Source organism: Citrobacter sp. RHBSTW-00017 (assembly GCF_013797615.1).
GTDB lineage: Bacteria > Pseudomonadota > Gammaproteobacteria > Enterobacterales > Enterobacteriaceae > Citrobacter > Citrobacter braakii.
Genome location: NZ_CP056899.1, coordinates 4,777,255 through 4,834,925 on the forward strand (window position 1 = coordinate 4,777,255; position 57,671 = coordinate 4,834,925).

At 52.7% G+C, this 57,671-nt stretch carries 52 protein-coding genes (2 of these 52 only partly in view); 27 read left to right on the plus strand and 25 right to left on the minus strand.

All coding sequences use genetic code 11. From position 1 onward, the window contains the following. On the plus strand, positions 1–819 hold the final stretch of the coding sequence (locus HV037_RS23030; RefSeq protein WP_047415545.1) for a glycosyl hydrolase family 18 protein. Its footprint begins 1,626 nt before the window's first position; 819 of the gene's 2,445 nt are visible here — the last part of the coding sequence; its start codon lies off the left edge, out of view; its stop codon occupies positions 817–819. A gap of 56 nt (positions 820–875) precedes the next feature. On the opposite strand, the gene argH is transcribed toward HV037_RS23030, so the two are convergent. The 3 genes from argH to argC form a co-directional block, all read right to left on the minus strand. Then, entirely contained in the window at positions 876–2,249 is a 1,374-nt protein-coding gene (argH, locus tag HV037_RS23035) for an argininosuccinate lyase (protein ID WP_049040576.1), read from the minus strand. 116 nt (positions 2,250–2,365) lie between these two features. After that, positions 2,366–3,139 (minus strand): acetylglutamate kinase, encoded by a 774-nt coding sequence (gene argB / locus HV037_RS23040; RefSeq protein ID WP_047415553.1) that lies wholly within the window; start codon positions 3,137–3,139, stop codon positions 2,366–2,368. A 10-nt stretch (positions 3,140–3,149) separates the two neighbouring features. After that, on the minus strand, positions 3,150–4,154 hold the full coding sequence (argC, locus tag HV037_RS23045) for an N-acetyl-gamma-glutamyl-phosphate reductase (RefSeq protein ID WP_103284372.1): 1,005 nt from the start codon (positions 4,152–4,154) through the stop codon (positions 3,150–3,152). Positions 4,155–4,309: 155 nt separating this feature from the next. On the opposite strand from argC, the gene argE reads away from it, so the two are divergent. The 4 genes from argE (at position 4,310) to HV037_RS23065 (ending at position 11,346) form a co-directional block, all read left to right on the plus strand. After that, positions 4,310–5,461, plus strand: coding sequence for an acetylornithine deacetylase (gene argE, locus HV037_RS23050; protein WP_016155286.1), 1,152 nt, complete (start codon positions 4,310–4,312; stop codon positions 5,459–5,461). Between the two features lie 343 nt (positions 5,462–5,804). Then, positions 5,805–8,456, plus strand: coding sequence for a phosphoenolpyruvate carboxylase (gene ppc, locus HV037_RS23055; protein ID WP_016157932.1), 2,652 nt, complete (start codon positions 5,805–5,807; stop codon positions 8,454–8,456). 209 nt (positions 8,457–8,665) lie between these two features. After that, positions 8,666–10,399: a phosphoethanolamine transferase CptA gene (locus HV037_RS23060; protein ID WP_103284373.1), complete on the plus strand. Its 1,734-nt coding sequence runs from the start codon at positions 8,666–8,668 to the stop codon at positions 10,397–10,399. An 86-nt stretch (positions 10,400–10,485) separates the two neighbouring features. After that, positions 10,486–11,346: an AraC family transcriptional regulator gene (locus tag HV037_RS23065; protein ID WP_049269724.1), complete on the plus strand. Its 861-nt coding sequence runs from the start codon at positions 10,486–10,488 to the stop codon at positions 11,344–11,346. Here HV037_RS23065 and HV037_RS23070 read toward each other — a convergent pair. The 5 genes from HV037_RS23070 to HV037_RS23090 form a co-directional block, all read right to left on the minus strand. Continuing rightward, entirely contained in the window at positions 11,333–11,689 is a 357-nt protein-coding gene (locus tag HV037_RS23070; protein WP_016155282.1) for a PTS fructose-like transporter subunit IIB, read from the minus strand. The two genes, HV037_RS23065 and HV037_RS23070, sit on opposite strands and share 14 nt — an antisense overlap. Before the next feature lies 1 nt (position 11,690). Next, positions 11,691–12,569: a [formate-C-acetyltransferase]-activating enzyme gene (locus HV037_RS23075; protein WP_075848799.1), complete on the minus strand. Its 879-nt coding sequence runs from the start codon at positions 12,567–12,569 to the stop codon at positions 11,691–11,693. After that, complete coding sequence (locus HV037_RS23080; RefSeq protein ID WP_016157928.1) at positions 12,535–14,832, minus strand: formate C-acetyltransferase; 2,298 nt, start codon at positions 14,830–14,832, stop codon at positions 12,535–12,537. The genes HV037_RS23075 and HV037_RS23080 overlap by 35 nt, the downstream gene beginning before the upstream one ends. 102 nt (positions 14,833–14,934) lie before the next feature. Continuing rightward, on the minus strand, positions 14,935–15,255 hold the full coding sequence (locus HV037_RS23085; RefSeq protein ID WP_016155279.1) for a PTS fructose-like transporter subunit IIB: 321 nt from the start codon (positions 15,253–15,255) through the stop codon (positions 14,935–14,937). Positions 15,256–15,269: 14 nt separating this feature from the next. After that, the gene (locus tag HV037_RS23090; protein WP_003825153.1) at positions 15,270–16,349 is read right to left on the minus strand and encodes a PTS fructose transporter subunit EIIC; all 1,080 of its coding nucleotides are present in this window, start codon (positions 16,347–16,349) and stop codon (positions 15,270–15,272) included. Positions 16,350–16,657: 308 nt separating this feature from the next. On the opposite strand from HV037_RS23090, the gene ptsP reads away from it, so the two are divergent. Genes ptsP through HV037_RS23105 form a run of 3 tightly spaced genes read left to right on the plus strand, consistent with a single transcriptional unit; the run spans position 16,658 to position 20,953 of the window. Then, positions 16,658–19,159: a phosphoenolpyruvate--protein phosphotransferase gene (gene ptsP, locus HV037_RS23095; RefSeq protein ID WP_029139689.1), complete on the plus strand. Its 2,502-nt coding sequence runs from the start codon at positions 16,658–16,660 to the stop codon at positions 19,157–19,159. Between the two features lie 15 nt (positions 19,160–19,174). Beyond that, positions 19,175–19,837: a fructose-6-phosphate aldolase gene (gene fsa, locus HV037_RS23100; RefSeq protein ID WP_019077903.1), complete on the plus strand. Its 663-nt coding sequence runs from the start codon at positions 19,175–19,177 to the stop codon at positions 19,835–19,837. A gap of 12 nt (positions 19,838–19,849) precedes the next feature. After that, positions 19,850–20,953: a glycerol dehydrogenase gene (locus tag HV037_RS23105; RefSeq protein WP_016155275.1), complete on the plus strand. Its 1,104-nt coding sequence runs from the start codon at positions 19,850–19,852 to the stop codon at positions 20,951–20,953. Positions 20,954–21,037: 84 nt separating this feature from the next. Here HV037_RS23105 and katG read toward each other — a convergent pair whose 3' ends face one another. From katG to HV037_RS23120, 3 genes are all read right to left on the minus strand, one after another. Further along, positions 21,038–23,218, minus strand: a complete 2,181-nt coding sequence (gene katG, locus HV037_RS23110) for a catalase/peroxidase HPI (RefSeq protein WP_016155274.1) — start codon at positions 23,216–23,218, stop codon at positions 21,038–21,040. A gap of 168 nt (positions 23,219–23,386) precedes the next feature. After that, on the minus strand, positions 23,387–24,274 hold the full coding sequence (gene metF, locus HV037_RS23115; protein ID WP_103284374.1) for a methylenetetrahydrofolate reductase: 888 nt from the start codon (positions 24,272–24,274) through the stop codon (positions 23,387–23,389). Positions 24,275–24,431: 157 nt separating this feature from the next. Further along, a complete protein-coding gene (locus HV037_RS23120; protein ID WP_103284375.1) occupies positions 24,432–25,340 on the minus strand; it encodes a LysR family transcriptional regulator in 909 nt (302 codons plus the stop codon). Positions 25,341–25,428: 88 nt separating this feature from the next. Here HV037_RS23120 and HV037_RS23125 point away from each other — a divergent pair, with 88 nt between their 5' ends. Continuing rightward, positions 25,429–25,806, plus strand: a complete 378-nt coding sequence (locus HV037_RS23125; RefSeq protein ID WP_016157923.1) for a carboxymuconolactone decarboxylase family protein — start codon at positions 25,429–25,431, stop codon at positions 25,804–25,806. Between the two features lie 37 nt (positions 25,807–25,843). On the opposite strand, the gene HV037_RS23130 is transcribed toward HV037_RS23125, so the two are convergent. Next, positions 25,844–27,400, minus strand: a complete 1,557-nt coding sequence (locus tag HV037_RS23130) for a bifunctional UDP-sugar hydrolase/5'-nucleotidase (protein WP_181500160.1) — start codon at positions 27,398–27,400, stop codon at positions 25,844–25,846. Positions 27,401–27,533: 133 nt separating this feature from the next. Between HV037_RS23130 and HV037_RS23135 the strand changes: the two genes are divergently transcribed. Further along, positions 27,534–28,709, plus strand: a complete 1,176-nt coding sequence (locus HV037_RS23135; RefSeq protein WP_103284377.1) for a cytoplasmic protein — start codon at positions 27,534–27,536, stop codon at positions 28,707–28,709. Here the strand turns inward: HV037_RS23135 and metL are convergent. Together metL and metB are read right to left on the minus strand one after the other, a co-directional pair. Continuing rightward, positions 28,684–31,116: a bifunctional aspartate kinase/homoserine dehydrogenase II gene (gene metL, locus HV037_RS23140; RefSeq protein WP_016155268.1), complete on the minus strand. Its 2,433-nt coding sequence runs from the start codon at positions 31,114–31,116 to the stop codon at positions 28,684–28,686. The genes HV037_RS23135 and metL overlap by 26 nt on opposite strands. A gap of 2 nt (positions 31,117–31,118) precedes the next feature. Continuing rightward, positions 31,119–32,279: a cystathionine gamma-synthase gene (gene metB, locus HV037_RS23145; protein WP_016155267.1), complete on the minus strand. Its 1,161-nt coding sequence runs from the start codon at positions 32,277–32,279 to the stop codon at positions 31,119–31,121. A 265-nt stretch (positions 32,280–32,544) separates the two neighbouring features. On the opposite strand from metB, the gene metJ reads away from it, so the two are divergent. After that, complete coding sequence (gene metJ, locus HV037_RS23150) at positions 32,545–32,862, plus strand: met regulon transcriptional regulator MetJ (protein ID WP_003825168.1); 318 nt, start codon at positions 32,545–32,547, stop codon at positions 32,860–32,862. Positions 32,863–32,915: 53 nt separating this feature from the next. On the opposite strand, the gene HV037_RS23155 is transcribed toward metJ, so the two are convergent. The 3 genes from HV037_RS23155 to rpmE form a co-directional block, all read right to left on the minus strand. Continuing rightward, positions 32,916–34,340, minus strand: a complete 1,425-nt coding sequence (locus HV037_RS23155) for a glycoside-pentoside-hexuronide (GPH):cation symporter (protein WP_016157919.1) — start codon at positions 34,338–34,340, stop codon at positions 32,916–32,918. A gap of 87 nt (positions 34,341–34,427) precedes the next feature. Beyond that, the gene (locus tag HV037_RS23160) at positions 34,428–35,108 is read right to left on the minus strand and encodes an oligogalacturonate-specific porin KdgM family protein (protein ID WP_103284378.1); all 681 of its coding nucleotides are present in this window, start codon (positions 35,106–35,108) and stop codon (positions 34,428–34,430) included. Between the two features lie 339 nt (positions 35,109–35,447). Then, complete coding sequence (gene rpmE / locus HV037_RS23165) at positions 35,448–35,660, minus strand: 50S ribosomal protein L31 (protein ID WP_103284379.1); 213 nt, start codon at positions 35,658–35,660, stop codon at positions 35,448–35,450. 257 nt (positions 35,661–35,917) lie between these two features. Between rpmE and priA the strand changes: the two genes are divergently transcribed. The 9 genes from priA to tssD all read left to right on the plus strand — a co-directional run bounded on the left by priA (position 35,918) and on the right by tssD (position 45,305). Continuing rightward, positions 35,918–38,116, plus strand: coding sequence for a primosomal protein N' (gene priA / locus HV037_RS23170; RefSeq protein ID WP_016155264.1), 2,199 nt, complete (start codon positions 35,918–35,920; stop codon positions 38,114–38,116). A 156-nt stretch (positions 38,117–38,272) separates the two neighbouring features. Beyond that, a complete protein-coding gene (cytR, locus tag HV037_RS23175) occupies positions 38,273–39,298 on the plus strand; it encodes a DNA-binding transcriptional regulator CytR (RefSeq protein WP_016157916.1) in 1,026 nt (341 codons plus the stop codon). A 93-nt stretch (positions 39,299–39,391) separates the two neighbouring features. Then, on the plus strand, positions 39,392–40,366 hold the full coding sequence (gene ftsN / locus HV037_RS23180) for a cell division protein FtsN (RefSeq protein WP_071600361.1): 975 nt from the start codon (positions 39,392–39,394) through the stop codon (positions 40,364–40,366). Positions 40,367–40,457: 91 nt separating this feature from the next. Beyond that, complete coding sequence (gene hslV, locus HV037_RS23185; protein ID WP_003028805.1) at positions 40,458–40,988, plus strand: ATP-dependent protease subunit HslV; 531 nt, start codon at positions 40,458–40,460, stop codon at positions 40,986–40,988. 9 nt (positions 40,989–40,997) lie between these two features. Further along, positions 40,998–42,329, plus strand: coding sequence for an HslU--HslV peptidase ATPase subunit (hslU, locus tag HV037_RS23190; RefSeq protein WP_003028803.1), 1,332 nt, complete (start codon positions 40,998–41,000; stop codon positions 42,327–42,329). A gap of 67 nt (positions 42,330–42,396) precedes the next feature. Continuing rightward, a complete protein-coding gene (gene menA / locus HV037_RS23195; protein WP_019077909.1) occupies positions 42,397–43,326 on the plus strand; it encodes a 1,4-dihydroxy-2-naphthoate polyprenyltransferase in 930 nt (309 codons plus the stop codon). A 576-nt stretch (positions 43,327–43,902) separates the two neighbouring features. Further along, a complete protein-coding gene (locus HV037_RS23200; protein ID WP_016157913.1) occupies positions 43,903–44,454 on the plus strand; it encodes a hypothetical protein in 552 nt (183 codons plus the stop codon). After that, complete coding sequence (locus HV037_RS24855; protein WP_336298143.1) at positions 44,451–44,792, plus strand: putative T6SS immunity periplasmic lipoprotein; 342 nt, start codon at positions 44,451–44,453, stop codon at positions 44,790–44,792. Before HV037_RS23200 ends, HV037_RS24855 begins: the two co-directional genes overlap by 4 nt. Before the next feature lie 12 nt (positions 44,793–44,804). Then, positions 44,805–45,305: a type VI secretion system tube protein TssD gene (tssD, locus tag HV037_RS23205; protein ID WP_075848790.1), complete on the plus strand. Its 501-nt coding sequence runs from the start codon at positions 44,805–44,807 to the stop codon at positions 45,303–45,305. A 265-nt stretch (positions 45,306–45,570) separates the two neighbouring features. On the opposite strand, the gene HV037_RS23210 is transcribed toward tssD, so the two are convergent. Then, positions 45,571–46,218 carry an Arm DNA-binding domain-containing protein gene (locus tag HV037_RS23210; protein WP_016157910.1) on the minus strand — a complete coding sequence of 216 codons (648 nt, stop codon included), beginning with the start codon at positions 46,216–46,218 and terminating at the stop codon, positions 45,571–45,573. A gap of 237 nt (positions 46,219–46,455) precedes the next feature. Here HV037_RS23210 and rraA point away from each other — a divergent pair, with 237 nt between their 5' ends. After that, a complete protein-coding gene (rraA, locus tag HV037_RS23215; RefSeq protein WP_008787034.1) occupies positions 46,456–46,941 on the plus strand; it encodes a ribonuclease E activity regulator RraA in 486 nt (161 codons plus the stop codon). A gap of 42 nt (positions 46,942–46,983) precedes the next feature. On the opposite strand, the gene HV037_RS23220 is transcribed toward rraA, so the two are convergent. From HV037_RS23220 to zapB, 3 genes are all read right to left on the minus strand, one after another. Further along, positions 46,984–47,373, minus strand: coding sequence for a hypothetical protein (locus HV037_RS23220; protein ID WP_047415575.1), 390 nt, complete (start codon positions 47,371–47,373; stop codon positions 46,984–46,986). A gap of 43 nt (positions 47,374–47,416) precedes the next feature. Beyond that, entirely contained in the window at positions 47,417–47,794 is a 378-nt protein-coding gene (locus tag HV037_RS23225) for a hypothetical protein (protein WP_233896665.1), read from the minus strand. A 92-nt stretch (positions 47,795–47,886) separates the two neighbouring features. Further along, on the minus strand, positions 47,887–48,132 hold the full coding sequence (gene zapB / locus HV037_RS23230) for a septal ring assembly protein ZapB (protein ID WP_019077914.1): 246 nt from the start codon (positions 48,130–48,132) through the stop codon (positions 47,887–47,889). Positions 48,133–48,560: 428 nt separating this feature from the next. Between zapB and HV037_RS23235 the strand changes: the two genes are divergently transcribed. The 4 genes from HV037_RS23235 (at position 48,561) to fpr (ending at position 52,925) form a co-directional block, all read left to right on the plus strand. Continuing rightward, entirely contained in the window at positions 48,561–49,406 is an 846-nt protein-coding gene (locus HV037_RS23235; RefSeq protein WP_016155255.1) for an MIP/aquaporin family protein, read from the plus strand. 22 nt (positions 49,407–49,428) lie between these two features. Beyond that, on the plus strand, positions 49,429–50,937 hold the full coding sequence (glpK, locus tag HV037_RS23240; RefSeq protein ID WP_016155254.1) for a glycerol kinase GlpK: 1,509 nt from the start codon (positions 49,429–49,431) through the stop codon (positions 50,935–50,937). 135 nt (positions 50,938–51,072) lie between these two features. Then, positions 51,073–52,083 carry a class II fructose-bisphosphatase gene (gene glpX / locus HV037_RS23245; RefSeq protein ID WP_016155253.1) on the plus strand — a complete coding sequence of 337 codons (1,011 nt, stop codon included), beginning with the start codon at positions 51,073–51,075 and terminating at the stop codon, positions 52,081–52,083. Between the two features lie 95 nt (positions 52,084–52,178). After that, positions 52,179–52,925 carry a ferredoxin--NADP(+) reductase gene (gene fpr / locus HV037_RS23250; RefSeq protein WP_103284380.1) on the plus strand — a complete coding sequence of 249 codons (747 nt, stop codon included), beginning with the start codon at positions 52,179–52,181 and terminating at the stop codon, positions 52,923–52,925. Positions 52,926–52,963: 38 nt separating this feature from the next. Here the strand turns inward: fpr and HV037_RS23255 are convergent, their stop codons facing one another. Then, positions 52,964–53,395 carry a DUF805 domain-containing protein gene (locus HV037_RS23255; protein ID WP_016155251.1) on the minus strand — a complete coding sequence of 144 codons (432 nt, stop codon included), beginning with the start codon at positions 53,393–53,395 and terminating at the stop codon, positions 52,964–52,966. A gap of 100 nt (positions 53,396–53,495) precedes the next feature. Here HV037_RS23255 and HV037_RS23260 point away from each other — a divergent pair, with 100 nt between their 5' ends. Further along, positions 53,496–54,092, plus strand: coding sequence for a YiiQ family protein (locus HV037_RS23260; RefSeq protein ID WP_016155250.1), 597 nt, complete (start codon positions 53,496–53,498; stop codon positions 54,090–54,092). A gap of 111 nt (positions 54,093–54,203) precedes the next feature. Further along, entirely contained in the window at positions 54,204–54,971 is a 768-nt protein-coding gene (gene tpiA / locus HV037_RS23265) for a triose-phosphate isomerase (protein ID WP_003028783.1), read from the plus strand. A gap of 81 nt (positions 54,972–55,052) precedes the next feature. Here the strand turns inward: tpiA and HV037_RS23270 are convergent, their stop codons facing one another. The 3 genes from HV037_RS23270 to sbp all read right to left on the minus strand — a co-directional run. Then, positions 55,053–56,357: an SLC13 family permease gene (locus HV037_RS23270; protein ID WP_103284381.1), complete on the minus strand. Its 1,305-nt coding sequence runs from the start codon at positions 56,355–56,357 to the stop codon at positions 55,053–55,055. Between the two features lie 73 nt (positions 56,358–56,430). Then, positions 56,431–57,180 carry a CDP-diacylglycerol diphosphatase gene (locus HV037_RS23275; protein ID WP_019077918.1) on the minus strand — a complete coding sequence of 250 codons (750 nt, stop codon included), beginning with the start codon at positions 57,178–57,180 and terminating at the stop codon, positions 56,431–56,433. 104 nt (positions 57,181–57,284) lie between these two features. After that, positions 57,285–57,671 carry the end of a sulfate/thiosulfate ABC transporter substrate-binding protein Sbp gene (gene sbp / locus HV037_RS23280; protein ID WP_016155247.1) on the minus strand. It continues 603 nt past the right edge of the window, so the window shows 387 of its 990 coding nt (coding positions 604–990); the start codon falls outside the window, past its right edge; it ends in the stop codon at positions 57,285–57,287.

Consider the following 57,671-nt stretch of genomic DNA (forward strand, 5'->3'; position numbering starts at 1 on the left):
ATTGGCGCGTGGTCGATGACGCGCGATCAGCCGGGCGTGGCGAAGCAGGTCAGCCCGGAGCACAGCGGCATGACCGCACAGCAGGCACCGATGTACGCATACAGCCAGGTATTTGCGCCGTTTACGCATGACAATTCCGCAGATGAAGCGTCTACCGATCTTGCCGGTGATGTGAAAGCGGTTTATATCGATGTTTTTGATGGTCAGCAGCGCATCAATGTAAATTTCGATACCAGCAAGCTGAGCGGCAGTAACAGTTACTCGGTAGATGTGGATGGTAAATATGCCTTCTCTACCTCCGGCAACAGTGTCTACTACAGCTACCGTTCTAACTACGGTACGCAAAGCACGGTACGGACCGGTGGCATGTCCTACATGTTAGCGCCAGGAAAAGTGATCACCGTTAAACGTACCAATCCGAATCCTGAAATCCTGGCACAGCTCACTGTGACGAGGGATATGCAGGAAGGTAACAATCCGGTTAAGGATGCCGGTGAAGTGAAATCGTTGACGGTTAAAAAAATCAACGGCGTACCGAATGTGGTTGTTGATTTTGACGCCAAAGCGCTGGGCTGGAAAGCAGCGAACGGTTCTGCGTGGGTCGTGAAAGTGATGGGTGACGCGAAAAACGGTAACTACATCTTCAGTTGTGACAACGGTAACTGCTATTACAGCTCTGTCAAAACAGCGGGAGATATCACCACGGTAACGTCTGGTGAAAGAGACATCTCCGAAGGTGAAACCATTGTCGTTGAACGTGTTACACCGAATCCGGCAACCGTCGCCAAACTGGTTGTTACGAAAGATATGCTGAAATAATCCTTTTCGCATAAAGTCAGAACCCCGTCTGCTCACAGCGACGGGGTTCTTTTTTTTTACACCAGCCGCGCCTTCGCGTAGTCGATCGCCTGCGCCACCTGCTGTGGCGACACGCCGCCTTTCGCCGCACGTTTATCCAGGCACGATTGCAACGAGAGGATCGGATAAACGTCATCGCCAATCACCTGACTGAACTTTTGTAAGTCAGCAAGCGACAGCGCTTCCAGCGGTTTGCCCTGACGAATCGCCTCGACCACCGTCTCACCCACAATATGGTGTGCTTCGCGGAACGGGACGCCTTTTGCTACCAGATAATCCGCCAACTCGGTGGCGTTAGCATAACCCTGCTGCGCCGCTTCCTGACAACGCGGACGTTTCACCTGAATGCCATCCAGTACCAGCGCAGCCATATGCAGACAGTCCAGCCAGGTGTCGAGCGCATCGAACAGCCCTTCTTTGTCTTCCTGCATATCTTTGTTGTACGCCAACGGGAGACCTTTTAAGGTCATCATCATGCCGGTCAGCGCACCCTGCACGCGACCGCATTTGCCACGGATCAGCTCCAGCGCATCCGGGTTTTTCTTCTGCGGCATCAGAGATGAACCCGAAGTTACACGATCGGACAGCTCGACAAAGCCCGCTTCGCCGGTATTAAAGAAAATCAGGTCTTCAGCAAAACGCGACAGGTGCACCATGCCGATAGAGGCGTTGGAGAGTAACTCCAACACGTGGTCACGGTCAGAAACACTGTCCAGACTGTTACGCGTCGCCGAGGCAAAGCCCAGCCAACCGGCCAACTGCTCGCGATCGATTTCATACGCCGTACCCGCCAGCGCGCCGCAACCCAGTGGACTGACGTCCAGACGCTTGAGCGAATCCTGCAGACGGCTCTCGTCACGCGCCAACATTTCGACATAGGCCAGACACCAATGAGCAAACGTCACCGGCTGCGCACGTTGCAGGTGGGTGTAACCCGGCATAACGGCGTCCTGGTTATTCTCTGCCGTCACCACCAGCGCACTTTGCAGCTGACGGTTGGCCGACAGTAATTCAATAACCGTGTCTTTACACCACAGTTTAAGATCGGTCGCGACCTGGTCATTACGGCTACGTCCGGTATGCAGTTTTTTACCAAGCTGGCCGACTTTATCAATCAGCTTACCTTCCACCCAGCTATGAATATCTTCGGCATCGCTTTGCAGGATCTGCTGCGGATTAACGCGAACCTCTTCCAACAGAGTGTTCAGCGCCTCTTCCAATTGCAGCTGTTCATCGGCGGTCAGTACGCCGACCGTTACCAGCGCTTTAGACCAGGCCACAGAGCCGACAATATCCTGTTCTGCCAGGCGGTAGTCAAAACGCAACGAGTCGTTGAACTGTTTGAACCGCTGATCTGCTGCCTGTGTAAAACGCCCACCCCAAAGTGCCATAACTTGCTTCCTTAATATCTTGAATTTCAACGCCGGATGGCGCTTAGCTTATCCGGCGTACAGGTTCGGTTCACGTAGGCCCGATAAGGCGTAACCGCCATCGGGTACAAAATAGTTTACGCTAAAATCCGCGTGCCAATTGGCATGCCGTTAAACAGCGCCGGAAGTTGCTCGGCATGACGCCAGGAGGCAATATCCACAGGGCGACCCAGCGTGCGCGCGGCATCCAGCGCCGCATTGACCTTCACGATCATGCCGTCAGTAATAATACCTTGTTCAATCAGTTGTTCCGCTTTCGCGGCGGTCATTTCGGCAATACGCTGGCCTTTACCATCCAGAATACCGCTTACGTCAGAGAGCAGGATCAGATCCGCACCCAGCGTTGCCGCCAGCGCCGTTGCCGCCTGATCGGCATTAACGTTCATCAGCAGTCCGTCTTCAGTAACGCCAATGGAGCTAACTACCGGCAGAAAACCGCCTTCCAGCAGTGTGTTAATCAGCTTAGGCGAACCCGGCTGCGCCAGTCCAACATGACCCAGCGCTTTATCGAGCGGCGTCACTTTTACGCTATCGCCATCACCAAGATACAGACCCACGGATGCGATGTGGTGCTTTTTCGCCCAGGACAGTAAGGTTTTATTCGCTGTTCCCGCCAGGGCACCGGTAATAATGTCAATTTGATCGGCTGGCGTGACGCGCAGACCATTTTTCTTTTTCACCGGCAGGTTCAGCTGCTTCATAAGATCGTCAACCACGCAGCCGCCACCGTGCACAATGACCAGCGGTCGCTGGTGCGACTCACGATAATTCACCAGTGCGGTAAACAGACGCTCCAGCGCCTCTTCGCTATCCAGTAAAACGCCGCCCAGCTTGATAATTAATGGATTCATCGTTGCACCCTTAAATAAGAGACTGCGTTTCAGCAAAGCCAAAACGAATATTTGCGCACTGCATCGCCTGTGCCGCCGCGCCTTTCAATAAGTTGTCTTCAGTTGCCACCACGATCAGGTGCTCACCCTGTACGGCAAACCCGATATCACAGAACGGTAAGCCAACCACGTTCTTCAGCGCCGGAACGCCTTTGTCATACAGACGCACCAGTGGCTTATCGCCATACGCCTGTTGCAACGTTTGAGCCACTTGCGCATGGGTTACGCCCGCTTGCAAACGGCAGGTGATGGTTTCCAGAATTCCGCGCGGGAAGTTGCCCAGATGCGGGGTGAAGATCACCTCCGCACCAAGGTGAGTAGCGATTTCCGGCTGATGGCGATGGGTAAACACGCCATACGGCTGCAGGCTCACCTCACAAAAGCTGTTGGAAATAGCCGCCTTACGTCCCGCGCCGCTCACGCCGCTGGTGGCGTTAATTACCGGCCACTGGCTGAGATCCAGCAGCCCGGCATCAATCAGTGGTTTCAGCGACAGCTGCGCCGCCGTCGGGTAGCAACCCGGCACGGCAATCAGATTCGCGTCTTTCAGTTGGTCTGCGCTCCACTCCGCCAGTCCATAAACCGCCTGCTCCAGCAGGTCGGGATGCTGATGGGTAAAGCCGTAATATTTTTCATAGAACGCGCCGTCGTTTACGCGAAACGCGCCCGAGAGGTCAAACACCACGCATCCGGCCTGCAAAAACTGCGGAGCCAGGTCATGGCTCACCTCATGCGCCGTTGCGAGGAACACAACGTCCACCCCTGCGCTAAACTCGCTGATATCTGACATTGGCTGTAACGGTAAATCGACAATGCCTTTCAACTGCGGATGCAAATGGGAGATTAATTTTCCTGCATCATTGCTTTGCGCTGAGACGGTCAAAGCGGTTATGGTCATATCAGGATGGCGATTTACATAGGTCACAAGCTCTGCGCCGGCATAGCCACTGGCGCCCACAATCAGCGTATTCAACATCGGGGCTGCTCACCTTCTTAGATTCTGTTGCCAGATATAAGCCTTTATCACCTCACCTTACACTTGGTGGGTTTTATTACGCTCAACGTTAATGTATTTTTATTCACAAATACTGCATGAATATTGATACTATCATGACCCGAGGTGTGTCAACAATGAAAAACAATTTACCGCCATTTATCGAGATATACCGCGCTCTGATTGCCATGCCGTCGATTAGCGCCACCGAAGAAGCGCTCGACCAAAGTAATGCAGGTTTAATCACTCTGCTGGCGGGCTGGTTCAAAGATTTAGGCTTTAATGTGGAGGTCCAGCCGGTTCCCGACACGCGCAATAAATTCAATATGCTGGCAAGCATTGGACAGGGAGCCGGTGGTTTGTTGTTGGCGGGCCATACCGATACCGTCCCCTTTGACGACGGACGCTGGACGCGCGATCCGTTCACCCTGACCGAGCATGACAATAAGCTCTACGGTTTGGGTACGGCAGATATGAAAGGCTTCTTCGCCTTTATCCTCGACGCGCTGCGTGACGTCGACGTCACTCAACTGAAAAAGCCCCTGTACATTCTGGCCACTGCCGATGAAGAGACCAGCATGGCGGGAGCGCGTTATTTCTCTGAAACCACCGCTTTACGCCCGGACTGCGCGATCATTGGCGAACCCACTTCTTTGCAACCTGTCCGCGCGCACAAAGGTCATATCTCTAATGCGATTCGCATTTTGGGACAATCGGGTCACTCGAGCGATCCGGCTCGTGGCGTGAATGCCATTGAATTGATGCATGATGCCATCGGCCATATCATGAATCTGCGCGATGATCTGAAAGAGCGCTATCACCATGATGCTTTTACCGTCCCGTATCCGACATTAAATTTGGGTCACATCCACGGCGGCGACGCCGCCAACCGAATCTGCGCCTGCTGCGAGCTGCATATGGATATTCGCCCACTGCCCGGCATGACGCTTAACGATCTCAATGGTTTACTTAACGACGCGCTGGCCCCGGTCAGCGAGCGCTGGCCGGGTCGCCTGACGGTGTCGGAGCTGCACCCGCCAATTCCAGGCTATGAGTGCCCACCGGATCACCAACTGGTACAAGTGGTTGAGAAACTGCTGGGCGCACAGACAGAAGTGGTGAACTACTGCACCGAAGCGCCGTTTATCCAGACGCTTTGCCCGACGCTGGTGTTAGGGCCTGGCTCCATTAATCAGGCGCATCAGCCGGATGAGTATCTGGAAACTCGTTTTATTAAGCCAACCCGCGAATTGATCACCCAGGTTGTGCATCATTTCTGCTGGCATTAACCGCTTATCGCCTCGCTAACCCTTTAGTGGTAAGCGAGGTAATTTATTAACATTTCCATAAGCAAAGCTTATTTGATTCGATGTGAATTAAATAACGTAAATTCCCGTCATTTTTTCGTTTGCTGAACCGATTTCGCAGCAATTGACGTCACGACTTTTACGTGGCTTTATAAAAGACGGCTAACATACAAAGTCCGAGAGATTTCGTGTCACAGCAAGGCGGCAAGCGAGCTCATACAAGGAGCTTACATAAGTAAGTGACCAGATGGGCAAGCGCAGCCAACGCCGATGTCGCGCGAAAGATACAGGACGCATAAATTAAAGATGGGGTGTCTGGGTTAATATGAACGAACAATATTCCGCGTTGCGTAGTAATGTCAGTATGCTCGGCAAAGTGCTGGGGGAGACCATCAAGGATGCGCTGGGAGAGAACATTCTTGACCGCGTAGAAACAATCCGTAAGTTGTCCAAATCATCCCGCGCCGGCAATGAAGTCAATCGCCAGGAGCTGCTCACTACGCTGCAAAACCTGTCTAACGACGAGCTGCTGCCGGTTGCCCGCGCGTTTAGCCAGTTTCTGAACCTGGCCAACACCGCCGAGCAGTACCACAGCATTTCGCCAAAAGGCGAAGCAGCCAGCAACCCGGAAGTGATTGCTCGCACTCTGCGTAAACTGAAAGAGCAGCCCAACCTCGATGAAGCCACCATCAAAAAAGCCGTCGAATCTCTCTCCCTGGAGCTGGTTCTCACTGCCCACCCGACCGAGATCACCCGCCGTACGCTGATCCATAAAATGGGTGAAGTGAACGCCTGTCTCAAGCAACTTGATAACAAAGACCTCGTCGATTACGAGCGCCATCAGCTGATGCGCCGTCTGCGCCAGTTGATTGCCCAGTCCTGGCATACGGATGAAATCCGCAAGCTGCGCCCAAGCCCGGTTGATGAAGCCAAATGGGGCTTCGCGGTGGTTGAAAATAGCCTGTGGGAAGGCGTACCAAATTATCTGCGCGAGCTGAACGAACAACTGGAAGAGCATCTGGGCTATAAGCTGCCCGTTGATTTTGTCCCGGTTCGCTTTACCTCCTGGATGGGCGGCGACCGCGATGGCAACCCGAACGTAACGGCGGATATCACCCGTCACGTGCTGCTACTCAGCCGCTGGAAAGCGACCGATCTGTTCCTGAAAGACATTCAGTTTCTGATTTCTGAGCTGTCGATGGTGGATGCCACACCGGAACTGTTGGCGCTGGTGGGCGAAGAAGGCGCAGCAGAACCTTACCGTTATCTGATGAAAACCCTGCGTTCACGTCTGATGGCAACCCAGGCCTGGCTGGAAGCCCGTCTGAAAGGCGAGAAATTGCCGAAACCTGCGGGACTTCTCACCCAAAATGAACAGCTCTGGGACCCGCTATATGCGTGCTATCAGTCTCTGCAGGCCTGTGGCATGGGCATTATCGCCAATGGCGAATTGCTCGACACCCTACGCCGCGTGAAATGTTTCGGCGTACCGCTGGTACGTATTGATATTCGTCAGGAAAGCACCCGTCACACTGAAGCCCTTGGCGAACTGACCCGTTATCTGGGCATTGGCGACTACGAAAACTGGTCGGAAGCGGATAAACAGGCTTTCCTGATCCGCGAGCTGAACTCCAAGCGTCCGCTGCTCCCACGTAACTGGGAGCCGAGCAACGACACCCGCGAAGTGCTCGACACCTGCCGGGTCATTGCCGAAGCCCCGTATGGCTCCATTGCCGCCTATGTTATCTCAATGGCGAAAACACCATCGGATGTACTGGCCGTACATCTGCTACTGAAAGAAGCCGGTATCGGTTTTGCTATGCCGGTTGCCCCGCTGTTTGAAACGCTGGACGACCTCAACAACGCCGATGACGTCATGTCTCAGCTCCTGAACATTGACTGGTACCGTGGCTTTATTCAGGGCAAACAGATGGTCATGATTGGCTACTCTGACTCCGCAAAAGATGCAGGCGTGATGGCGGCCTCCTGGGCGCAATATCAGGCGCAGGACGCGTTGATCAAAACCTGCGAAAAAGCCGGTATCGAACTGACGCTGTTCCACGGTCGCGGTGGCTCCATTGGTCGCGGTGGCGCGCCTGCGCATGCGGCGCTGCTTTCTCAACCACCCGGCAGCCTGAAAGGCGGTCTGCGCGTGACAGAACAAGGGGAGATGATCCGCTTTAAGTACGGCCTGCCGGAAGTGACCATCAGCAGCCTGTCGCTGTATACCGCAGCAATTCTGGAAGCCAACCTGTTACCGCCGCCAGAGCCGAAAGATAACTGGCGTCATATCATGGATGAGCTTTCTGATATTTCTTGTGAGCTCTATCGTGGATATGTGCGTGAAAACAAAGACTTCGTCCCTTACTTCCGCTCCGCAACGCCAGAGCAGGAACTGGGTAAATTACCGCTCGGTTCACGTCCGGCAAAACGTCGCCCAACCGGCGGGGTAGAGTCTCTGCGCGCCATTCCGTGGATCTTTGCCTGGACGCAGAACCGCCTGATGCTCCCGGCGTGGCTGGGTGCAGGCACCGCACTGCAAAAAGTGGTTGAAGACGGTAAGCAAAGCGAACTCGAAGCAATGTGCCGCGACTGGCCATTCTTCTCCACACGTCTTGGCATGCTGGAAATGGTTTTCGCCAAAGCAGACCTGTGGCTGGCAGAATACTACGATCAGCGCCTGGTCAAAAAAGAACTGTGGCCGCTGGGTGAAGAGCTGCGTCAGCGCCTGGAAGCCGATATCGATGTCGTGCTGGCGATTGCCAACGACTCACATTTGATGGCCGACCTGCCGTGGATTGCCGAGTCCATTCAGTTAAGAAATATTTATACTGACCCGCTGAATGTCTTACAGGCTGAGCTGTTACACCGCTCACGCCTGGCGGAAGAGCAAGGCAATGCACCGGATCCGCGCGTTGAACAAGCGCTGATGGTGACAATCGCTGGTGTCGCAGCCGGCATGCGTAATACAGGCTAACGTCCCCCCTCGTCGCCTTCGTGCTATTGTACGAAGGCGACAACAAAAACTGCTGTCATAAACGCTTCTTTTTCAATATATTCCCGCCTGAATATATTCACACTGTGAATATATCAACAGCAAAACACGATCCTAAGATCGTGATGCTTAAGTTCCTCTTAATATTAAGTCGCTACTCTTGGCGCTACGATTAAAGACAGGCTCACATTATGCAATCCTTACAACTCCAGTCTAAACCTAAATTTAGCTGGAAAGCCCTGGGTTGGGCGCTCCTCTATTTTTGGTTTTTTTCCACTTTACTCCAGGTCGTTATTTGTTTAACCGGATATAGCGGAACTAATGGATTACGCGACTCCTTGCTATTCAGTTCGCTGTGGTTGATCCCGGTATTTTTATTTCCAAACCGTATCCGTATTATTGCTGCCGTCATTGGCATGGTGCTATGGGCGGCCTCGCTGGCTGCTCTGAGCTATTACGTCATCTACGGACAAGAGTTCTCGCAAAGCGTTCTGTACGTGATGTTTGAAACCAATGCGAACGAAGCCAGCGAATATCTCAGCCAGTATTTCAGCCTAAAAATTGTTCTTATCGCCCTGGCCTATACAGCTATCGCTATTCTGCTGTGGACGCGTCTGCGCCCTGTTCATATTCCATCGCCCTGGCGCTATCTGGTGTCATTTGCGTTGTTATACGGTTTGATTCTGCATCCGATAGCCGTTAACACTTTCATCAAACACAAGCCGTTTGAAAAAACGTTGAATGGTCTCGCCTCACGTATGGAGCCCGCCGCACCGTGGCAATTCATCTCCGGGTATTATCAGTACCGTCAGCAGTTGACCTCACTCAATAGCCTGCTGAATGAGAACAATGCCCTGCCGCCGCTGGCTAACTTCAGAGATAACTCCGGCGATGCCCCACGTACGCTGGTGCTGGTCATTGGCGAGTCAACGCAGCGTGGTCGCATGAGCCTGTATGGTTACCCGCGCGAAACGACGCCAGAACTGGATGCATTGCATAAATCCGATCCTAACTTCACCGTATTCAATAATGTCGTGACCTCACGTCCGTACACCATTGAAATCCTGCAACAGGCGCTGACCTTCGCCAACGAGAAGAATCCGGACCTGTACCTGACTCAACCGTCTCTGATGAATATGATGAAACAGGCAGGTTATAAAACCTTCTGGATCACCAATCAGCAGACGATGACGGCTCGTAACACCATGCTGACCGTGTTCTCTAAGCAGACGGATAAGCAGTTCTATATGAATCAGCAGCGTACGCAAAGTGCGCGCGAATATGACAGCAATGTGCTGGCGCCATTTAAAGAAGTACTGGCCGACCCGGCACCGAAAAAGTTCATCATCGTGCACCTGCTGGGTACGCATATTAAGTACAAATTCCGCTATCCGGATGGTCAGGGTAAATTCGATAACAATGTCGACAACGTTCCCCCCGGCCTGGATGATGATCAGCTGGAAGCATACAACGATTACGACAGCGCGAATGTCTACAATGACCATATCATTGCGAGTCTGATCAAAGACTATAAAGCGACCGATCCGAACGGCTTCCTGCTCTACTTCTCCGATCACGGGGAGGAGGTATACGATACGCCACCGCATAAAACGCAGGGTCGTAATGAAGACAACCCGACGCGCCATATGTATACGGTACCGTTCCTGCTGTGGACCTCTGAAAAATGGCAGGCTGCACACCCGCGTGACTTCTCACAGGATGTGAATCGTAAATACAGCAGCTCAGAGCTTATCCACACCTGGTCTGATTTAGCGGGATTCACCTACGACGGTTTCGATCCGACCCGATCCATTACCAGCCCGCAGTTCAAAGAGACGACCCGCTGGATTGGCAATCCGTACAAAAAGAATGCCCTGATTGATTACGATAGCCTGCCGTACGGCGATCAAATCGGTAATCAGTAATACTCGTATCGGCCACTCTTAAAGAGTGGCCTTTTTTTATGATGGCGGTTACTGTTTCCCCTGTCTGCTGCCTGCAAGGGATTAACATGTATCACGACGTCAGCCATCTTCTCTCCCGCCTGATTAACGGCCCCACGCCGCTGCGCCAGGTTTATTTTGCCAGCACCAGTAGCTCAACGCCGGAGCTGGCGTATCAGGTCGATTTTCCCCGGCTGGAAATTGTGCTGGAAGGTGAGTTCACCGATAACGGAGTTGCTGGCGCATCCGCGACGTTACTGCCTTGCGATGTGATATTCGTTCCGGCTGGCGGCTGGAACTTTCCGCAGTGGCTCACACCGGTCACCACGCTCAGCATTCTGTTCGGCAAACAGCAACTGGGTTTCAGCATCGTCCAGTGGGACGGCAAGCAATATCATAATCTTACCCGCCAGCACGTCGCGCGGCGTGGGCCACGAATTGGCTCTTTCCTGCTGCAAACGCTCAATGAAATGCAGATGCAACCGCAGGAGCAACAAACCGCCAGGCTAATCGTTGCGAGCTTACTGAGCCACTGCCGCGATCTGCTGGGCAGCCAGATCCAGACCGCATCACGCAGTCAGGCGCTTTTCGAAGCCATTCGCGACTATATTGATGAACGCTACGCTTCGCCGCTCACCCGAGAATCCGTCGCGCAGGCGTTTTACATCTCACCCAATTACCTCTCCCACCTGTTTCAAAAAACGGGCGCTATCGGGTTTAACGAATACCTGAATCACACGCGACTGGAACACGCGAAAACGCTGCTGAAGGGTTATGAGCTGAAGATCAAAGAAGTGGCGCATACCTGTGGGTTTGTTGACAGCAACTATTTCTGCCGCCTGTTTCGCAAAAATACCGAACGTTCGCCGTCAGAATATCGTCGGCAATACCACAGCCAACTGACGGAGATAAAAGCTAATCCAAAGTAAGATGTGTGTGCTGTGGCGCAGAAAGCAGCTTTCGCACGGCGCTCATCACCCGCTGCGGCTCACGCAGAAATGCGCTAATGCCCGACTGGACGTATCGGCTCTGCGTAAATCGCTCTGCTCCTGCCAGTTCAATATCGGTAATGAGCAACACCGCATCAGCACGGTTAATATCCTCTTCCGTCAGGCGATTTTCGGTACCCAACGCGCCCTGAGTTTCAATCTTGATGCTCCATTTCTCCTGCTGGCAGAGTTTCTCCAGCCGTTCAGCAGCCATATAAGTATGGGCCACGCCGCTTACGCACGCGGTGACAGCAACCAGATATCGTACAGGTGCGATGGCCATACTATCCTCCTACTGTTACCTGAAATCCGGCGCATTCTGCCATCTTACGTATAAAACCTATCTCTTGCGCCGACGGGACGGGCACTTCTTTCATCGACCAGGGTAATCCGAGCAGGTTGTATTTCGGTTCGCCATATTGATGAAACGGTAGCAGGTGTACCTGCTTTATGCCTAATGATGACAACAGCGTCAACGCCTGCTGCGTGTTCTCTACATTCATCGTAAAGCCCGGAATCAGCGGCAGGCGAGGTATGATATTAACCCCTTCAGCGACCATTAGTCGTAAATTCGCCAGCACGCGCGGCAGGTTCATATTAATGGTCTCACGCGCCAAATGGACATCCATAATTTTGAGGTCAAACAGCACCTCATCGCACTCTCTTGCCAGCGATAACAAACGACTGGCTGGCGCATCGCCAGCTGTTTCAATCGCGCAGCGAACATCCCAGCGCCGCAGACGTTGCAGGAATCGTACGGCAAAGGGCGCTTGCATCAGCACTTCACCACCGGAAAGCGTCACCCCCCCGCCAGAGGTGCGAAAGAAAATATCATCTTTCATCACTTCACGTTCCAGCTCGTCCAGCGAGATATCACGACCGATACGTTCAAACGCACCGGAGGGACACTCATCAGCATCACGTAGGCAGGGTGTACAGTGCAGGCATTTACTCTCCCGCCGTACTGTTTCAATACGTGGGGAGAGAGATTCAGGGTTGGCGCACCACGGGCAGGTATGCGGACAACCTTTAAAAAAGACTACCGTACGAATACCTTGTCCATCATTCAGTGAGTAACGCTGAATATTAAATATACGCGCGACGTCCTCGCCACGTGGGTCAATAACCTCACAGCTGATGCGCGGTGCGGCGAATGATGTCATCCTGGATCTCCTTCGACAGCTCGACAAAGAAGGCGCTGTAACCCGCCACGCGCACCACCAGCCCGGCGAAATCTTGTGGGCGCTGCTGCGCTTCTCGCAATGTGTCGGCATTCACCACATTAAACTGGATGTGCTGGAGCTTGAGCTGGGTAAATGCCCGCAGAAAATCCGCCAGCTTGCGTAAACCAGCCTCACCTTCCAGTGTGGCTGGCGTAAACTTCACGTTCAGCAAAGTCCCATTGGAAAGCAATGTGTTATCCAGCTTGCTGACCGATTTCAATACCGCCGTCGGCCCTTGCATATCCTGCCCCAGCATCGGCGACAGCCCCCCGTCCGCCAACTGTTCCCCGGCGAAGCGACCATCTGGTGTCGCTCCGACGACCGAACCCAGCGGCACGTGCGCAGAGACAGTATATGAACCCGGTGTAAATTGCCCGCCGCGTGGATTCTGGTATTTCTCTACCTCTTTGCAGTAATGACGCAGCAGTTCGGCGCTGATGTTATCTACATCATCAATATCGTTGCCGTATTTTTCGAAGCGGTTAATCAGCCGGGCGCGAATTTTCTCGCCTTCCGGGGTAGCAAAGTTGTCTTTTAGCACCGACAAAAGTTCGTCAAAAGTTAAGCGCTGTTGTTCAAATACCAGTCCATTGAGCGCATGCAGCGAATCGCTCAGGTTCGCAATACCGATCCCCTGTACGCCGGAGAAGTTATAACGCGCGCCGCCGTCGGTAATATCACACCCTTTATCCAGGCAATCGCTAATAAACGAGGAGAGCAGCGGCACCGGCGCCCAGTCGCGATGACCGATATCGCAGATATTACTGCCTTCGACCATCAACGTAATGTAGTGGCTGATTTTGGCACGAATATGCTTCAACAGGTCTTCGTACGTCAGCGCGCGATTGCCTTCGTTCTCATGCAGGCAGATTTCCATTACTTTCAGCAGATTAAACATGGCGATGTCGTGCAAACCGTATGTTCTGCCAGGAATAGACAGCTCGACACAGCCGACTACCGCGTAATCTCGCGCATCTTCCAGCGAGACGCCACGGTTAAGAAATGCGGGCACCACCACTTCATCATTAAAGATTTGCGGGATGCCGGTCCCGAGGCGAATGGTCTGTGCCGTTTTCATCAGGAACGGCGTATCGATCAACGCGTTCGTGCGCACACCGAGATTTGGTTGCGGCAGTTGTACGCTCTGATAAGCATCAAGACAGAGAAACGACAGTACGTTTACCGCACTACGACCATTCTCCGTTAATCCCCCAAGCAGTGCGGTGTAACCCGTTGGGAAGCCAGCGAAATAGCGCGCGCTGCTTGTGGATCGCAGCAGTACAATGTCATTGCATTTCACCCATAGCGATTCGAGGATTTCTTTTAAGAGTGCAGGATCTTCCCCCTGCGTCAGCGAGGTCTGATAAAACGGCAGCATATACTGGTCGAAGCGTCCGAGTGAGAGCGAACTGGCGTTGGACTCATATTGCAAAATAATGTTCATGTACCAGAACAGCTGACATGCTTGCCAGAAGGTTTGCGGCTTATGCTGGGCGTTATGCCGGGAGTTTTCCGCAATCGTCAGCAATTCCTGACGTCGCTGCGCATCCGGGCAGTTTTCCGCCATTTGTTCTGCCAGCAGGGCGTAACGCAGAATGTGGCTTTGCGAAGCCTCAAGCAGCAACAGAGCAGCCTGATAAAAGTGGTTATCCGGCTGCTGCAGACAATGCGCCCGCATCTGCGCTACCAGTTCGCCAAGCCCGAGATTCAACAGGCGTGGATAATCAATAATGATATGCCCCTGACCTTTATCCGTCTGGTTAACGCTAAAAATCTGCGTACGGACAGCGGCTTTTACCTCATCGGTCATCTGACCGTTGATGAAATCTTTCATCGACCGCTTTTCCCAGTACGGATACAGCACATCGCGATAGAGATGTTTATCCTCTTCGCTGATGTCAAAACGGTCCTGCGGACGGGTTGGAAACTGCTCCAGCTCGTTGAGCAGCCAGTAAGGATCCATTTCCGGTGACATTATGCCCGCCCGCGGTTTAACGGTACGGTTCCCGGCTATCAGTTCCTCATCACGAATCGATATTTCAACGTGCTCAAGAATATATGCGGTGGCTTTCGCCCGCCGCAGAATAACCGGCTCTCCCTCCGTCTGCTGGTGGCTGGCGGTATATAGCAGCGCACGCTCAAGCGAAATTTCGCGGTTATTCTGAAACAGAGCGTTTTTTAAACGTTGGATACGGTTAGTCATGAGGAACTCCTGTAGAAAAACTGATGCCAGATGGCGCTGTGGTTATCTGGCCTACGTATCAGTAGGCCGGATAAGTCGCCCCCCCCTCCGGCAAACAAACCGTTATGCGGTTTGCGCAAGGTGTGCGCCAATCTTGTTCATGATGGCGTCGGCACGTTTCACTGCATCGCTGATGTTGACACGAACGATAGTTTTGCCCGCAAAACGCTCTTCAAACTTAATACCAATGTCTTTGGTCAGAATCACCATGTCGGCTTCTGCCACATCCGCCGCGGTCAGTTCGTTTTCCAGACCGATCGACCCCTGAGTCTCAACCTTTACTTCCCACCCCTTGGCTTTAGCGGCGCTTTCCAGCGCTTCGGCGGCCATATAGGTGTGGGCAACGCCAGAAGGACATGCAGTTACTGCGATAATCTTGGTCATGACTCATTCCTCACTTAATTCATTTCAAAATCTAAATCCAGGTCGTCTTCTTTCTGGTCGACCTGAGACACTTTTTTCCGCGCCAGACTTTTCAGTACGTTAACGCACACTGCGGTCACTACAGCCCCTACGGCAACCGCCGCGATATAACCCAATTTTCCTTCCACGACCGGCAGAACAATCAGCCCGCCCCAGCCGGCATAACACTGCGCACCAAACAGCGCGGCGGTTACCGTGCCGCAGGCCGAACCCACCATAATGGATGGGATAACGCGCAGCGGATCGGCGGCAGCAAAAGGAATTGCGCCTTCCGTTACGCCAACGCAGCCCATCACCAGCGCGGCTTTACCGGCTTCACGTTCTTCAGAAGAGAAATTCTTACGACCAATCAGCGTCGCCAAACCTAAGCCCAGCGGCGGCACGCAGATCCCTACCGCGGCGATTGCCACCACGGTATAAACACCCTGCGCCACGCAAATCAGCATGAAGGCGTAGGCAACTTTGTTAATCGGCCCACCCATATCGAAGGCCAACATCAGTCCCATAATTACCGCCAGCAGCACGATGCTGCCCTGCTGCATACCCTGCAGCCACTCGGTCAGGCTAGTGGTTAACGCGCCAACGGGTTCTCCCAGGCCCCACATCATGATGCCTGCGGTGATAAAGGTGCCGACAATAGGAATAACGAAGATAGGCATTACCGATCGCAACACCTTATGTACGGGGATCTTCTTCAGATAATGGACGACGATACCGCCAATAATCCCGGCAATTAGCGCGCCGAAAAAACCTGCGCCGAAGCTGTTTCCCACCCATGCGCCAATCGCACAAGGGGCGAGAGCAGAACGTTCAGCAATGGAATAACCAATGTAAGCGGCAAGGAATGGCACCATCAACGTCAGCCCTGCGACGCCAATATCAAACAGTTTCTTGAGATTAGGATCGGTCGCCGCATCCGGTACCGCGCCCTTGCCATACAACATGACGGAGACCGCCAGCAAAATTCCACCCGCGACTACGAAGGGGATCATATGCGAAACACCTGTCATCAGGTGCTGACGGGTATTTTTCAGGATTTGTACCAACTCTTTCATAAGTCGCTCCCAGGCTGCCTAAAGCCCATATCCATAAACTTGTTGCGGAAAACAATAGGCAATCCGACGCGGCGCAAACAGTGGATAAAAAGGCCATTTGCTGGACTTTTGTAATGTCAGCGCAAAAATGCGATCCGCCTCATAACTTGTAGTTTCTCGGAATTTATAGAGGACATGCTGACTTGTGAGGGATATCTCACTTTGATGGTTACATTACATTTATCCAGTTTTTGGCAGATTTGTCAGATGGCAGGTTCAGGCGTTGCCCTTTTATCCTGTAGCGAGAAATCGTTATGGGAGATGAGGCTATGGCCCTGATTGTGGAATTTACCTGTGAGCTGCCCAATGGCGTACATGCGCGCCCGGCAAGTCACATAGAAACGCAGTGCAACACCTTTACTTCGCACATTGAGTGGCACAACCTGCGTACCGAACGTAGGGGTAACGCCAAGAGCGCATTGGCACTGATTGGCACCGATACTCTGGCGGGTGATAGCTGCCAGTTGCTGATTTCCGGTGCAGATGAACAGGCAGCCCACCAGCATTTAACCCAATGGTTACGTAATGAATTTCCACACTGCGATGCACCGCTAGCGGAAGCCAAAAGCAACGAGCTGGAGCCACTTCCTGCATCCCTCACCAATCTAAACCCACAGCTTTTTCGCGCTCGCACCGTCTGCAGCGGCAGTGCGGGAGGCGTACTTAGTCTGCTCTCTTCGCTGGATCTCAACGCCCTTAACAATCTCCCATCCGCTAAAGATATTGAAACCGAGCAGGCGGCACTGGATAACGGCTTAACGCTGCTGATGAAGAATATTGCGTTTCGGTTACTCGACAGCGACGGCGCAACCAGTGCGATTCTGGAAGCACACCGCTCGCTGGCAAGCGACCTCTCACTGCGTCAGCACCTGCTCGCTGGAGTATCTCGCGGGTTAAGCTGCGCCCAGGCGATTGTCGAAAGTGCCGGACATTTTTGTGATGAATTCGCCCGCTCCAGCAGCAGTTATTTACAGGAACGTGCGCTGGATGTGCGCGATGTCTGCTTCCAGCTTCTGCAGCAAATTTATGGAGAGCAGCGTTTCCCTGCGCCGGGAAAACTAACCCAGCCTACGGTCTGTATGGCGGACGAGCTCACACCGAGCCAGTTCCTCGAACTGGACAAAACATTGCTGAAAGGCTTGCTGTTAAAAAGCGGCGGTACCACTTCACACACGGTGATTCTCGCCCGGTCATTCAACATTCCTACGCTGGTTGGCGTGGATATTGAATCCTTGATGCCATGGCTGCAGCAAACGGTTTATATCGATGGTAACGCAGGAGCGGTCATTGTTGCCCCTGATGAATCCGTCGTACGTTACTACCAGCAGGAAGCCCGTATCCAGGATGCCATTCGAGAACAACAACGTATCTGGCTGACCCAGGAGGCGCGCACGGGTGATGGCATCCGCATGGAAGTCGCCGCCAACATCGCCCATTCCGTGGAAGCGCAAGCAGCCTTTGGCAACGGTGCGGAAGCGGTTGGCCTGTTCCGCACGGAAATGCTGTATATGGACCGTACCTGCGCCCCGGATGAGAACGAGCTATACAACATTTTCTGCCAGGCGCTGGAGCCCGCGCAGGGACGCAGCATCATTGTGCGCACCATGGATATCGGCGGTGATAAACCCGTTGATTACCTGAATATTCCTGCCGAAGCCAACCCGTTCCTCGGTTATCGCGCGGTGCGTATCTATGAAGAATACGCCGCTTTGTTTACCACACAACTGCGATCGATCCTGCGCGCATCAGCGCACGGTAGCCTGAAAATCATGATCCCAATGATCTCCTCTATGGAAGAGATCCTGTGGGTCAAAGAGAAGCTGGCCGAAGCCAAACAGCAACTGCGTACTGAACACATCCCGTTTGATGAGAAGATCCCGCTCGGTATCATGCTGGAGGTTCCGTCAGTGATGTTCATCATCGATCAATGCTGCGAAGAAATTGATTTCTTTAGTATTGGCAGTAATGACCTGACGCAATACCTGCTGGCGGTCGACCGCGACAACGCCAAAGTTACCCGCCATTACAACAGCCTGAATCCAGCCTTCTTGCGTGCACTGGATTACGCCGTACAGGCGGTACATCGTCAGGGGAAATGGATTGGCCTGTGCGGCGAACTTGGCGCTAAAGGTTCAGTGCTACCGCTGCTTGTGGGACTGGGTCTGGACGAGATCAGCATGAGCGCTCCCTCCATTCCCGCCGCCAAAGCGCGGATGGCGCAACTTGACAGCCGCGCCTGCCGTCAGTTGCTGAATCAAGCAATGGCGTGTCGAACGTCGCTGGAGGTCGAACATCTGCTGGCTCAGTTCCGCATGACTCAACAGGATACCCCTCTGGTTACCGCCGAGTGCATCACGCTGGATAGCGACTGGCGTAGTAAAGAGGAGGTCATCAAAGGGATGACCGACAACCTCCTGCTGGCAGGTCGTTGCCGCTATCCGCGTAAACTGGAAGCCGATCTGTGGGCGCGCGAAGCGGTCTTCTCTACCGGATTAGGTTTTAGCTTCGCCATTCCACACAGCAAATCAGAACATATTGAGCAGTCCACTATCAGCGTAGCGCGCCTGCAAGCGCCGGTACGTTGGGGTGATGATGATGCGCAGTTCATTATTATGCTGACGCTCAACAAACACGCCGCTGGCGACCAGCATATGCGTATTTTCTCGCGTCTGGCACGGCGCATTATGCATGAAGAATTCCGTAACGCGCTGGTTAACGCCGCCTCTGCCGACGCTATCGCCAGCCTGCTGCAACATGAACTTGAACTTTAAAGAGGGTGTTTTTGTATGGAACTTTACCTTGATACCGCCAACGTCGCGGAAGTCGAACGTCTGGCACGCATCTTCCCAATCGCGGGTGTCACCACCAACCCAAGCATTGTGGCAGCAAACAAAGAATCCATCTGGGATGTGCTGCCGCGCCTGCAAAACGCCATTGGCGAAGAGGGCATTCTGTTTGCCCAAACCATGAGCCGCGACGCACAAGGCATGGTGGAGGAAGCCAAACGTCTGAGCAACGCGGTCCCCGGTCTGGTGGTAAAAATCCCGGTGACATCCGAAGGTCTGGCCGCGATCAAGATGCTGAAAAAAGAGGGTATCACCACGCTGGGAACCGCCGTGTACAGTGCCTCTCAGGGGCTGCTGGCAGCGCTGGCGGGGGCGAAATATATCGCGCCTTACGTTAACCGTATTGACGCGCAGGGCGGCGACGGAATTCGCACGGTACAAGAACTGCAAACGTTACTGGAACTGCATGCGCCAAACAGCATGGTACTGGCAGCCAGCTTTAAAACCCCTCGTCAGGCGCTGGATTGCTTACTGGCAGGATGCGAAGCAATCACCCTGCCATTAGACGTAGCGCAACAAATGCTCAATACCCCTGCGGTAGAGTCAGCAATAGAGAAGTTTGAACATGACTGGAACAATACATTTGGTCACATCAACCTGTGAGGGAAATAAAGTATGGATCGCATTATTCAATCACCTGGTAAGTACATCCAGGGTGCCGATGTTATTACCCGTCTTGGCAACTACCTCAAACCACTGGCAGAGCGCTGGCTGGTCGTTGGGGACAAGTTTGTCTTAGGCTTTGCCCAGGGCGCACTGGAAAAAAGCTTCCAGGATGCCGGACTGGCGCTGGAGATTGCACCATTTGGCGGCGAGTGTTCACAAAACGAAATCGACCGTCTGCGCGGCGTGGCAGAAAAAGCGCAATGTGGCGCAGTACTTGGTATTGGCGGCGGTAAAACGCTGGATACCGCCAAAGCGCTAGCGCACTTTATGGGCGTGCCTGTCGCCATTGCGCCAACCATCGCCTCTACCGATGCACCGTGCAGCGCGCTGTCCGTTATTTACACCGATGCCGGTGAATTCGATCGCTATTTGCTGCTGCCCAATAACCCGGACAGGGTCATTGTTGATACCAAAATTGTCGCGGGCGCACCGGCGCGTCTGTTAGCCGCGGGCATCGGCGATGCGTTGGCGACCTGGTTCGAAGCGCGCGCCTGTTCACGCAGCGGCGCAACCACCATGGCGGGCGGTCAGTGCACTCAGGCGGCGCTGGCGCTGGCTGAGCTGTGCTTTAATACGCTGATAGAAGAAGGTGAAAAAGCGATGCTGGCTGCCGAGCAGCACGTGGTAACGCCTGCGCTGGAGCGCGTTATTGAAGCCAACACCTATCTGAGCGGCGTCGGTTTTGAAAGCGGCGGTCTGGCAGCGGCGCACGCCATCCATAACGGCCTGACGGCAATCCCGGATGCGCATCACTATTACCACGGCGAGAAAGTGGCTTTCGGCACGCTGACGCAACTGGTCCTGGAAAATGCGCCGGTCGATGAAATTGAAACCGTTGCGGCGCTGTGTCATTCCGTTGGCCTGCCGATTACCCTGGCGCAACTGGACATCAAACAGGATATTCCGGCGAAAATGCGCATTGTGGCTGAAGCTGCCTGTGCCGAAGGCGAAACCATCCACAACATGCCTGGCGGCGCAACGCCGGACCAGGTGTATGCCGCCCTGCTGGTGGCTGACCAGTACGGTCAACGTTACCTGCAAGAGTGGGAATAACCGACCAATAAAAATCCCCGCAATTGCGGGGATTTTTTGTTCATACTATGCCGGACCCGCACAAGCGATATCCGGCATGGTCTGTTACAGCAGATCGAAACGATCCAGGTTCATCACTTTCACCCATGCGGCAACGAAATCTCTCACGAACTTCTCGTGAGCATCGCTGCAGGCATAAACTTCAGCCACTGCGCGCAGTACAGAGTTAGAACCAAACACCAGATCGGCGCGAGTTGCGGTGTATTTTACTTCGCCGCTCGAACGGTCACGACCTTCAAACAGCTCTTGTGACTCATCAACCGCCTTCCACTCATGACGCATATCCAGCAGATTGACAAAGAAGTCAGTGCTGAGTACGCCAGGGCGATCGGTAAAGACGCCGTGCTGGCTGCCATCAAAGTTGGTGCCCAGTACGCGCATACCGCCCACCAGCACGGTCATTTCCGGTGCGGTTAGTGTCAACTGCTGCGCTTTGTCGATCAGCAGCGACTCGGTGGTCGACACGTCAGGACGAGCGCGGTAGTTACGGAAACCATCGGCAATCGGCTCAAGCAGTTCAAACATCTCAATATCCGTTTGATCCTGACGCGCATCCACACGACCCGGCGCAAAAGGTACCTTGATGCTGACGCCCGCAGCGCTAGCCGCCTGCTCGATACCGACAACACCGGCCAGCACGATAATATCGGCCAACGAGGCAGTATGGGCAGACTTATAAATACCTTCCAGCACAGGCAGAACGCGTGCCGCGGTGGCATTCACATCCCAGCCGCGTTGTGGGTCCAGCGCCAGACGCGCACCGTTAGCGCCGCCACGTTTATCCCCGCCACGGAAAGTCGATGCCGAAGCCCACGCTACCGATACCAGTTCGCCCACGGACAGTCCGGAAGCAGCGATGGTCGCCTTCAGCTTCAGGATATCTTCTTCGCTTGGGTTGAAGAACGCATGCGGCAGCGGGTCTTGCCAGATCAGATCTTCTTTTGGCACTTCCGGGCCAATGTAACGCGATTTTGGCCCCATATCGCGGTGCGTCAGTTTAAACCACGCACGGGCAAACGCTTCGTTGAACGCTTGCGGATCGTTCAGGAAACGGCGAGAGATCTTCTCGAACTCAGGATCGAAACGCAGCGTCAGGTCGGTAACCAGCATCGTCGGCTTGCGTTTTTTCGACGGATCAAACGGATCGGGAATAATTTCTGGCGCGTCAACCGCTTCAAACTGAATCGCGCCTGCCGGACTGCGAGTCTGCACCCACTCATATTTGAACAGGTTCTCGAAGAAATAATTGCTCCATTGGGTAGGCGTCTGCGTCCACACCACTTCCAGACCAGAAGTAATTGCATCCGCGCCCGCGCCACTACCGTAGCTGCTGGCCCAACCCAGGCCCTGCGCTTCAATCGGTGCGGATTCTGGATCGGCGCCAACGTGCGATGCCGCTGCTGCGCCGTGGGTTTTGCCCAACGTATGACCGCCGCCAATCAGCGCCACGGTTTCTTCGTCGTTCATCCCCATGTTACCGAAGGTCGCGCGAATAGCCGCTGCCGCAGAAAGCGGTTCGCCGCTATGGTCCGGCCCTTCCGGGTTCACATAAATAAGGCCCATTTCGGTGGCGCCCAGCGGCGCTTTTGCCAGCTCTTCCGGGTGACGGTGAGTCAGCCAGGCTTTTTCATCACCCCAGTTTACGTCGAGATCCGGTTCCCAGACATCTTCACGACCGGCACCAAAGCCAAAGGTACGGAAACCTGAGTTTTCCAGCGCCACGTTACCCGCGAGGATAAACAGGTCGGCCCAGGAAATTTTCTGACCATATTTCTGCTTGATTGGCCACAGCAGACGACGTGCTTTATCAAGGCTGACGTTGTCCGGCCAGGAGTTCAGTGGTGCAAAACGCTGCTGTCCGCGACCCGCTCCACCGCGTCCATCGATAGAGCGATAGGTTCCCGCGCCGTGCCATGCCATGCGGATAAACAATCCGGCATAGGTTCCCCAGTCAGCGGGCCACCACGGTTGAGATTCGGACAGAAGGGCTCTGAGATCCCCTTTCAGGGCAGAATAGTCGAGTTTACTAAACTCTTTGCGGTAGTCGAAGTCCTCACCCAGCGGGTTCGAACGGTTGGAATGTTGGTTTAAAAGATCAACGCGGAGTTGATTTGGCCACCAGTCGCGGTTATTCGTTCCTGCTCCCGCGCTCTGATCGTGACCGCCTTGATGAAAAGGACACTTACCGGCAGTTGATGCGTTTTGGCTATCGTCGGACATGCTCATCTATATGCTCCCTTTACAGTGTTCTGACTACGATATACACCACCAGAGATAAGATATAGTCGAAATAACCCACAGATTCGATAGCTAATTCCTTTTATATTTTAAGTTACAGAGATGTAGATCAAAATGATCAACAAAAAGCCCTCCGTAGAGGGCTGGGGCATCTGTTTAGTTAGGTCTTACACCCAGTGTGTGACAAATAGCGTAGCTCATCTCGGCACGGTTGAGGGTATAGAAGTGAAAATCCTTCACCCCTTCGCGACTGAGAATTTTCACCATATCCATGGCGATATTTGCGCCCACCAGCTTGCGGGTTTCCGCGTCATCATCAAGACCATCAAACATGGTCGACATCCACGCAGGAATGCGGACGTTGGTCATGTCAGCAAATTTTTTCGCCTGCTTAAAGTTAGATACCGGCAGGATGCCCGGAATAATTTCCACATCGATTCCCGCAGACACACAGCGATCGCGAAAGCGCAGATAGCTTTCTACATCGAAGAAAAACTGGGTGATCGCGCGGTTTGCACCGGCATCAACCTTACGCTTCAGGTTCAGCAAATCGGCCTGAGCGCTTTTCGCTTCCGGGTGCACTTCCGGGTAAGCCGCAACGGAGATATCGAAGTCTGCAACGTCTTTCAGCAGAGTCACCAGGTCGGAAGCATACATATCCGGTTTACCGCTTCCCGGCGGCAGATCGCCGCGCAGGGCAACAATATGACGAATACCGTTTTGCCAGTAGTCCCGAGCAATGGTACGCAGCTCATCGCGGGTCGCATCAATGCATGTCAGGTGCGGGACCGCTTCAAGACCTGTGCGATCCTTAATGCCTTTAATAATGCTGTGCGTACGGTCGCGCTCACCAGAGTTTGCACCGTAAGTAACTGAAACAAACTTCGGCTTCAGGCTGCTCAGGCGATCGATGGAGTTCCACAGGGTTTGCTCCATTTCACTGGTGCGCGGCGGGAAAAACTCAAACGAAACGTTAATCTGACCCTGCACTTCTGCCAGGCTCTGATTCAGGGCTTCCCGCTGGTTGGCGTGAAAAAAGCTCATACCTTACCTCATCAATCTTTTGTCGTTATATGTTGTGTTGTGAACTGCTATACGTTTAGACGTCTAGATGTAAAAATGACGGAAAAGCATGCTGGCGTCAACACAAAAATCATCGTTAAAGGTGAGGAATACTCAGCCAACGTGAAAAAAATTCACATCAGCTTGAAATGGTGAGGGATTGCGTCACGACCGTCTGTAGCCACTCTACTTTTGTTACGTTCTCAGGCAGCGTCGCTAACCCCATGCTAAGCCGCAATTCTGTATCAGTAAGCGGAAGGAAGATCACACCCTGACGCTGGATAGCGGAAAAGGAGGCCGGAACCAGGCTCAGACCGTCACCCTGCGCGATCCGTGCCAGCAGCACGTCATGTTCCATTGGCTCCTCAATAAGTGCAGGAGAGTAACCAGCACGACGAAAAATGTGTCGAGTGTAATCAAAAAAAGCAGGGTTACGTTCACGTTTGAACCAGAACAGCGGTCGGTGGTTCAGCGACGTTAACGAGAGCGAAGGCAGAGCCGCCTCTGGCCAGAGCGCGGGTAAGGCGGCGATCATCGATTCTTGCCAGCCGAGCGGCGTGACGCTAAGACCCGAATTTTCAAGCGGTAGCGCCACCAGCGCTGCATCCAGTTTTCCCCGACGCACCTGACGCGCCAGTTCAGGCGAACCATGACGGACAATATGTAGCTTCTGTACACGCGTAGCAAGCTGCGACTCAAGCGCCGCAAAAACACCCTGCTCAAACGCTGTACTTAGCCCTAAGCGCAGAGATTGCTCTCCCGTTTTCGCTATCTGACTCAACGCCGCCCAGGTTTTATCCTGTAGCGCCAATAGCGGGCGCACGATTTCAAGTACGCGCTGGCCGTCCTCCGTCAGCGTAAGTCCACGGGTATGACGGACAAAAAGCGTCACCCCCAGGCGCTCTTCAAGCTGGCGAATGTGGCGACTCAGCGGCGGCTGCGACATAAATAAACGCTGCGCCGCTCGACTCATGTTGTTCTCTTCCGCCACCACGGAAAAATAGCGTAGAAGGCGGATGTCCAGAGAGTGCAAAGGCGATGTTGTCATACCGAAAAGGTATCACGGAAACGGTATTACCCCAATCATTCCGCACGCTCTATCCTCATGCCGTACACGAACTCACGAGGTGATTATCATGGATTCAGAACGCTATTTAACCGGTCAGAGAATGCTGCAACAGGTTGATGGAAAAGGCGGAGATGCGGTAGTCGAAAGTCTGCAGGATATTGCGCCAGACTTCGCCCAATACCTGATTGAATTTCCTTTTGGCGACATCTATTCAAGGCCGGGGCTGGATTTACGCAGTAGAGAAATTGCCACCGTCGCCGCGCTCACCGCCATGGGTAACGCCGCACCGCAGCTTAAGGTACACATCGCCGCCGCGCTGCACGTTGGCTTGACGCAGGAAGAGATTATTGAAGTGATGATGCAGATGGCTGTTTATGCGGGATTCCCGGCAGCACTAAACGGCCTGTTCGCCGCAAAAGAGGTGTTTGCCTCCCACAGAGGTTAAAACAAAGGCCAGCGGAATATCTGCTGGCCTGACCTCACTACGGTTTCACATCTTCCACACGCATGCCTTTGAGTTGCTCATCCGTCAGCGTATTTCCCGCTTTGAAATAATCCACGACCGCATTAGAGACATAGTAACCGCCGGATGTGTTACGCGCTTTGCCTTCAGTAAATGTCGTGAAACCATCACCGCCGTCCGCCAGGAAGCTATTGGTGGCAATGTGATAAACCGTGGCATCCTCAATGGGTTTGCCGTTTAACGTCAATACGCTAACCCGCAGACCAACCGGTTTACTGCTGTCATACTTCATCTCCAGTCCTTTGGACACCTGCAATACACCGTTGCTTAAACCCGCGCCGTGCTCCATCAGGCTACGTAACTGCTTCCCGGTGAGATCCATGGTTGCCAGCTCATTCGGGAACGGGAAGGTGCTAATGACTGCGCCCATGGTGATGACTCCAGCAGGGATTTCATTCCGGATGCCGCCCGAGTTAGTGAGCGCTAACTGGGTATCTTTACCCGCCGCAACCAGCAACGCATCTGCCGCCAGATTTCCCAGCGAAGAAGATTCACCGTAAGCACGCGTCAGCTCAACCGGCGCGTTGGCAACCGTCTGCTGCACCACTTTATCGAGCTTTTTATTCCAGCCATCAATGACCTGTTTCGTCTGCGGGTCTGGCTGCCACTCATCAGCAAAAATGGTTTTCAGCTCGAAGTTCTTCACGGTAAATTGATGCGGTTTTTGCTGGTAATCCAGCACCAGTTTACCCACATCAATGCCGCCGCTGTCGGTAGACAGAATCAGGGTGTTACCTACTTTAATCGGCTCCGGCGTGCCCACATGCGCATGACCGGTGATCAGGATGTCCAACCCCTGCACCTGGCCTGCAGTCTGGATGTCTTTATCCAGCGCACGGCGTACATCGGTGCCCCCCAGACTGGACTGACGCGCTGGCGTGCCTTCATGGATCAGCGCCACGGTGAGATCGACTTTGCCTTTCAGCTCATCGATATAGCGTTGCAACCACTTCACTTCATCCCGCGCCTCGATCCCGACACGTGTCGCAGCGGAAACCGTATCATCAAAAGCAAACACGCCGTGCAGGCCAATCACGCCTATCTTTACGCCATCTTTTTCAATAATGGTGTAAGGCTTATCCCAGAACATTTTGCTGCTGTTTTGGTAAAAGATGTTGCCCTGCACGATCGGAAACTTTGCCAGGCTCAGTTGCAGCAGCGTATTGTCCCAACCGTGATCGAATTCATGATTACCCATGGTGACAGCGTCAAAATTCATGGTGTTCATGATATCGATAATCGCCTTCCCCTTGGTCAGGCTGCTGATATATGGCCCGGTGAAATAGTCGCCAGCATCCAAAAACCAGGTGGCGCTATTTTTCGCTTTCTCCTGCTTCACCATCGCCGAGATATTGGCCCAACCGCCAATATCTCGTGTGCCATTGGCAATCCATGGCACTTTATAAGGTTCGACATGGGCATGGAGATCGTTGGTATAAATAATCGTGACATCTTTGGCACTCGCCCAAAGCGGTAAAGATACCAGAACACCGACAGCAAGCATTTTTAGCTTCATAACCAATCCCTTTCAGTCATATAAAGATTCGCTACGTTACGTTCTGAAAGGTTTTTTTATGTGAGAAAACTCACATCCATCGGTGATAGTTGCAGGCCAAAATCAACGACCATTAAAAATCGTTGGTAACAGGATGACGTCACTGTTCACTATCAATTGCTGCAAATCCTTTGGCTGCAAAAATCTGGGGCTGGCGAGCTCAGCTGATTACAGCTGGCCAGAATATCGGCTGGGTTATGCCGCACTGCATTGCCGGGCATGCGGCAGCCTTCCACCGCTGTTTGATGAGGAACAGTTCCGTTGCTGGTTGTCGGCATATTTAGCGGATTTCGCCGCTAATCGTGGTCAGTTTTGCCCATGTTGCTACCAACGAGAAATCATCCGCTATGGGCATAATCCGCAGGGCAGCCAGCGCGTCCAGTGCCGAAACTGCAAAAAAGTGTGGACACCAAAGCAGGCGCCTCCCACCGGCATCGTTTTGCCAGAACAAATAGCGACGATTCCCTTGCTCGTCCCTTTTCAGGGCGTTAGTGCAGGCCAGCAACTCTATGTATTACTCTCTTTTGACGCTATTCGCGGCAATGTTCTGCATATTTCCAGCAACTTCACGCCGCACACTGCCGGCATATCATTGCTTTACCGCTGGCGTGGCACTGCTGAGCCAACAGTCATTCACGACGATATCATTGAGCGAGTGAGTCAGCGGGAAACCCAGTTTTTACGCCGCAGCCAGTTTGATGAAATCCAGTACGGCAGCGCCATACTCAAACGGAACGCCAGCGGCGCGATTTTACGCCCGGTCATTACTGCCCATGGGCATTTCCGCCTGCTGAGCCATCTGTGGCCAGAGGTAAAAACCCATATTATTGCCCACGAATGCTTCCTGCGCGGCGCAGCGATTACCGCATGGGCGGAACAGTTTCGCCATCATCGCGCCTCGCTGTGGTTTATTGATGAAGAAATGAATAGCGATCAGCGCACGCTGCCCTGGCAATTGCTGGGTAAAACGTATCAGGGATGGTGGCGAAATCAGTGGCAAATCTGGCAACGAGGCGATATGCGTAAAATGGTGTGTTTGTTAACGCAGGGGCGGGTTGAAGAAAGCGCGTCAATAACCCTGGCGGCAAGCCATCGTTTTCTCGCCTGGTTGCGGCAACAGACAGAATTTCAGCAAAGTACCCGTTACTCTGCCCATTCGGTGTTTCAGGCGATAAGATCGCTGGCAGATAAATACAACGCCCTCATTGAGGGCGATGTTTACACATGTTATCCGGCAACAAAAACTACAGCAGTTGCGCCAAACGGTTGATGTCTGACTGAATCGCCCCGGCGGTCACATCGCGGCCCGCCCCCGGTCCGCGAATGACCAGCGGGTTATCACGATACCAACGGCTTTCAATGGCGAAGACGTTATCGCACGGCAGTAGTGCCGCCAGCGGGTGCTCAGGGCGTACCGCTTCAACGCCAACGCGTGCCTTACCGTTAGCGTCAAAACGCGCCACATAGCGTAGCACCAGTCCCATTTCACGTGCCGCTTCCAGGCGTTGCACCATCTGCTCGTTCAGCTCATCGCCATTTTCAAAGAAATGGTCAATAGAACCTGCTTCACAGTGCGCAGGCACCAGAGATTCTACGCGTACCTGGTCCGGTTCGATGTCGTAACCCGCTTCACGCGCCAGAATCACCAGCTTGCGCATCACATCTTTGCCGGAAAGATCCACGCGCGGATCAGGTTCAGTCAGACCCTGCTGCCACGCCTGATCCACCAGATCGGTGAACGGGACCGTGCCATCAAATTGCAGGAACAACCACGACAACGTGCCGGAGAAGATCCCACTGATAGACAGAATAGTATCTCCGCTATCAATCAGATCGCGCACGGTATGGTTGATCGGCAAGCCTGCGCCGACGGTGGCGTTATACAGCCAGTGGCGACCGGTTTTTTCAAAGGCGTCATGAATCTGGCGGTAATTATTACTGCTGCTCGCCCCCGCCAGCTTGTTGGCGCTGATAACGTGGAAGCCATGACTGGCGAAATCCAGATACTGCTCCGCCAACTGCTCGCTGGCAGTGACGTCCAGCACCACTAAATCATCATACGGGTGGGCACGCATCCACAGGAACAATGACTCTTCATCCTGTTCTACCGCCTCGTCATCGAAGAAGGCCAATGCGCGACTGGCATCCAGCCCTTCGTAATTCAGCAGGCTACGGCGACTATCAACCACTCCTGCCAGCACGAACTCTAATCCGGTACGCGCCGAGAGCGTGCTCTGCTCGCGGGCAAACAGCTCCAGCCAACGCGACCCAATGTTGCCTTTGCCGAACAGCACCAGACCAATGCGTTTTTCCGCGCGGAAGATTGACTGGTGCAGACCCTGAATCAGGCTCTCCGTTGGCCCGGTACGCAAGACGGCGACCAGACTAATGCCCTCTTCCGACTGCCAGGTGAATTCGACCGGCTGACCTTTCAGCTGTTGCCAAAAGCGATGGCAGTGCAGCGGGTTACGGGTGACGCCCGCCCCAACCATCGCCACCAGCGCCAGCCCCTGGCGCAGACGCAGTTCGCCCGGCAGGCCAGCTTCATCCAGAATTTTCAGTGCGCCATCAGCGACTTCGGAGGTATAGCAAAATTGCAGCAGTTGGCGGTCAGGATGCACACCCACTGCCAGCGGACGCACCTGGGTGCGTTTTAAAATCTGATCAATCTCTTTATAGGCCAGTTTAAAGTCCTGGCCAGTGGGAACCTGAAACTCAATCAGGCAAACGTCGTCATGGCTGGTCACAATACGTGCCCCGGTACCGGAAGCCAGCACGCGTTCAATACGCGTCGATCCCTGCTCCGGCGTATAGCTACAACGCAACTGGAGATCGATATCGCTGCCGGAAACCGGCTGAAGGGTGCGGGCATGGAGAACCGGAGCCGCCAGACGCGCCAACTCGCTGGCTTCATCCAGACGCAGCAGCGGCAGCAGACAGGCATCTTTTACTTTACGCGGATCCGCGCTGTAAACCCCGGCGACATCGCTCCAGATGGTTACGCGGGAAACCCCCGCCAACGCGCCAACCTGCGTCGCCGAGTAGTCGGAGCCGTTACGCCCCAGCAGTACCGTCTCACCGGCGTTGCTACGGCTAATGAAACCGGTAACGACCAGGCGTTTGCCCGGATGCTGCGCCAGCAGTTGCTGCAGCAATGGGTAAGAAAGACCTTCATCCACCTGCGGCTGAGCGCCGCGCTCGGCACGTAAAAAATCGCGCGCATCCAGCCAGGCTGACTCCAGCCCCTGTTGGTTAAGGACGGCAGACATCAAACGCGCCGACCACACCTCGCCATGCCCGACGACTTCAGCATAGACGGCATCATTCACGCCGCTGTCGAGTAACCCGGCCAGACGCTCCAGATCGTGAATAAACGCGCCGATCAGCCCATCCGCCACCTCAGGAGGTAACAAACCGCTGATAAGCTCACTCTGATAGCGACGTAACGCCTGTTGAACCTGATGCGCAGACAGACGATCGGTCTGGCTTAATTTTAGCCAGCTAATCAACTGGTTAGTGGTACTGCCTGCGGCTGAAACAACCATCATGTCATCAGGCTGCGAGTACTCCGCCATAATGCCTGCAACACGCAGATAACATTTCACATCAGCCAGACTACTACCACCAAATTTGTGCAGTTGACGACCCTTCGTCCCTGCCTGCGCAATCACACTCATGTTTACCCCTTGTTTGCAGCCCGGAAGCCATTTTCCAGGTCGGCAATTAAATCTTCGCCATCTTCAATACCGGTGGAGATACGCAACAGCGTTTCCGAAATTCCGGCAGCAGCACGCGCTTCTGGCGCCATTCCCGCGTGTGTCATGGTTGCGGCATGGGAGATCAGACTTTCAACGCCCCCTAACGATTCCGCCAGCGTAAACAATGACAACCCGCCGAGGAAGCGACGCAGCGTTTGCTCATCGCCATCCAGCTCAAAACTCAACATCGCGCCAAACCCTTTTTGCTGACGCGCGGCAATCTCATGGCCCTGATTATCCGGCAATGACGGGTGATACAATTTTTTCACCAGCGGCTGAGTTTGCAGATAATCCACAATCGCCTGAGCATTACGTTGCGCCACCTCCATACGAGGTGACAGAGTACGCAGGCCGCGCAACAGCAGATAACTATCAAACGCGCCGCCGGTCACACCAATATTATTCGCCCACCATGCCAGTTCAGTGACCATTTCCGGATCTTTTGCTATCACCACACCAGCCACTACGTCGGAGTGACCGTTTAAATATTTCGTGCATGAATGCAACACCAGATCGGCGCCTAATGCCAGTGGATTTTGCAGTGCCGGGCTTAAAAAAGTGTTGTCCACCACGCTGACCGCACCAGCCTCGCGCGCCAGCTGGCAGATTTTCGCGATATCCACCACGCGCAACAGCGGGTTGCTTGGGCTTTCTACCAGCACCAGCTTCGGTTTTTCCGCCAGTGCCGCCTGCAACGCCTGCTCATCTCCTTGATCGACAAACAGTACGCGATAACAGCCACGCTTTGCCAGGCTGTCAAACAGACGATAGCTTCCGCCGTAGCAGTCGTGCGGTGCGACCAGCAGATCGCCAGGCTTGAGGAATACCGTAGTCACCAGATGAATCGCCGACATGCCGGTATTGGTCAGTACTGCCCCCGCCCCACCTTCCAGTTCCGCCAGCGCACGCTGAACGACATCACGCGTTGGGTTACCGCGACGCGAATAGTCATGGGCGCGAGGCTCATTAAAACCGGTAAAGTTATAGGTGCTGGAGAGGTGGATCGGCGGGACAACGCAACCGTATTGTTCGTCGTCATTTAACCCGCTACGCACTGCGATGGTGGCCTGTTTACGCGTCATATTGAGGAGATCCTGGCTGAGTCGGTGAAAAGTCAGACACCAGAGTAATCATAGTTACGATAGCCGTCAATACATCTGGACATCTAAACTTCTTTGCGTATAGATTGAGCAAACCGGAAATAGCCGTTAAAATTATATGCATTAGCGTACATCTGCGTCGGCTTACTTCGTGTCAGGGCCACGCCACTACGATAAACTACGCGCAATTATGGTCCGGGCTCAGGTTCTGGCCTCAATATTAATGACAAAGAGGATTAGGTATCTCATGGCTGAATGGAGCGGCGAATATATCAGCCCATACGCTGAGCACGGTAAGAAGAGTGAGCAAGTCAAAAAAATTACGGTTTCCATTCCTCTGAAGGTGTTAAAAATCCTTACCGATGAACGCACGCGTCGTCAGGTTAACAACCTGCGTCACGCCACCAACAGCGAACTGCTGTGTGAAGCGTTTCTGCATGCTTTTACCGGGCAACCATTACCCAACGATGACGACCTGCGTAAAGAGCGCAGCGATGAAATCCCGGAAGAAGCAAAGGTAATCATGCGTGAACTGGGTATCAACCCGGAAACGTGGGAATACTGATTTTTCAAGACAGATGAGAAAAGGCGGGATTACTCCCGCCGCTTCTCACTACGTTACTTACTGATACCATTAATCTTATTCAATGTTTCTTCCATTTTGAGCGTCTCTTTACGGTTCAATGGATAGAAATAAATCAGAATGACCGCTGCCAAGAACAGGCATAAAGCCGGTAACAGATTCGCCATCGTATAGATGTTTTCCTGCACAATGCTGGTTTGCACAGCGCCACCCGTTGACGAAGATTGATAACCAATGATGGCCAGCATAAAGCCGCCAATAGCCCCTGCGCACGCCTGGCCAACCTTGCGGGCGAAGAAGTTCACGCCATAGACGGTCCCATCTTCACGATCGCCGGTGACATACTGGTGATAATCACACACATCGGTCATAAACGCCCAAATCATCAGGTTGAATAACCCGGCCCCCAGCGTCGCCAGGAACAGGAAAACCAAATAAACCTTCGCGTCGGTAATGTGGGTGAAGTACATAATCACATACATGGCTACCGCAAAGAGCAGCGCGCCTACGCTGGCTTCTTTCTTACCAAAACGCTTCGTGAGCCAGGATGCTGAGGGTGCCAGCAAAACCAGAGAGCCAAAGGTGAAGAGCAATGCAACGGACATGGCCTCTTTGTTATGGAAATAGTCATTAAACAGGTAAGTCATGTTGGTACCAGACAACCCCTGATTAATCACAATCAGCAGATCCACAACCACTAAAACAATCAGCGCTTTATTGCGTATCAACCCCTTCAGCAGCACAGAAACCGGCATGCTCTCTTTTCTTTCCACCCGCACGCGTTCCGTCGTTAACTGACAGGTCAACGTTAAAAAGATAAACCCCAGCACAGAACAACCAATGGCAATCCAGAAGAAATGCTGCCCAGAGATCACCTGGCTTCCGTCCACCAGAGTGGTGTACATCAGGATCGGAATAAAAAAGCCGGTTGTCCCGCCGCCGATGGCGGACCCTACGCTGCGCCAGGTTGACAGCGATACGCGATCTTCCGGATTCGAGCTAATCGCCGCAGACATGGCGCCATACGGAATACTCACTGTCGATAACAGCGAACCGTAAATAAAATAGGAACAGCAGATGTAGATAATTTTCGTCGTATAAGAAAAATCATGCACAAACGGCAGGAACAGAACGACCGCAATGATGCAAAACGGGTACTTCATGCGGCGCACCCAGGGGTTAAATCGCCCATGTACCGTCAGTTTAGAGGTATCACATAAGCGCCCTACGCCAACGTCGACAAACGCATCAAAGAGTTTGGTCACAAAATAGAGTGAACCAACAATAACACCGGAAATACCGAGTACGTTGGTGTAATAAATCATTAAAAAACTATTTACCAGTCCAAGAATAAAACAGGTTCCGAGGTCACCACATAAATAACCGAATTTATCTCTTAATCCGAAAGGCCTGACGGCAATATTTTGATTGCTTCCGATCATTGTTCCATCATTAGACATGATGTTAACTCCTTAGACACATTATTCACGCAAACTATGCGTATACCGATGCTCAGCGTAATAAATCGATACGAAGTGTATTAATGGTCAGAAGTTATAACCGAGACCAACGCGATAGCGGGTCTGACGATCGTCTGTGGTTGTGGTGTTATACCCCGAGGAAACGTTACCCACCTCAACAAATGGAACCCATGAGCCTATTTTATACGCCACACGGAAGTTATATTCGTAATCGTCTTTTCGGTTGTTATATAAATCTTCGCTATCGGCAATTTTATAAATGCCATTTAGCTCAAACATCCAGTCATTGATGTTATAACCGAGCCATGCTTCCGGACGATAGACCATGCGGTCATCCTTGCCGTCAGTGTTTCTGCGCATGTACTCCTGACGATAGCGGAACGCGGTCCACCAATGGTCATTGATGTTATACTGCACGCGGATATAAGGCTTATAAATCGCGATGTTATCGCCCATTTCGATCGCAATACCCGGCTGCCAGACAAGGTCCTTCCAGGTGAACTGGTAGCTCGCCGTATACTCGTTGCCATTACTTTCCATATTATTCCACGCATCATTAGATTGCGTATTTTCGGAACGTGAAATGGCCTCGACTGCGACACCAAACCCCGTAGCAAAACGATGCGACATATAAACACGGTCGTAATTACGACCATCATCATAATATTCATGTCGATAATCAACATAACCCGCTTGCGCGGCCGCAGAGAATAATGAAATCAGTAATAACGCGGATTTAAATTTCATGACCATCCCTCTTCACACTAAATCTAGGAAATTGCCCATCTCGCTCCGTCCATAAATGAAGAAACGATGAAGGAATAAGAATAATTTTATATTTCCACGAAAGTGTATTTTAGAAAGAAGGAAGAAACCTTTGGTATTTTGCCAAAGATTGGCATAAGTGGCAAAAACAAGAAGATAAAAAGGACGCAGATCACCAGTTGAAACATTTTATCGTAAAAATAAAAACGCTGTTTTATTTATTAAATAAAAGACATTATTCAATACATCAATACGAATTTCAGTCTGCAGGCGCAGATACAAAAAAAGCGCCATAAGGCGCTTTTTTCTGACAGCTGAAACTTACTTGCTGCTTGGGATGCTGAAACGCTTGTTGAAGCGATCAACACGGCCACCGGTAGCAACATCACGCTGCTTGCCAGTATAGAACGGGTGGCACTGACCGCACACGTCCAGGTTCAGATCGTGACCGACGGTAGAGCGGATTTTCATGACGTTACCGCAAGAGCAGTTTGCAGTAATTTCTTCGTATTTCGGGTGAATATCTTTTTTCATGGGAAAACCTCGGTTTAAGGCCGCGTCGCTCTTCCAGCCCTAACGCCAGACACCACGCGATGTTAATTATTCCCCGTCACCTTTCACGCTGCATCAACAGCCTGAAACTCTCGGGTAATGGTCATTGTTTGACGCAATCAATTTGCATCAAAGGCGGCGAATCATACAGAAATTAACCTGCTCATGCAAACTGATCCGCATTCTACCCTTCACTAATGTGTATACTAACCCGCCAGATTTCAAGTCAGGATGATTCAATGCCCGTTGCGCACGTTGCCTTACCCGTTCCGCTACCTCGCACCTTTGACTACCTTCTGCCAGAAGGCATGAGCGCCAAAGCTGGGTGTCGTGTACGCGTGCCCTTTGGCAAGCAACAGGAGCGCGTGGGCATCGTTCTATCCGTCAGCGAGCACAGCGAACTGCCGCTGAGCGAATTGAAAGCCGTTCTCGAAGTGCTGGACAGCGAGCCGGTTTATTCGACCTCCGTCTGGCGTCTACTGTTGTGGGCGGCTGACTATTATCACCATCCTATCGGCGACGTACTGTTTCACGCCCTGCCGATTCTGCTGCGCCAGGGACGCCCGGCGACAAACGCGCCTATATGGTACTGGTTTGCCACTGAAGAAGGTCAGGTTATTGATCTCAACAGCCTCAAGCGCTCTCCCAAGCAACAGCAGGCGCTGGCTGCGCTACGCCAGGGAAAAATCTGGCGCGACCAGGTGGCTGAGCTCGAATTTAATGACGCCGCATTACAGGCGCTGCGGAAAAAAGGGCTGTGCGATCTGGCGAGCGAAACGCCTGGTTTTAGCGACTGGCGTACCCACTACGCGGTTTCCGGTGAGCGTCTTCGACTGAACACCGAGCAAGCCACCGCCGTCGGAGCAATTCACAGCGCCGCGGACAGTTTTAGCGCCTGGCTATTAGCGGGCGTGACGGGCTCAGGCAAAACAGAGGTCTATCTAAGCGTACTGGAAAATGTCCTGGCCCAGGGCAAACAGGCGCTGGTGATGGTGCCGGAGATTGGCCTGACGCCGCAAACTATTGCCCGTTTTCGCGAACGCTTCAATGCGCCAGTCGAAGTCCTGCACTCCGGTTTGAACGACAGCGAACGTCTTTCGGCCTGGTTGAAAGCAAAAAATGGCGAAGCGGCGATTGTTATCGGCACGCGCTCGTCGCTGTTTACACCGTTTAAAAATCTCGGCGTGATTGTCATCGACGAAGAGCATGACAGCTCTTATAAACAGCAGGAAGGCTGGCGCTATCATGCGCGCGATCTCGCGGTTTATCGCGCCCACAGCGAGCAGATCCCGATTATTCTCGGCTCAGCCACTCCGGCTCTGGAAACGCTGTGCAACGTGCGACAGAAAAAATATCGCATGCTACGCCTGACGCGACGTGCCGGAAATGCGCGCCCCGCCACTCAGCACGTGCTGGATCTCAAAGGTCAGCAGGTGCAGGCCGGACTCGCCCCTGCGCTTATCACCCGTATGCGTCAGCACCTGCAGGCGGATAACCAGGTGATTCTGTTTTTGAACCGCCGGGGCTTTGCTCCTGCGCTGCTGTGCCATGACTGCGGCTGGATTGCCGAATGTCCGCGCTGCGATCACTACTACACGCTGCATCAGGCACAGCACCATTTACGCTGCCACCACTGCGACAGCCAGCGCCCAATACCACGTCAGTGCCCTTCCTGCGGCTCAACGCATATGGTTCCGGTTGGACTCGGCACCGAACAGCTTGAGCAGGCTCTGGCCCCTTTTTTCCCCGGCGTGCCAATCTCACGCATCGATCGCGACACCACCAGCCGTAAAGGGTCGCTGGAGCAGCATCTGGCGGAAGTACATCGCGGCGGCGCACGAATTCTGATCGGCACGCAAATGCTGGCCAAAGGCCACCACTTCCCGGACGTCACCCTGGTGGCGCTTCTGGACGTTGACGGCGCGCTGTTCTCTGCAGATTTCCGGTCAGCAGAACGCTTCGCCCAGCTTTACACGCAGGTCTCCGGGCGAGCAGGACGCGCCGGGAAACAGGGCGAAGTGGTGCTACAAACGCACCATCCTGAGCATCCGCTGCTGCAAACTTTGCTGTACAAAGGTTATGACGCGTTTGCCGAGCAGGCGCTGGCCGAGCGACAAACGCTCCAGCTTCCACCGTGGACCAGCCATGTGATCGTGCGGGCAGAAGATCATAACAACCAGCATGCGCCTATGTTCTTACAACAGTTGCGAAATCTGATCCAGGCCAGTCCGCTTGCCGATGACAAACTGTGGGTGCTCGGCCCGGTTCCCGCCCTGGCTCCCAAGCGCGGCGGTCGCTATCGCTGGCAAATTTTGTTGCAACATCCGTCGCGAATTCGCCTGCAGCATATCGTCAGCGGCACGCTGGCGCTGATCAATACGTTACCCGATGCACGTAAGGTTAAATGGGTGCTGGATGTCGATCCCATCGAGGGATAATCCCTCACGATGCGAGGCGGATCGTAAAATTAAAGATCCATCACACTTTTTATGAAAATTCTGTAACCGCTTCCATTAACTATCTGATAAAAATGTTTCAGATGAAGGCTATTCAAGGACGAGTCTGTGCCAGCAGCTCTCTGGCGAGGAGAAAGAGTGAAACCGAATAAGCAGGTTGCCGCCGCTACGATGAAAGATGTTGCTCTGAAGGCGAAAGTCTCAACGGCAACCGTATCCCGCGCATTAATGAACCCGGACAAAGTCTCGCAGTCAACCCGTAACAAGGTTGAACAGGCAGCGCTGGAAGTGGGATATTTACCCCAATCAATGGGACGCAACGTTAAGCGTAATGAATCACGTACCATTCTGGTGATTGTGCCGGATATCTGCGATCCGTTTTTTAGCGAAGTGATTCGCGGCATAGAAGTGACCGCCGCTGAGCAGGGATATCTGGTGCTTATCGGCGACTGCGCCCACCAGAATCAGCAGGAAAAGACCTTCCTCAACCTCATTATCACCAAGCAGATCGATGGCATGGTGCTGCTCAGTTCGCGCCTGCCGTTTGATGCCAGCGTGGAAGAGCAGCGCAACTTGCCGCCGATGGTCATGTCCAACGAGTTCGCGCCAGAGCTGGAACTCCCCACCGTGCACATTGATAATCTCACCGCCGCCTTCAACGCGATGAACTATCTGCTGGAACTGGGGCATAAACGCATTGGCTGTATCGCCGGACCAGAGGATATGCCGCTGTGCCATTACCGTCTGCAAGGTTACGTTCAGGCATTGCGCCGCAGTGGAATTACGGTCGATCCGCATTTCATCGCGCGCGGTGACTTTACCTATGAAGCGGGAGCCAATGCGCTTAAGCAACTCCTTGAGCTTCCACAGCCACCTACTGCGGTCTTTTGCCACAGCGATGTCATGGCGCTGGGGGCACTCTCTTACGCCAAACGTCAGGGTCTGAAGGTACCTGACGATTTATCCATCATTGGCTTTGATAATATTTCGCTCACGGAATTTTGTGATCCACCCCTGACAACCGTCGCACAGCCGCGTTTCGATATCGGACGTGAAGCTATGCTGTTACTGCTCGATCAACTACAAGGTCAGAACGTCAGCAGTGGCTCACGTTTACTGGACTGCGAGCTTATTATTCGGGGCACTACCCGGGCACTGACGTAAAGTAAAGTGCTTTCGGACTCCCCTGTCTGGTCAAAGGCCCGCCGCTTAAGTAACATGGCGGGCTGACGAACGAATAAATACAGCGAAACGATAGTGGCACAACGAGATTATGTACGTCGCGGCCAACCGGCACCTTCGCGGCGCAAGAAGAGCACATCACGGAAAAAACAACGCAATACGCCTGCGGTATCGCCCGCTATGGTTGCTATTGCTGCAGCCGTACTCGTGACCTTTATCGGTGGTCTGTACTTCATTACGCATCACAAGAAAGAAGAGTCCGAAACGCTGCAAAACCAGAAAGTCACCGGTAATGGCATCCCGCCAAAACCGGAAGAGCGCTGGCGATACATCAAAGAGCTGGAAAGCCGTCAGCCTGGCGTACGTGCGCCTACCGAACCGTCTGCAGGCGGCGAGGTACTGAACGCCGATCAGCTTACCAATGAGCAGCGCCAGTTGTTGGCGCAAATGCAGGCCGATATGCGCCAACAGCCAACGCAGCTCAACGAAGTACCGTGGAACGAACAAACTGCTGAACAACGCCAGCAAACGCTGCAGCGTCAACGTCAGGTGCAACAGCAGCAGTGGAATAACACCCAACAGCAGGCTCAACAGCCGCGCCAACGGGTAACAGAACAGCCGTACCAGCAGCAGCAAACGCGTACTGCGCAAACCGCACCGGTACAGCAGCCGAAGGCGCAGCCAAAACCTGCGGCCCAACAGCCGTATCAGGATCTACTGCAAACACCTGCGCATACCACCGCCGCTCAGCCGAAAACGCAGCCGGCCGCGCCGATAACAAATGAAACGCAGCCGCCAAAACAGACGGCGGAGAAAAAAGATGAACGCCGCTGGATGGTACAGTGCGGCTCATTTAAAGGCGCTGAGCAGGCAGAAACCGTGCGCGCGCAGTTGGCTTTTGAAGGCTTCAACTCACGTATTACCACCAATAACGGCTGGAATCGCGTGGTCATTGGTCCGGTCAAAGGCAAAGAGAATGCCGACAACACCATCAGCCGCCTGAAAGTTGCTGGTCACACAAACTGCATTCGACTCGCCACTGGGGGTTGAAACCCCCAAAATCCCCCCCATCTATACTTGCATTACGCCCCGCATACTGCGCGGGGCCTGTGTTTTGCATTTGTAACCAAGGGGTCTGCTCGTGACAACAATAGTAAGCGTACGCCGTAACGGCCATGTGGTAATCGCCGGTGATGGTCAGGCCACACTGGGTAACACCGTAATGAAAGGCAACGTGAAGAAAGTCCGCCGTCTGTACAACGACAAAGTCATCGCGGGCTTTGCGGGCGGTACTGCGGATGCATTCACGCTGTTTGAACTGTTTGAACGCAAGCTGGAAATGCACCAGGGTCACCTGGTGAAAGCTGCCGTTGAACTGGCAAAAGACTGGCGTACCGACCGTATGCTGCGCAAACTCGAAGCGCTGCTGGCCGTTGCGGATGAAACTGCATCACTCATCATCACCGGTAACGGCGACGTCATCCAGCCAGAAAACGATCTGATTGCCATCGGCTCCGGCGGTCCCTACGCCCAAGCTGCTGCACGCGCTCTGCTGGAAAACACCGAGCTTGGCGCACGCGAGATTGCTGAGAAAGCGTTGGATATTGCAGGGGATATCTGCATTTATACCAACCACTTCCATACCATCGAAGAATTGAACTCCAAAGCGTAAGGATCCCCCATGTCTGAAATGACCCCACGCGAAATTGTCAGCGAACTGAACAAACACATCATCGGCCAGGATAACGCTAAGCGTTCCGTGGCGATTGCCCTGCGTAACCGCTGGCGCCGCATGCAGCTCAACGAAGAGCTGCGCCATGAAGTTACGCCGAAAAACATTCTGATGATTGGCCCAACCGGCGTCGGTAAAACCGAAATCGCCCGTCGTCTGGCAAAACTGGCCAACGCGCCGTTCATCAAAGTTGAAGCAACGAAATTCACCGAAGTCGGCTATGTTGGTAAAGAAGTTGACTCTATCATCCGCGATCTGACCGATGCTGCCATCAAAATGGTCCGCGTTCAGGCCATCGAGAAAAACCGCTTCCGTGCCGAAGAGATGGCGGAAGAGCGCATTCTCGACGTGCTGATCCCACCAGCTAAAAATAACTGGGGACAGTCAGAGCAGCCGCAGGAACCTTCTGCAGCGCGTCAGGCGTTCCGTAAAAAACTGCGTGAAGGCCAGTTGGATGATAAAGAGATCGAAATCGATCTCGCGGCCGCACCGATGGGCGTTGAAATCATGGCGCCTCCGGGAATGGAAGAGATGACCAGCCAGCTACAGTCCATGTTCCAGAACCTGGGCGGTCAGAAGCAAAAACCGCGTAAGCTGAAAATCAAAGACGCGATGAAGCTGCTGATTGAAGAAGAAGCGGCCAAACTGGTGAATCCGGAAGAGCTGAAACAGGAAGCTATCGACGCCGTTGAGCAACACGGAATCGTGTTTATCGACGAAATCGACAAAATCTGTAAGCGCGGCGAATCCTCCGGCCCGGACGTGTCCCGTGAAGGCGTACAGCGCGACCTGCTGCCGCTGGTTGAAGGCTGCACGGTCTCCACTAAACACGGTATGGTGAAAACAGACCACATTCTGTTTATTGCCTCTGGCGCATTCCAGGTAGCGAAACCGTCTGACCTGATCCCGGAACTGCAGGGTCGTCTGCCGATTCGTGTCGAGCTGCAGGCGCTGACCACCAGCGATTTTGAGCGTATCCTTACCGAACCGAATGCCTCCATCACCGTCCAGTACAAAGCGCTGATGGCGACCGAAGGTGTGGACATCAACTTCACCGAATCGGGCATTAAACGCATTGCCGAAGCGGCCTGGCAGGTCAATGAAACCACCGAAAACATCGGTGCACGTCGTCTGCATACCGTTCTCGAGCGTCTGATGGAAGATATTTCCTATGATGCGAGCGATTTAAACGGCCAAAGCATCACAATTGATGCCGAATATGTGAGCAAACATCTGGATGCGCTGGTCGCAGATGAAGATCTGAGCCGTTTTATCCTATAATCGCGTTCAATGCATTTTCATCACTGTTGATGGGGCTGATAAAGCCCCATTTTTATTGGCGCTAAATATGACTGAACAACAAAAAATTAGCCGCTCACAAGCCTGGCTGGAAAGTTTACGACCTAAGACCTTACCGCTCGCCTTCGCGGCGATCATCGTCGGTACGGCATTAGCATGGTGGCAAGGATACTTCGATCCGCTGGTTGCTCTGTTGGCATTGATTACAGCAGGACTGCTGCAAATTCTGTCCAATCTCGCTAACGACTATGGCGATGCGGTCAAAGGCAGCGACAAGCCCGACCGCATTGGACCGCTGCGCGGTATGCAAAAAGGGGTTATCACCCAACAGCAGATGAAGCGTGCGCTGATCGTCACCGTGGTGTTGATCTGTTTGTCGGGTCTGGCCCTGGTTGCTGTAGCCTGTCACACGCTGGCGGATTTTGTCGGTTTCCTGGTACTTGGGGGCCTGTCGATTATCGCGGCGATCACCTACACCGTGGGTAATCGCCCTTACGGATATATCGGTCTGGGCGATATTTCCGTGCTGGTATTCTTTGGCTGGCTTAGCGTGATGGGAAGCTGGTATCTGCAGGCGCATACGCTGATTCCGGCGCTGATTCTGCCTGCCACCGCCTGTGGCCTGCTGGCAACTGCCGTGCTCAACATCAACAACCTGCGCGATATCAACAGCGACAGAGAGAACGGCAAGAACACGCTGGTAGTACGTTTAGGTGCCGTCAATGCCCGCCGCTACCATGCCTGCCTGCTGATGGGTACGCTGGTCTGCCTGGCGCTGTTTAACCTGTTTTCGCTACAAAGTCTGTGGGGATGGCTGTTTATCCTTGCCGCTCCGCTGCTTTTCAAACAGGCGCGTTACGTGATGCGCGAAATGGATCCTGCGGCAATGCGTCCGATGCTGGAACGCACCGTAAAAGCGGCGCTATTAACTAACTTGCTGTTTGTCGTTGGAATTTTCTTAAGTCAGTGGTCTCTTTAACTGACAAATATCAATTAACAATTTCAATTTTTAGAATCGCATAACGCCTCGCAACCCTTACAAATAGAGGGGCGCGAGGTTTTTCCATGTTTTTTATATTTTCCGGGGATACCTCGGGGATACCAACGAACGGTAAACACCGTAATCTATAAGTACTAAAATCAGCGTTTCCCAGCTTACTTAACCGATCACGGGGTCTGAAGCCCAACCGTACGAGAGCTTACGCTAAGTGCATTTTTTAATGCAGGTTGGGCGAGTAAAGAAAATGAGGGTTTTATTTACTTTTGCCATTAATGCCAGTATCCGTGCGGTTTCCGGCATTAACGGTCTTAATAAACCCAGTAATCAAATCAACGTAAACCTGACCGACAACGCCACGAATTTGTAGATTTAAATTCATAAGGTTACGTTTTTAGCGTCCGATCTCGTACGGTTGCCCCCCAAACCAGGGGGCTTAACGCTAGAAGCGGCGTAGCCGCAGTTTTTGACAATTTCGGATATTCCCCGCATTTTTTAACAGGAAAAAATTTACTTTAAGGCGTATTAAGGTGTTTTTACCAATGGATGATGTCTTCAATGATAAGGGAAATGAACGATATAGACCGGGGCGGGTTACGGCTGTTAACGCTTGGTGAGATTAACCTGGCCCGTACCCTCTACGCTTTCACCATCCGCTATAACGAAGTCTGGATCCACCGCAGCAGCTATCTACCTTTCAACCTCCAAAAGAACAACTACGCCATGACGCCCAACGGCGAGTTGTACTTTCAGGAAGGTACTTATGAGCCTGACTTTTCACAGCCGCATGTTAATAACGATCGCGTTAGTGGGCAGCATCTTTTTTTACATGAAATGATGCACGTCTGGCAGCATCAGCGCGGGATGATGGTAAGGATGCGGGGCCTGTTCTCTTGGGCAGTTGATTACTATTACACGTTGGATAAGGCCATACTCTTGGATTACGGCTTAGAGCAGCAGGCTGCAATGGTGGCTGATTATTGGCTGCTTAAAACGTATGGATTCGGCAACCGCTCTGATTTGTATCTCCTCAAGGATTACGATCCATCTGAACCTGTCCTTAGCCTCATATCCCGCTATGAGAAAGTGTTAGGGAGGTTTCCGCATTGAAACACTACTTTCTCATTCCTGCCTTTTTTGCGCTGACTGGGTGTGGCGCTGGCGATAGCGTTCCCCCATGGCGTAGTTTCCCCATTATAAATAATTCGCTTTGCTTCTCTGTCAATAAATCGGACGTTCTGAGCCGATACGGCGTTTATTCTGAGCAGGGGAATGAATACAAGACATTGGCGGAAAATTCGCATGTAGCTCTCTCCTATCCTGAAACGTGCTTAAAAATACCGATAACGCCGGGCTATATCTATGCGGCTTCATACACGTTGAACGGAAAGAATTACCGTTACAACTTTTTCATCGACAGAAACGGGCAAATATTAAGCACAAAATAAGGAAATCTATAAATGTCATTACCAGCTTATATGTATATTTATGATGAAAATGGACAGCTGATCAAAGGCAGTTGCATGGCGCAGGGCCGTGAGGGTGCAATTGAAATCATGAACAGCAGTTACGGTGTGTACCAAAACACATGCCGCAACACTGGTAAGCTGATGGGTTCGCGCGAACACAACGCTTTTACCCTGCACAAAGAGATTGATAAGACCTCGCCATATTTTGCGGTTGCAGTCTGCCAAAGTAAGCGGCTGCAAAAGGCAGTAATCCACTATTACGACATCAACGAGGCGGGTGTCGAATACGAGATTTACCGAATTACGCTTAACAACATCGTAATCATGTCCGTCAATGCTGCTCATGCTTATATGCCGGGTTCCCACACTCCGGGCATGATGGAAAATATAGCCATCACCTACTCAGGCATTGAGTGGTTTTATATCGAAGGGAATATCAAATACGACGATGACTGGAGCCGCCCGGTTGGTTACAACCAGCAGCAGAGGTAAATCGAATTGGCAGGCAGATCTGCTGAAAATAAAGAACACTTAGCAGACAACCTGCAATACACGTCGCTATTCCCGAACACGCTTACTTGCAATACGAGCGTACTTGGTCATCAATTCAACGTAAATCAAACCAATAATGCAACAACTTTATAGCCTGCTATAGCCCATTGTCTTACGGTATCAAGGGCCTTGAGCCAGCGGCCTAAATCATTATTTCTGATTTTAGTTGTTCTCCGTGTATTTCCATTCCAAAGCATTTTTGTACTTAAAATGGTTGTGGGCGGATCCGGTAACAATCTCCCGCCATCTTTATCACGGTAGCTATCATATGCATAGCGATAGACAGCACGCAGAACACGTGCCCATAAATCAGCCTGGGCTTTACTGCCTTTTTCTTCACGCCTGAACGGGCCACCAAACCATATGCCATGCCCGGTAATGATCTAGTGTCTCGTTTCCACCATTTCACACGTGATAGATGAAAGTTGAAGAACCATCCAGTCACCAGAATAATTATTGATGGTGTCTTCATATTTTTCGCTGGTCGTTTTTTTATACGCCCGGTAGCCAACCGGGATTTGATGTACTCATCCAAAGCATCAGACAGCGTTACCGCCCATTTTTTCTCTTCACGCCGCCGTTCGTTCGGGTTACGCCGTGTGATAGCTACTTCACTTAAGGCGTTATATACCCGCTCTCTGGCCTGCTCAATAGTCATATCCGGGAACTTGCCCAACGTCACACGGTAAAATTTTACGTCGCGCTTTCGGGACACACAAAAACTTTTGCTGCCACTAGACGTAACGCGCAGCCGCAACTCATTAACGACACTATCAGCATATTCAAGGCGTTTGCCGGCATCAGGAACGGGGAGTTCCTGATGCACGGCTTTGGTGAATCTGATCGTTCTCATAGGGCTTTCTTTTATGCTCCAGCAATCTTCCGGAGATACCTCGGGGATACTTTACAGAGGGAAATACGGGTAATTTCAGGTCATTATCGGCTGTTTTCAAAATCAGTAATCACCTGTTTTTCAATGAAAAATACGAATAGTTATTGATCTGGACACTAATTAACAATTGATGATTTTGCCAACAGTACACATAGCGCGATATACTGAAAATTCTCGCAGCAACTGAACGTTAAGCCTATGAAATACGATACATCCGAGCTTTGTGACATCTATCAGGAAGATGTCAACGTCGTGGAACCGCTGTTCTCTAACTTTGGAGGACGGTCGTCGTTTGGCGGACAAATCATCACGGTAAAATGTTTCGAGGACAACGGGTTGCTGTACGATCTGCTCGAACAAAATGGCCGTGGTCGCATTCTGCTGGTCGATGGCGGCGGTTCTGTCCGTCGTGCGCTGGTCGATGCCGAACTGGCACGACTGGCCGTACAGAATGAATGGGAAGGTCTGGTCATCTACGGCTCAGTCCGCCAGGTAGACGATCTGGAAGAACTGGATATCGGCATTCAGGCGATTGCCGCAATTCCGGTAGGTGCTTCAGGAGAGGGGATTGGGGAAAGCGATGTGCGCGTCAACTTTGGCGGCGTGACATTCTTCTCCGGCGACCACCTGTACGCCGACAACACCGGGATAATCCTCTCCGAAGACCCGCTCGATATCGAGTAAGTGAAAAAGGCCATCAGCAAGTTTGATGGCCTTTTATTTTCTTCATTCATCCGATTTGTAGTGAATGACCTTAACATCATAATTCCCAGCTCTTGCTTCAACAACGACACTCATCATCTCGCGACTTGCAGGATAAGATTCAACGTATGCGTTTAATTTTTCTTCTGCTCTGTGAATATCATTCTTAGGTATCCCCGTAAAAACTATTTCACTGCGTTGAAGATGGCTACCCTCATCTGTATGGCTTACAAAAAACCAGTCGCTGGATACCCTTGGAACCTGTTTAATCAATTTCGGCGTTAATAACTGATAAATTAATAAATCATGCTGCGTATAACATTTTTTTGTAAAGACACTCACCATGAAATAACAATAAAGCAGCGCAAAAAAAAGCATAGATACAATAATAACACCTAATCGTCGAAACGTCATATACGGCGTTCCCGAACATAATTTGGATTCACAACTGGTTTTATTACATCCATAAATAAGTGTAAGGCCAAAAATCCTGTAAGGATTCGAAACGATGTGACGTACTCAAGAATATAGACAAAGCAATACCTTGCAGAATTCGCTCCTGCAATCCTCGTCGCACCATGAATCTACGATATATACCAGTATTAATATTTAGACCGTGAATGCTTTTAGACATGCTTTGATGGTAATTTACTTCATAAAATTCACTATCACCACCACGAGGTCTTGTCATTTCAAACCATAATTTTTCAGCGCCTGCCGGATTAGCGTGGCCTAAATCAATCCACCCTAGATTATCTTTATAGATAAGACCATATCTAATATCTCTGGTGATAAATCGATCCGAATTATCAATAATATCGCTTCTTTTTGTCATATCGTATTCTTTGAAATTTAAGAATTACGATATCCTAAAGTCTACATAGTAAAAAGGCATCCATTATGGATGCCTTTTTAAAGAAATCAGAATTAGACTTCTTCCATACGCCCCAACAGGGCATGCAGACGATCCTGCCAGCCGTTCTGCTGTTCTTTCAGGTTGTTGTTCTCACGCTCCAGCTCTTCACGCTGCTGCTGTGCAGACTGAACTTCCTGCGACAGTGAGTTGTTCTTTTCTTTCAGCTCTTCGATTTCCATCTGCAACAGCGTGATGGTATCAATCGCCTGCTGTACTTTTGCTTCCAGTTTCTCAAACACTTCTAATGACATCGTCATACCTCTCCTGAATTGCAAGGCGTTGATGGATAAAAATCCTCGTCCCGATAACCGGCGACGCCTTAATAAAAACGAGCGCACTCTACTTAACACCGATTGTATGAAGCCGCGTCATCCCTGTCCAGCGGCATCCCGCGCAGATTGCGGTTTGCAACACTTTTCGTCTTTCTCCTGGTGACATTACTATCATAACTCTTAAGTGTTAACGAATTGATCATTGAAATGATTCAGCTCACACTATTTTTGTATAACAAATACCTCGAAATGGCGCGATAACGCTCATTTTGTTGATGGAGTACACACATTTCAATTTCGATATTTCTCGTTTTTGAGCGTTAACGATAAATTAACAGTGTGCCTACCGGCTCCGGGGATGTCAGTGACCTTCTCGCATACAATAAACATTAAACTCTCTTCAGGATCCGATTATGAGTCAAACATCAACCTTAAAAGGCCAGTGCATTGCTGAATTCCTCGGTACCGGGTTGTTGATTTTCTTCGGTGTGGGATGTGTCGCTGCACTCAAAGTTGCTGGGGCTACTTTTGGTCAGTGGGAAATCAGTATCATCTGGGGTCTGGGGGTAGCGATGGCTATCTATCTGACTGCAGGCGTTTCTGGCGCACACCTGAATCCAGCGGTAACCATCGCACTCTGGCTGTTCGCCTGTTTTGATAAACGCAAAGTTGCTCCTTTTATTATTTCGCAAATTGCCGGCGCCTTTTGCGCAGCGGCACTGGTTTACGGGCTTTATTACAATCTTTTCATCGATTTCGAACAAACTAACCATATCGTGCGCGGCAGTACCGAGAGCCTGGGTCTGGCAGGTACTTTCTCGACCTATCCGAACCCGCATATCAATTTTGTGCAGGCCTTCGCGGTTGAAATGGTCATTACCGCTATTCTAATGGGGCTGATTCTGGCTCTGACCGACGATGGTAACGGTGTACCTCGTGGTCCGCTGGCACCACTGCTGATCGGCTTGTTGATTGCCGTTATTGGTGCTTCCATGGGTCCGCTGACAGGTTTTGCGATGAACCCGGCACGTGACTTCGGACCGAAACTCTTCGCCTGGATGGCCGGATGGGGTGAGATTGCCTTCACGGGTGGTCGTGATATCCCTTACTTCCTGGTCCCGGTGTTTGGCCCGATTACCGGCGCGATTTTAGGCGCATGGGCATATCGCAAACTGATTGGTCGCCATTTACCGTGCGATGTCTGCGCGATTGAAGAGAAAGACGTTGCGACCAACACTCAACAAAAAGCTTCGCAGTAATGTGACTACGGGACAAATAATCATGACTGAAAAAAAATATATCGTTGCGCTCGACCAGGGCACCACCAGCTCCCGCGCGGTCGTAATGGACCACGATGCGAATATCGTTAGCGTTTCACAGCGCGAATTCGAGCAAATCTACCCGAAAGCAGGTTGGGTAGAACATGACCCAATGGAAATTTGGGCGACCCAAAGCTCCACGCTGGTAGAAGTTCTGGCGAAAGCCGATATCAGTTCCGATGAAATTGCAGCGATCGGTATTACCAACCAGCGTGAAACCACCATCGTCTGGGAACGTGAGACCGGTAAACCTATCTATAACGCAATTGTGTGGCAGTGTCGTCGTACCGCGGATATCTGCGAAAAGCTCAAGCGCGACGGTATGGAAGAGTACATCCGTAATAACACGGGTCTGGTAATTGACCCGTACTTTTCCGGCACTAAAGTGAAGTGGATCCTCGACCACGTAGAAGGCTCACGTGAGCGCGCTCGTCGCGGCGAACTGCTGTTCGGTACGGTAGACACCTGGCTTATCTGGAAAATGACGCAGGGACGCGTACACGTAACGGATTACACCAACGCCTCTCGTACCATGCTGTTCAACATCCACTCCCTGGACTGGGATGACACGATGCTGGATGCGCTGGATATTCCGCGTGCAATGCTGCCAGAAGTGCGTCGTTCTTCTGAAGTGTACGGCCAGACCAACATCGGTGGTAAAGGCGGCATTCGTATTCCTATCTCCGGTATTGCCGGTGACCAGCAGGCCGCTCTGTTTGGCCAGCTGTGCGTGAAGGAAGGGATGGCGAAAAACACTTACGGTACCGGCTGCTTCATGCTGATGAACACTGGCGAGAAAGCCGTTAAGTCCGAAAATGGACTACTGACCACCATCGCCTGTGGACCGACCGGGGAAGTGAACTACGCGCTGGAAGGTGCGGTATTTATGGCTGGCGCATCCATCCAGTGGCTGCGCGATGAAATGAAACTCATCAGCGATGCATTCGACTCTGAATATTTCGCCACCAAAGTGAAAGACACCAACGGCGTATACGTCGTTCCGGCATTCACAGGCCTTGGCGCACCGTACTGGGACCCGTATGCACGCGGAGCCATCTTCGGCCTGACCCGTGGCGTAAACTCCAACCACATCATCCGCGCAACGCTTGAGTCTATCGCTTACCAGACCCGTGACGTACTGGAAGCGATGCAGGCTGATTCCGGTATTCGCCTGCACGCCCTGCGCGTCGATGGCGGTGCGGTCGCCAACAACTTCCTGATGCAGTTCCAGTCCGATATTCTCGGCACGCGCGTTGAGCGCCCGGAAGTCCGCGAAGTCACCGCATTGGGTGCGGCGTACCTTGCCGGTCTGGCAGTAGGTTTCTGGCAGAATCTGGATGAACTGCAGGAGAAAGCGGTCATCGAGCGTGAATTCCGCCCGGGCATCGAAACCACCGAGCGTAATTTCCGTTACAGCGGCTGGAAAAAAGCGGTCAAACGCGCCATGGCGTGGGAAGATCACGACGAGTAATTCGTCATTGCCGGATGGCGACGTTACCTTGTCCGGCAATATCTTCGTGCGGGGGCAACCCCGCACACACATCAATAATCTAGTCCCCTCCCCTGTGCTACACTTCGCGCCATTCCTTTCAGCTACGAGTTTGCAATGAGACGAGAACTTGCCATTGAATTTTCACGCGTGACCGAAGCGGCCGCGCTGGCTGGCTATAAATGGCTGGGCCGCGGCGATAAAAATACCGCTGATGGCGCGGCGGTGAACGCCATGCGTATTATGCTCAACCAGGTCAACATCGACGGCACCATCGTGATTGGCGAGGGTGAGATTGATGAAGCGCCGATGCTGTTTATCGGCGAGAAAGTCGGAACCGGCCACGGTGATGCGGTCGACATCGCCGTCGATCCTATCGAAGGCACGCGTATGACGGCAATGGGCCAGGCGAATGCGCTGGCGGTGCTGGCTGTAGGAGATAAAGGCTGTTTCCTGAACGCGCCAGACATGTACATGGAAAAGCTGATTGTCGGCCCTGGCGCAAAAGGGTCCATCGACCTGAACCTGTCACTGGAAACCAACCTACGAAACATTGCAGCCGCGCTGAACAAACCACTGAGTGACCTGACCGTCACCATCCTGGCAAAACCACGCCATGACGAGGTTATTGCAGAGATGGCGAAACTGGGCGTGCGCGTCTTCGCCATTCCTGACGGCGACGTTGCGGCCTCGATTCTGACCTGTATGCCTGACAGCGAAGTTGACGTGCTGTACGGTATTGGCGGCGCTCCGGAAGGCGTGGTTTCCGCGGCCGTCATCCGCGCGCTGGACGGCGACATGCAGGGCCGCCTGCTGGCGCGCCATGACGTCAAAGGCGACAGCGAAGAGAACCGTCGTATTGGCGAACAGGAACTGGCCCGCTGCACCGCGATGGGCATTGAAGCGGGCAAAGCGCTGCGTCTGGATGAAATGGCGCGCAGCGACAACGTCATTTTCTCCGCTACCGGCATCACCAAAGGCGATCTGCTGGAAGGGATTAGCCGTAAAGGCAATATCGCAACCACCGAAACGCTGTTGATCCGCGGCAAATCGCGCACGATCCGCCGCATTCAGTCGATTCACTACCTCGATCGCAAAGATCCCGATGTGCAGGCGCACATCCTGTAATTGATTTGATCAATAGAGCCTTCCAGCCCATCCGGGCTGGAAATCTTTCGTCCAACGAACGAAGATAAGGCAATCAAAGCAGACAGGAGAAAACCATGGCAGATTGGGTAACAGGCAAAGTCACAAAGGTGCAGAACTGGACCGATGCCCTGTTTAGTTTGACCGTGCGAGCTCCGGTTCTTCCTTTCACTGCAGGTCAGTTCACCAAGCTTGGCCTTGAGATCGACGGTGAGCGCGTCCAGCGCGCCTATTCCTACGTGAATGCGCCCGATAACCCCGACTTAGAATTTTATCTGGTGACGGTTCCCGACGGCAAACTCAGCCCTCAACTGGCGGCGCTAAAGCCTGGCGATGAAGTTCAGGTGGTGAGTGAGGCCGCTGGTTTCTTCGTGCTGGATGAAGTCCCTGATTGCGAAACGCTATGGATGCTGGCAACCGGCACAGCTATCGGCCCGTATTTGTCGATTCTGCAGTTAGGCAAAGACCTGGGTCGCTTTAAAAATCTGGTGCTGGTCCACGCCGCACGCTATGCCGCCGATTTGAGCTACCTGCCATTGATGCAGGCGCTGGAAAAGCGCTACGAAGGTAAATTACGCATCCAGACGGTTGTTAGCCGTGAGACAGCCGTAGATTCGCTGACCGGGCGTGTACCGGCGCTGATTGACAGCGGTGAACTGGAAAAGGCGGTAGGGCTGCCAATGGATAAAGAAACCAGCCATGTGATGCTATGCGGAAATCCACAAATGGTACGCGACACGCAGCAACTGCTGAAAGAGACCCGGGAGATGACCAAACACCTGCGCCGTCGACCGGGCCATATGACTGCTGAACACTACTGGTGAGGGTTGCCGGGAGGCGCTTGCGCTTCTCCGGTCGACAACTACTGGCGCTCGGCTTTGTACTTTACGTCCTGCGTATCCTTACCATATTTATTTTCGTCCTGGGTGCCAACGAACGCGCCCAGATCGATGAGCATGCCGACCAGAATGAGCGTCGGAACAAAGCGACCAACCGCCCATTGCCAGACGCCGGGTAACATCGTCCAATTTCCGGCCAGCAGCATCCACGCCAAAATCATCAGCAGCGCCCACGCTCCAGAACGTCCCCGATCGTGCAGGCGTTTTACCGTCACTGCCGCCGTCGGCCATAGCAGACAAACCAGACAAAATGCCGCAGTCTGAATATCGAGTAATTGCTTGCTCGCCAGCGAGAACAAAACCAGCATTCCGACGATCCACAGACCTATCCAAATCCAGAAATCACGGCGCCCGATGCGCCCTTTAAATGAGAATAACCACTGCTGTATGGTCATGTAAGTTCCTTTATTATTACCTTCCAGAACAGTTTACCCTTTTGACAAGCCCGACAGTTACCGTTTTAATCGTGAGCAGTCATAACGAAAGGTACGATTGATGAAGCAAGGATTTACACTGTTTTTATTATTGTTTTCAGCCTTCACCGCGAGCGTTGCGGCACGGGCGGAAGAGCCATCGACGGCAACCACAGCCCCCTATTTACTGGCGGGTGCGCCGACCTTTGACCTGTCGATTAGCCAGTTTCGCGAAAACTTTAATACGCAGAATCCGAAGCTTATCCTGAATGAGTTCCGCGCCATCGACAGCAGCCGCGATCGGGCAAACCTCACCCGCGCGGCCAGTAAAATCAATGAAAACCTGTATGCGTCCTCCGCCCTTGAGCGCGGCACGCTAAAAATCAAAAGTATGCAGATAACCTGGTTGCCGATTCAGGGACCAGAACAAAAGGCGGCCAAAGCGAAAGCGCTGGAATACATGACCGCCGTCATTCGTACCGTCGCGCCGCTACTGACGAAAGAACAGAGCCAGAAAAAGCTGCAAAAACTACTCGCTGCCGGCAAAGGTAAACACTATTACGCCGAAACAGAAGGCGCAATTCGCTATGTTGTGGCAGATAACGGTGAAAAAGGGCTGACCTTCGCTGTTGAACCGATTAAGCTGGCACTATCAGAAAGTCTTGAGAAGGCGAATTGATGACAAAAAGCAAAGCCTTTCCGCAGACGAATCTCTATACTGTTTCACAGACCATGCTGCCCTGACGGGCGGCCATATTCCTTAATTCGCTGACAAGCGTGGAGAAATGAAATGCGACATCCTTTAGTGATGGGTAACTGGAAACTGAACGGCAGCCGCCACATGGTAAACGAACTGGTTGCTAATCTGCGTAAAGAACTGGCTGGCGTTGCTGGCTGTGCAGTAGCAATCGCTCCGCCGGAAATGTATATCGACCTGGCGAAACACGCCGCTGCCGGTAGCCACATTATCCTGGGCGCGCAGAACGTTGACCTGAACCTGTCTGGCGCATTTACCGGTGAAACAAGTGCTGAAATGCTGAAAGATATCGGCGCGCAGTACATCATTATCGGTCACTCTGAACGTCGTACTTACCACAAAGAGTCTGACGAGCTGATCGCTAAAAAATTCGCCGTGCTGAAAGAACAAGGTCTGACTCCGGTTCTGTGCATCGGTGAAACCGAAGCAGAAAACGAAGCGGGCAAAACTGAAGAAGTCTGTGCACGTCAGATCGACGCCGTTCTGAAAACTCAGGGCGCGGCAGCATTCGAAGGCGTCGTTATCGCTTACGAACCAGTTTGGGCTATCGGTACCGGTAAATCTGCAACTCCTGCTCAGGCTCAGGCTGTTCACAAATTCATTCGTGACCACATTGCTAAAGCTGACGCGAAAATCGCTGAACAAGTTATCATCCAGTACGGCGGTTCCGTAAACGCAGCGAACGCAGCAGAACTGTTCGCTCAGCCGGACATCGATGGCGCGCTGGTTGGCGGTGCTTCTCTGAAAGCAGATGCCTTCGCGGTCATCGTTAAAGCAGCAGAAGCGGCTAAACAGGCGTAATGCTGTTGAGGCGGGTAGCGCTTCGCTGACCCGTCCTCCAAGACTGTAGGCCCGGTAAGCGTTAGCGCTACCGGGCTTTTTTTACAACTTACCCAACACGCTAAACCACAGATAATCCAGCGGCAGAAGAAGCAGATATGTTGCCGTCGCCAGCGCGATACACAGCAGCATCCCCGCCCTCGCAGGCACTTTCCCAAGCGCCATCGCCACCACAATCGGCGAAGCCTGATACGGCAGTAGCGGTGTGGAATACCCCAATACCTGAATCATAATTACCGACAGCAGCGGGAACCCAGTCGCATCGGCAAAACTTTGCGCCAGAGTGGTATACAGCGCCGGAACGCCGTTCGCCGTCATAATAAAATTGAGTGCGGTGGTAATGCCGGTCAGCGCGAGAAAGCTGGTAAATGGTTTTTCCGCATCCAGCGGCATCACCTGTAACAGCGCCTCGCCCACTGCATTGCCAATGCCGGTCTGGGTAACGGTAATTGCCAACCCCAGAATCCCCGCCACGTAAATGCAGGTCCTGATATTTACCCCGGAGGAAAACTCGTCGCCATTGATAAAACCAACCCGTGGTAGCAGCGTGATAACCGCCGCCGCCAGCCCGGTCCACGCAGGCCCTATACCGTGCCAGCTTTCACTTACCCACAGCAGCAGCACCACTGCTAGCATCCAGGCCAGGCGTTTTTCATCCCGGCTCATTGGTTCCGCTGGCGTGAGATCGCGCGGTGCGTGGGGCTTGCCAGGGAACAGCCAGCAGATAAGCATGATGAGCACCGCGCCTTTAAGCCAGCCCAGAACCGGCGTATGCAGCAGCAAATAGGGAAGATAATTGAGGTGGATGCCGTAAGAGCCTTCCGCCGCGCCGCTCATTACCAGATTGGGCACGTTAGCGGGTAAAATGGTCGCGGAAAGCTGGAACGTCCCAAACCCGACGGCCAGCGCCAGACCATACCAGGCGCGCGTACCCTCGTTAATTCCGGCACGCTTCGCCATTGCGGCAACAATCGGCATCAGCAGCGCAATACGCCCCATATTGGACGGCATCACAAACGCCAGCGCGTAACTGAGCAGCACCACGCTCGCTACCATTAACGGCCAGGAATCGGTCAATCGCGATGACAGCGCTCTCGCCGCCCTGTCCGCCAGCCCCGTTTTGCGAATCGCGATACCCAGCACAAAACCACTAAAGACCAGCCAGAATGCCGAAGACGCAAATCCGCCAAAGATCACATCCGCAGGTGCGATTTTGGCGACCATTGCTACGGCAAAGAACAGCAGCGCCGTTATAAACTCCGGCAGTAGCGACGTCGCCCAGAGCAGGATGGTAATGCCAACCACCAGAGAGGGGATAAACAGAGGGTGTGTAAGCCAGAGCGACATGCCTGTCTCCTGTTGTTTTTTTCAACAAGAATACGGGGACAGACATGCGGAGTAAATGCCAGATTAGGTGGGGTTAACGCAGAATATCACATTGATGATCCTGAATTTCCTCAGCGGAGGCGAGATTGAGCGACAACAGATTGCGCTGGGTCGCCAGCAGGACAAAGGACTCATCGCTCTGACGCACCATCGCCAGCGCATAGCTGCCCATGTGCTCACGCGCATCCGGCACCTCTTCTGCCAGCATCATAAACGGGCTGCGTTGCGCCAGTTCATTTTCCGTGACGCGACGCGCCAGATATTCATGACCGCGCAGCCCACCCGGTAATGGCAGCCAACGAGTGCTGATTTTCGCCAGATTGTCATCCAGCTGTTTTCTGACATCGGTTCGCAGGCAGGAGATATGAATATGCAGATGATTTTGCGTACGCCCGCTACGCGAGTTAATGGTCAGCGATACCGCTTTGTCAGGGATTTCCTGACCGTATTTTTGGCTCATAAAGCTGCGCGCCTGCCAGGCCAGCCAGAAAAAGTTCGGCGTACCTGATTTCAGCAGCAGCGGGCTTTCCGTTCCGTTGATGCGCCAGGTCGGCATCAACAGGTATTGCAGTGGGCCGTTACGATCCTTGAACACCACATATCCGGCATCCGGCTTCACTTCGGCGCACGGCGTGGGATCCTGCTGCTGCAACTGGTGCGGCAGGCATTGCTGAAGAACAATCTGGCGTAATGCGTCCGGGTTACCAGTGAATTTCCAGTACCCGATACCTGCAGCAGCGGCGACTACAATCACCGCCAGTAAAAGATAGCCTGCTTTTTTCATTACGCGTTCCCTGTATCTCATTGAAGGGCAAGAGTAACGCAAAACCATGACAAATAAAAAACCCGGTCGCGTTATGCCACCGGGTCGGTAAATCACAGACTTATTTAGCGCTTGCTGATCTGGTCAAACGTACCACCGTTAGAGAAGTGCTCTTTCTGCGCTTTCGTCCAGCCGCCAAACTCTTCGTCGATGGTGAACAGTTTCAGCTTCGGAAATGCATTTTCGTATTTCTTCGCAACGTCTGCATCACGCGGACGATAGTAGTTTTTCGCTGCAATTTCCTGACCTTCCGGAGAGTAGAGATATTTCAGGTAGGCTTCCGCCACCGTTTTGGTGTCTTTCTTTTCCACGACTTTATCGACCACAGAAACGGTCGGTTCCGCGAGGATAGATTCACTCGGCGTCACTATCTCGAATTTGTCTTTGCCCAGCTCGTTTGTCGCCAGCAGGGCTTCGTTTTCCCAGGCGATCAGCACATCACCGATACCGCG

What these genes read in the sequence shown, in the direction of transcription:
- argH (WP_049040576.1), bottom strand. Translation starts at nt 2,249, where the DNA reads ATGGCACTTTGGGGTGGGCGTTTTACACAGGCAGCAGATCAGCGGTTC.
- argB (WP_047415553.1), bottom strand. Translation starts at nt 3,139, where the DNA reads ATGAATCCATTAATTATCAAGCTGGGCGGCGTTTTACTGGATAGCGAA.
- argC (WP_103284372.1), bottom strand. Translation starts at nt 4,154, where the DNA reads ATGTTGAATACGCTGATTGTGGGCGCCAGTGGCTATGCCGGCGCAGAG.
- argE (WP_016155286.1), top strand. Translation starts at nt 4,310, where the DNA reads ATGAAAAACAATTTACCGCCATTTATCGAGATATACCGCGCTCTGATT.
- ppc (WP_016157932.1), top strand. Translation starts at nt 5,805, where the DNA reads ATGAACGAACAATATTCCGCGTTGCGTAGTAATGTCAGTATGCTCGGC.
- HV037_RS23060 (WP_103284373.1), top strand. Translation starts at nt 8,666, where the DNA reads ATGCAATCCTTACAACTCCAGTCTAAACCTAAATTTAGCTGGAAAGCC.
- HV037_RS23065 (WP_049269724.1), top strand. Translation starts at nt 10,486, where the DNA reads ATGTATCACGACGTCAGCCATCTTCTCTCCCGCCTGATTAACGGCCCC.
- HV037_RS23070 (WP_016155282.1), bottom strand. Translation starts at nt 11,689, where the DNA reads ATGGCCATCGCACCTGTACGATATCTGGTTGCTGTCACCGCGTGCGTA.
- HV037_RS23075 (WP_075848799.1), bottom strand. Translation starts at nt 12,569, where the DNA reads ATGACATCATTCGCCGCACCGCGCATCAGCTGTGAGGTTATTGACCCA.
- HV037_RS23080 (WP_016157928.1), bottom strand. Translation starts at nt 14,832, where the DNA reads ATGACTAACCGTATCCAACGTTTAAAAAACGCTCTGTTTCAGAATAAC.
- HV037_RS23085 (WP_016155279.1), bottom strand. Translation starts at nt 15,255, where the DNA reads ATGACCAAGATTATCGCAGTAACTGCATGTCCTTCTGGCGTTGCCCAC.
- HV037_RS23090 (WP_003825153.1), bottom strand. Translation starts at nt 16,349, where the DNA reads ATGAAAGAGTTGGTACAAATCCTGAAAAATACCCGTCAGCACCTGATG.
- ptsP (WP_029139689.1), top strand. Translation starts at nt 16,658, where the DNA reads ATGGCCCTGATTGTGGAATTTACCTGTGAGCTGCCCAATGGCGTACAT.
- fsa (WP_019077903.1), top strand. Translation starts at nt 19,175, where the DNA reads ATGGAACTTTACCTTGATACCGCCAACGTCGCGGAAGTCGAACGTCTG.
- HV037_RS23105 (WP_016155275.1), top strand. Translation starts at nt 19,850, where the DNA reads ATGGATCGCATTATTCAATCACCTGGTAAGTACATCCAGGGTGCCGAT.
- katG (WP_016155274.1), bottom strand. Translation starts at nt 23,218, where the DNA reads ATGAGCATGTCCGACGATAGCCAAAACGCATCAACTGCCGGTAAGTGT.
- metF (WP_103284374.1), bottom strand. Translation starts at nt 24,274, where the DNA reads ATGAGCTTTTTTCACGCCAACCAGCGGGAAGCCCTGAATCAGAGCCTG.
- HV037_RS23120 (WP_103284375.1), bottom strand. Translation starts at nt 25,340, where the DNA reads ATGACAACATCGCCTTTGCACTCTCTGGACATCCGCCTTCTACGCTAT.
- HV037_RS23125 (WP_016157923.1), top strand. Translation starts at nt 25,429, where the DNA reads ATGGATTCAGAACGCTATTTAACCGGTCAGAGAATGCTGCAACAGGTT.
- HV037_RS23130 (WP_181500160.1), bottom strand. Translation starts at nt 27,400, where the DNA reads ATGAAGCTAAAAATGCTTGCTGTCGGTGTTCTGGTATCTTTACCGCTT.
- HV037_RS23135 (WP_103284377.1), top strand. Translation starts at nt 27,534, where the DNA reads ATGACGTCACTGTTCACTATCAATTGCTGCAAATCCTTTGGCTGCAAA.
- metL (WP_016155268.1), bottom strand. Translation starts at nt 31,116, where the DNA reads ATGAGTGTGATTGCGCAGGCAGGGACGAAGGGTCGTCAACTGCACAAA.
- metB (WP_016155267.1), bottom strand. Translation starts at nt 32,279, where the DNA reads ATGACGCGTAAACAGGCCACCATCGCAGTGCGTAGCGGGTTAAATGAC.
- metJ (WP_003825168.1), top strand. Translation starts at nt 32,545, where the DNA reads ATGGCTGAATGGAGCGGCGAATATATCAGCCCATACGCTGAGCACGGT.
- HV037_RS23155 (WP_016157919.1), bottom strand. Translation starts at nt 34,340, where the DNA reads ATGTCTAATGATGGAACAATGATCGGAAGCAATCAAAATATTGCCGTC.
- HV037_RS23160 (WP_103284378.1), bottom strand. Translation starts at nt 35,108, where the DNA reads ATGAAATTTAAATCCGCGTTATTACTGATTTCATTATTCTCTGCGGCC.
- rpmE (WP_103284379.1), bottom strand. Translation starts at nt 35,660, where the DNA reads ATGAAAAAAGATATTCACCCGAAATACGAAGAAATTACTGCAAACTGC.
- priA (WP_016155264.1), top strand. Translation starts at nt 35,918, where the DNA reads ATGCCCGTTGCGCACGTTGCCTTACCCGTTCCGCTACCTCGCACCTTT.
- hslU (WP_003028803.1), top strand. Translation starts at nt 40,998, where the DNA reads ATGTCTGAAATGACCCCACGCGAAATTGTCAGCGAACTGAACAAACAC.
- menA (WP_019077909.1), top strand. Translation starts at nt 42,397, where the DNA reads ATGACTGAACAACAAAAAATTAGCCGCTCACAAGCCTGGCTGGAAAGT.
- HV037_RS23200 (WP_016157913.1), top strand. Translation starts at nt 43,903, where the DNA reads ATGATAAGGGAAATGAACGATATAGACCGGGGCGGGTTACGGCTGTTA.
- tssD (WP_075848790.1), top strand. Translation starts at nt 44,805, where the DNA reads ATGTCATTACCAGCTTATATGTATATTTATGATGAAAATGGACAGCTG.
- HV037_RS23210 (WP_016157910.1), bottom strand. Translation starts at nt 46,218, where the DNA reads ATGAGAACGATCAGATTCACCAAAGCCGTGCATCAGGAACTCCCCGTT.
- rraA (WP_008787034.1), top strand. Translation starts at nt 46,456, where the DNA reads ATGAAATACGATACATCCGAGCTTTGTGACATCTATCAGGAAGATGTC.
- HV037_RS23220 (WP_047415575.1), bottom strand. Translation starts at nt 47,373, where the DNA reads ATGACGTTTCGACGATTAGGTGTTATTATTGTATCTATGCTTTTTTTT.
- HV037_RS23225 (WP_233896665.1), bottom strand. Translation starts at nt 47,794, where the DNA reads ATGACAAAAAGAAGCGATATTATTGATAATTCGGATCGATTTATCACC.
- zapB (WP_019077914.1), bottom strand. Translation starts at nt 48,132, where the DNA reads ATGACGATGTCATTAGAAGTGTTTGAGAAACTGGAAGCAAAAGTACAG.
- HV037_RS23235 (WP_016155255.1), top strand. Translation starts at nt 48,561, where the DNA reads ATGAGTCAAACATCAACCTTAAAAGGCCAGTGCATTGCTGAATTCCTC.
- glpK (WP_016155254.1), top strand. Translation starts at nt 49,429, where the DNA reads ATGACTGAAAAAAAATATATCGTTGCGCTCGACCAGGGCACCACCAGC.
- glpX (WP_016155253.1), top strand. Translation starts at nt 51,073, where the DNA reads ATGAGACGAGAACTTGCCATTGAATTTTCACGCGTGACCGAAGCGGCC.
- fpr (WP_103284380.1), top strand. Translation starts at nt 52,179, where the DNA reads ATGGCAGATTGGGTAACAGGCAAAGTCACAAAGGTGCAGAACTGGACC.
- HV037_RS23255 (WP_016155251.1), bottom strand. Translation starts at nt 53,395, where the DNA reads ATGACCATACAGCAGTGGTTATTCTCATTTAAAGGGCGCATCGGGCGC.
- HV037_RS23260 (WP_016155250.1), top strand. Translation starts at nt 53,496, where the DNA reads ATGAAGCAAGGATTTACACTGTTTTTATTATTGTTTTCAGCCTTCACC.
- tpiA (WP_003028783.1), top strand. Translation starts at nt 54,204, where the DNA reads ATGCGACATCCTTTAGTGATGGGTAACTGGAAACTGAACGGCAGCCGC.
- HV037_RS23270 (WP_103284381.1), bottom strand. Translation starts at nt 56,357, where the DNA reads ATGTCGCTCTGGCTTACACACCCTCTGTTTATCCCCTCTCTGGTGGTT.
- HV037_RS23275 (WP_019077918.1), bottom strand. Translation starts at nt 57,180, where the DNA reads ATGAAAAAAGCAGGCTATCTTTTACTGGCGGTGATTGTAGTCGCCGCT.